Annotated in this window: 54 protein-coding genes, 2 tRNA genes and 2 pseudogenes; 21 read left to right on the forward strand and 37 right to left on the reverse strand. The window is 64.4% G+C overall.

What is annotated here, in order from left to right; all coding sequences use genetic code 11:
- Positions 1-310, reverse strand: a 310-nt coding sequence (grxD, locus tag V7D81_RS05850; protein WP_349257611.1) for a Grx4 family monothiol glutaredoxin, incomplete at its 3' end; no start/stop codon positions are given.
- Positions 311-339: 29 nt separating this feature from the next.
- The gene (locus V7D81_RS05855) at positions 340-537 is read right to left on the reverse strand and encodes a DUF1289 domain-containing protein (protein WP_324315201.1); all 198 of its coding nucleotides are present in this window, start codon (positions 535-537) and stop codon (positions 340-342) included.
- 144 nt (positions 538-681) lie between these two features.
- Between V7D81_RS05855 and nadC the strand changes: the two genes are divergently transcribed.
- Positions 682-1533 carry a carboxylating nicotinate-nucleotide diphosphorylase gene (gene nadC, locus V7D81_RS05860; RefSeq protein ID WP_324315202.1) on the forward strand — a complete coding sequence of 284 codons (852 nt, stop codon included), beginning with the start codon at positions 682-684 and terminating at the stop codon, positions 1531-1533.
- Positions 1534-1627: 94 nt separating this feature from the next.
- On the opposite strand, the gene V7D81_RS05865 is transcribed toward nadC, so the two are convergent.
- Positions 1628-2230, reverse strand: coding sequence for a superoxide dismutase (locus tag V7D81_RS05865; RefSeq protein ID WP_324315203.1), 603 nt, complete (start codon positions 2228-2230; stop codon positions 1628-1630).
- 348 nt (positions 2231-2578) lie between these two features.
- Between V7D81_RS05865 and V7D81_RS05870 the strand changes: the two genes are divergently transcribed.
- The gene (locus tag V7D81_RS05870; RefSeq protein WP_324315204.1) at positions 2579-3667 is read left to right on the forward strand and encodes a glycosyltransferase family 9 protein; all 1089 of its coding nucleotides are present in this window, start codon (positions 2579-2581) and stop codon (positions 3665-3667) included.
- A 241-nt stretch (positions 3668-3908) separates the two neighbouring features.
- On the opposite strand, the gene V7D81_RS05875 is transcribed toward V7D81_RS05870, so the two are convergent.
- The 3 genes from V7D81_RS05875 to V7D81_RS05885 all read right to left on the reverse strand — a co-directional run bounded on the left by V7D81_RS05875 (position 3909) and on the right by V7D81_RS05885 (position 9329).
- Complete coding sequence (locus V7D81_RS05875) at positions 3909-6593, reverse strand: EAL domain-containing protein (RefSeq protein ID WP_324315205.1); 2685 nt, start codon at positions 6591-6593, stop codon at positions 3909-3911.
- Positions 6594-6835: 242 nt separating this feature from the next.
- Complete coding sequence (locus V7D81_RS05880; RefSeq protein ID WP_324315206.1) at positions 6836-8581, reverse strand: ArnT family glycosyltransferase; 1746 nt, start codon at positions 8579-8581, stop codon at positions 6836-6838.
- 13 nt (positions 8582-8594) lie between these two features.
- A complete protein-coding gene (locus V7D81_RS05885; RefSeq protein ID WP_324315207.1) occupies positions 8595-9329 on the reverse strand; it encodes a glycosyltransferase family 2 protein in 735 nt (244 codons plus the stop codon).
- Positions 9330-9543: 214 nt separating this feature from the next.
- Between V7D81_RS05885 and V7D81_RS05890 the strand changes: the two genes are divergently transcribed.
- Positions 9544-9666, forward strand: coding sequence for a hypothetical protein (locus V7D81_RS05890; protein WP_324315208.1), 123 nt, complete (start codon positions 9544-9546; stop codon positions 9664-9666).
- Between the two features lie 11 nt (positions 9667-9677).
- Complete coding sequence (locus V7D81_RS05895; RefSeq protein ID WP_324315209.1) at positions 9678-10514, forward strand: cation diffusion facilitator family transporter; 837 nt, start codon at positions 9678-9680, stop codon at positions 10512-10514.
- Positions 10515-10554: 40 nt separating this feature from the next.
- Here the strand turns inward: V7D81_RS05895 and V7D81_RS05900 are convergent, their stop codons facing one another.
- The 3 genes from V7D81_RS05900 to V7D81_RS05910 form a co-directional block, all read right to left on the reverse strand.
- A complete protein-coding gene (locus V7D81_RS05900; protein ID WP_324315210.1) occupies positions 10555-11211 on the reverse strand; it encodes a lysophospholipid acyltransferase family protein in 657 nt (218 codons plus the stop codon).
- Between the two features lie 119 nt (positions 11212-11330).
- A tRNA-Thr gene (locus tag V7D81_RS05905) sits at positions 11331-11406 on the reverse strand.
- Positions 11407-11475: 69 nt separating this feature from the next.
- Positions 11476-11925, reverse strand: a complete 450-nt coding sequence (locus V7D81_RS05910; RefSeq protein ID WP_324315211.1) for a Fur family transcriptional regulator — start codon at positions 11923-11925, stop codon at positions 11476-11478.
- Between the two features lie 168 nt (positions 11926-12093).
- On the opposite strand from V7D81_RS05910, the gene V7D81_RS05915 reads away from it, so the two are divergent.
- Positions 12094-12636, forward strand: a complete 543-nt coding sequence (locus tag V7D81_RS05915) for a GspH/FimT family pseudopilin (RefSeq protein ID WP_324315212.1) — start codon at positions 12094-12096, stop codon at positions 12634-12636.
- A gap of 76 nt (positions 12637-12712) precedes the next feature.
- Positions 12713-13177 (forward strand): type IV pilus modification protein PilV, encoded by a 465-nt coding sequence (gene pilV, locus V7D81_RS05920; RefSeq protein ID WP_324315213.1) that lies wholly within the window; start codon positions 12713-12715, stop codon positions 13175-13177.
- 4 nt (positions 13178-13181) lie between these two features.
- Here pilV and ispH read toward each other — a convergent pair whose 3' ends face one another.
- The 5 genes from ispH to murJ form a co-directional block, all read right to left on the reverse strand.
- On the reverse strand, positions 13182-14132 hold the full coding sequence (gene ispH / locus V7D81_RS05925; protein WP_324315214.1) for a 4-hydroxy-3-methylbut-2-enyl diphosphate reductase: 951 nt from the start codon (positions 14130-14132) through the stop codon (positions 13182-13184).
- On the reverse strand, positions 14132-14701 hold the full coding sequence (lspA, locus tag V7D81_RS05930; RefSeq protein ID WP_324315215.1) for a signal peptidase II: 570 nt from the start codon (positions 14699-14701) through the stop codon (positions 14132-14134). Before lspA ends, ispH begins: the two co-directional genes overlap by 1 nt.
- Before the next feature lie 151 nt (positions 14702-14852).
- Complete coding sequence (gene ileS / locus V7D81_RS05935) at positions 14853-17678, reverse strand: isoleucine--tRNA ligase (RefSeq protein WP_324315216.1); 2826 nt, start codon at positions 17676-17678, stop codon at positions 14853-14855.
- Between the two features lie 29 nt (positions 17679-17707).
- Positions 17708-18643 (reverse strand): bifunctional riboflavin kinase/FAD synthetase, encoded by a 936-nt coding sequence (locus V7D81_RS05940; RefSeq protein ID WP_324315217.1) that lies wholly within the window; start codon positions 18641-18643, stop codon positions 17708-17710.
- A 151-nt stretch (positions 18644-18794) separates the two neighbouring features.
- A complete protein-coding gene (gene murJ, locus V7D81_RS05945; RefSeq protein WP_324315218.1) occupies positions 18795-20369 on the reverse strand; it encodes a murein biosynthesis integral membrane protein MurJ in 1575 nt (524 codons plus the stop codon).
- Positions 20370-20620: 251 nt separating this feature from the next.
- Here murJ and rpsT point away from each other — a divergent pair, with 251 nt between their 5' ends.
- Positions 20621-20890, forward strand: coding sequence for a 30S ribosomal protein S20 (gene rpsT / locus V7D81_RS05950; protein WP_324315272.1), 270 nt, complete (start codon positions 20621-20623; stop codon positions 20888-20890).
- 80 nt (positions 20891-20970) lie between these two features.
- Here rpsT and cgtA read toward each other — a convergent pair whose 3' ends face one another.
- From cgtA to V7D81_RS05980, 6 genes are all read right to left on the reverse strand, one after another.
- Positions 20971-22002: an Obg family GTPase CgtA gene (gene cgtA / locus V7D81_RS05955; RefSeq protein WP_324315219.1), complete on the reverse strand. Its 1032-nt coding sequence runs from the start codon at positions 22000-22002 to the stop codon at positions 20971-20973.
- A gap of 208 nt (positions 22003-22210) precedes the next feature.
- On the reverse strand, positions 22211-22468 hold the full coding sequence (rpmA, locus tag V7D81_RS05960; RefSeq protein ID WP_324315220.1) for a 50S ribosomal protein L27: 258 nt from the start codon (positions 22466-22468) through the stop codon (positions 22211-22213).
- 33 nt (positions 22469-22501) lie between these two features.
- Positions 22502-22813: a 50S ribosomal protein L21 gene (gene rplU, locus V7D81_RS05965; protein ID WP_324315221.1), complete on the reverse strand. Its 312-nt coding sequence runs from the start codon at positions 22811-22813 to the stop codon at positions 22502-22504.
- 247 nt (positions 22814-23060) lie between these two features.
- Positions 23061-23137, reverse strand: a tRNA-Pro gene (locus V7D81_RS05970).
- Positions 23138-23174: 37 nt separating this feature from the next.
- On the reverse strand, positions 23175-24143 hold the full coding sequence (ispB, locus tag V7D81_RS05975) for an octaprenyl diphosphate synthase (RefSeq protein WP_324315222.1): 969 nt from the start codon (positions 24141-24143) through the stop codon (positions 23175-23177).
- Between the two features lie 102 nt (positions 24144-24245).
- Positions 24246-25064, reverse strand: coding sequence for an AraC family transcriptional regulator (locus tag V7D81_RS05980; RefSeq protein WP_324315223.1), 819 nt, complete (start codon positions 25062-25064; stop codon positions 24246-24248).
- 78 nt (positions 25065-25142) lie between these two features.
- Between V7D81_RS05980 and V7D81_RS05985 the strand changes: the two genes are divergently transcribed.
- The gene (locus V7D81_RS05985; RefSeq protein WP_324315224.1) at positions 25143-25934 is read left to right on the forward strand and encodes an MBL fold metallo-hydrolase; all 792 of its coding nucleotides are present in this window, start codon (positions 25143-25145) and stop codon (positions 25932-25934) included.
- 71 nt (positions 25935-26005) lie between these two features.
- On the opposite strand, the pseudogene V7D81_RS05990 reads toward V7D81_RS05985, so the two are convergent.
- The 4 genes and pseudogenes from V7D81_RS05990 to V7D81_RS06005 form a co-directional block, all read right to left on the reverse strand.
- Positions 26006-26236 (reverse strand): annotated as a pseudogene (locus V7D81_RS05990) (hypothetical protein); the annotation flags it as partial.
- Positions 26237-26274: 38 nt separating this feature from the next.
- Positions 26275-26751, reverse strand: a pseudogene (locus tag V7D81_RS05995) (Fic family protein); the annotation flags it as partial.
- A gap of 294 nt (positions 26752-27045) precedes the next feature.
- Positions 27046-27522: an Sbal_3080 family lipoprotein gene (locus V7D81_RS06000; RefSeq protein ID WP_324315227.1), complete on the reverse strand. Its 477-nt coding sequence runs from the start codon at positions 27520-27522 to the stop codon at positions 27046-27048.
- Between the two features lie 114 nt (positions 27523-27636).
- Positions 27637-28548: an AraC family transcriptional regulator gene (locus tag V7D81_RS06005; RefSeq protein WP_324315228.1), complete on the reverse strand. Its 912-nt coding sequence runs from the start codon at positions 28546-28548 to the stop codon at positions 27637-27639.
- A gap of 163 nt (positions 28549-28711) precedes the next feature.
- On the opposite strand from V7D81_RS06005, the gene V7D81_RS06010 reads away from it, so the two are divergent.
- The 3 genes from V7D81_RS06010 to V7D81_RS06020 are packed head-to-tail and all read left to right on the forward strand — an operon-like array spanning position 28712 to position 30898.
- On the forward strand, positions 28712-29488 hold the full coding sequence (locus tag V7D81_RS06010) for an SDR family oxidoreductase (RefSeq protein WP_324315229.1): 777 nt from the start codon (positions 28712-28714) through the stop codon (positions 29486-29488).
- A 48-nt stretch (positions 29489-29536) separates the two neighbouring features.
- Positions 29537-30295 (forward strand): SDR family NAD(P)-dependent oxidoreductase, encoded by a 759-nt coding sequence (locus V7D81_RS06015; protein WP_349257613.1) that lies wholly within the window; start codon positions 29537-29539, stop codon positions 30293-30295.
- 51 nt (positions 30296-30346) lie between these two features.
- The gene (locus V7D81_RS06020) at positions 30347-30898 is read left to right on the forward strand and encodes an EF-hand domain-containing protein (RefSeq protein WP_324315231.1); all 552 of its coding nucleotides are present in this window, start codon (positions 30347-30349) and stop codon (positions 30896-30898) included.
- A 44-nt stretch (positions 30899-30942) separates the two neighbouring features.
- On the opposite strand, the gene V7D81_RS06025 is transcribed toward V7D81_RS06020, so the two are convergent.
- The 3 genes from V7D81_RS06025 to V7D81_RS06035 all read right to left on the reverse strand — a co-directional run bounded on the left by V7D81_RS06025 (position 30943) and on the right by V7D81_RS06035 (position 32508).
- On the reverse strand, positions 30943-31611 hold the full coding sequence (locus tag V7D81_RS06025) for a hypothetical protein (protein ID WP_324315232.1): 669 nt from the start codon (positions 31609-31611) through the stop codon (positions 30943-30945).
- A 328-nt stretch (positions 31612-31939) separates the two neighbouring features.
- Entirely contained in the window at positions 31940-32257 is a 318-nt protein-coding gene (locus tag V7D81_RS06030; protein ID WP_324315233.1) for a CcdB family protein, read from the reverse strand.
- Complete coding sequence (locus V7D81_RS06035; protein ID WP_324315234.1) at positions 32257-32508, reverse strand: type II toxin-antitoxin system CcdA family antitoxin; 252 nt, start codon at positions 32506-32508, stop codon at positions 32257-32259. Before V7D81_RS06035 ends, V7D81_RS06030 begins: the two co-directional genes overlap by 1 nt.
- Before the next feature lie 257 nt (positions 32509-32765).
- On the opposite strand from V7D81_RS06035, the gene V7D81_RS06040 reads away from it, so the two are divergent.
- From V7D81_RS06040 to V7D81_RS06060, 5 genes are all read left to right on the forward strand, one after another.
- The gene (locus V7D81_RS06040; RefSeq protein ID WP_324315235.1) at positions 32766-33140 is read left to right on the forward strand and encodes an AAA family ATPase; all 375 of its coding nucleotides are present in this window, start codon (positions 32766-32768) and stop codon (positions 33138-33140) included.
- 404 nt (positions 33141-33544) lie between these two features.
- Complete coding sequence (locus V7D81_RS06045; protein ID WP_324315236.1) at positions 33545-34156, forward strand: c-type cytochrome; 612 nt, start codon at positions 33545-33547, stop codon at positions 34154-34156.
- Positions 34153-35310 (forward strand): cytochrome-c peroxidase, encoded by a 1158-nt coding sequence (locus tag V7D81_RS06050; protein ID WP_324315237.1) that lies wholly within the window; start codon positions 34153-34155, stop codon positions 35308-35310. The genes V7D81_RS06045 and V7D81_RS06050 overlap by 4 nt, the downstream gene beginning before the upstream one ends.
- A 2-nt stretch (positions 35311-35312) precedes the next feature.
- Positions 35313-36836 (forward strand): parallel beta-helix domain-containing protein, encoded by a 1524-nt coding sequence (locus V7D81_RS06055; RefSeq protein WP_324315238.1) that lies wholly within the window; start codon positions 35313-35315, stop codon positions 36834-36836.
- Positions 36837-37283: 447 nt separating this feature from the next.
- Positions 37284-37583: an addiction module antidote protein gene (locus V7D81_RS06060; protein ID WP_324315239.1), complete on the forward strand. Its 300-nt coding sequence runs from the start codon at positions 37284-37286 to the stop codon at positions 37581-37583.
- Positions 37584-37992: 409 nt separating this feature from the next.
- Here V7D81_RS06060 and V7D81_RS06065 read toward each other — a convergent pair whose 3' ends face one another.
- On the reverse strand, positions 37993-39030 hold the full coding sequence (locus V7D81_RS06065; protein ID WP_324315240.1) for a sugar phosphate nucleotidyltransferase: 1038 nt from the start codon (positions 39028-39030) through the stop codon (positions 37993-37995).
- A gap of 333 nt (positions 39031-39363) precedes the next feature.
- Here V7D81_RS06065 and V7D81_RS06070 point away from each other — a divergent pair, with 333 nt between their 5' ends.
- Positions 39364-39873, forward strand: coding sequence for a hemerythrin domain-containing protein (locus tag V7D81_RS06070; RefSeq protein ID WP_324315241.1), 510 nt, complete (start codon positions 39364-39366; stop codon positions 39871-39873).
- Positions 39874-39876: 3 nt separating this feature from the next.
- Here the strand turns inward: V7D81_RS06070 and V7D81_RS06075 are convergent, their stop codons facing one another.
- Positions 39877-41385: a class I adenylate-forming enzyme family protein gene (locus V7D81_RS06075; RefSeq protein WP_324315242.1), complete on the reverse strand. Its 1509-nt coding sequence runs from the start codon at positions 41383-41385 to the stop codon at positions 39877-39879.
- Between the two features lie 64 nt (positions 41386-41449).
- The gene (locus V7D81_RS06080; RefSeq protein ID WP_324315243.1) at positions 41450-42268 is read right to left on the reverse strand and encodes a hypothetical protein; all 819 of its coding nucleotides are present in this window, start codon (positions 42266-42268) and stop codon (positions 41450-41452) included.
- 233 nt (positions 42269-42501) lie between these two features.
- Between V7D81_RS06080 and V7D81_RS06085 the strand changes: the two genes are divergently transcribed.
- The gene (locus V7D81_RS06085; RefSeq protein ID WP_324315244.1) at positions 42502-43977 is read left to right on the forward strand and encodes a hypothetical protein; all 1476 of its coding nucleotides are present in this window, start codon (positions 42502-42504) and stop codon (positions 43975-43977) included.
- A 3-nt stretch (positions 43978-43980) separates the two neighbouring features.
- On the opposite strand, the gene V7D81_RS06090 is transcribed toward V7D81_RS06085, so the two are convergent.
- Both V7D81_RS06090 and V7D81_RS06095 read right to left on the reverse strand, forming a co-directional pair.
- Positions 43981-45612 (reverse strand): discoidin domain-containing protein, encoded by a 1632-nt coding sequence (locus V7D81_RS06090; RefSeq protein WP_324315245.1) that lies wholly within the window; start codon positions 45610-45612, stop codon positions 43981-43983.
- 269 nt (positions 45613-45881) lie between these two features.
- A complete protein-coding gene (locus V7D81_RS06095) occupies positions 45882-47696 on the reverse strand; it encodes an LTA synthase family protein (RefSeq protein ID WP_324315246.1) in 1815 nt (604 codons plus the stop codon).
- Between the two features lie 268 nt (positions 47697-47964).
- Here V7D81_RS06095 and V7D81_RS06100 point away from each other — a divergent pair, with 268 nt between their 5' ends.
- On the forward strand, positions 47965-49977 hold the full coding sequence (locus tag V7D81_RS06100) for a hypothetical protein (protein WP_324315247.1): 2013 nt from the start codon (positions 47965-47967) through the stop codon (positions 49975-49977).
- Between the two features lie 69 nt (positions 49978-50046).
- Here the strand turns inward: V7D81_RS06100 and V7D81_RS06105 are convergent, their stop codons facing one another.
- The 5 genes from V7D81_RS06105 to V7D81_RS06125 all read right to left on the reverse strand — a co-directional run bounded on the left by V7D81_RS06105 (position 50047) and on the right by V7D81_RS06125 (position 56284).
- Entirely contained in the window at positions 50047-50976 is a 930-nt protein-coding gene (locus tag V7D81_RS06105; RefSeq protein WP_324315248.1) for a hypothetical protein, read from the reverse strand.
- 28 nt (positions 50977-51004) lie between these two features.
- Positions 51005-51334: a hypothetical protein gene (locus V7D81_RS06110; RefSeq protein WP_324315249.1), complete on the reverse strand. Its 330-nt coding sequence runs from the start codon at positions 51332-51334 to the stop codon at positions 51005-51007.
- A gap of 52 nt (positions 51335-51386) precedes the next feature.
- The gene (locus V7D81_RS06115; protein ID WP_324315250.1) at positions 51387-53057 is read right to left on the reverse strand and encodes an MFS transporter; all 1671 of its coding nucleotides are present in this window, start codon (positions 53055-53057) and stop codon (positions 51387-51389) included.
- A 52-nt stretch (positions 53058-53109) separates the two neighbouring features.
- Positions 53110-54060 carry an aspartyl protease family protein gene (locus V7D81_RS06120; protein ID WP_324315251.1) on the reverse strand — a complete coding sequence of 317 codons (951 nt, stop codon included), beginning with the start codon at positions 54058-54060 and terminating at the stop codon, positions 53110-53112.
- Positions 54061-54310: 250 nt separating this feature from the next.
- On the reverse strand, positions 54311-56284 hold the full coding sequence (locus V7D81_RS06125; protein WP_324315252.1) for a hybrid sensor histidine kinase/response regulator: 1974 nt from the start codon (positions 56282-56284) through the stop codon (positions 54311-54313).
- A 100-nt stretch (positions 56285-56384) separates the two neighbouring features.
- Between V7D81_RS06125 and V7D81_RS06130 the strand changes: the two genes are divergently transcribed.
- Together V7D81_RS06130 and yghU are read left to right on the forward strand one after the other, a co-directional pair.
- The gene (locus V7D81_RS06130; protein ID WP_324315253.1) at positions 56385-56567 is read left to right on the forward strand and encodes a hypothetical protein; all 183 of its coding nucleotides are present in this window, start codon (positions 56385-56387) and stop codon (positions 56565-56567) included.
- A gap of 157 nt (positions 56568-56724) precedes the next feature.
- A complete protein-coding gene (gene yghU / locus V7D81_RS06135; RefSeq protein ID WP_324315254.1) occupies positions 56725-57597 on the forward strand; it encodes a glutathione-dependent disulfide-bond oxidoreductase in 873 nt (290 codons plus the stop codon).
- Positions 57598-57671: the final 74 nt, after the last annotated feature.

Here is a 57671-nt window from a genome sequence, read left to right on the forward strand (position 1 = left end):
ACTTCGCCTCCGACAGCACCTTCTGCAGTTCGCCGCTGTTGTACATCTCCATGATGATGTCCGAGCCGCCGATCAGTTCGCCGTTCACGTAGAGCTGGGGATAGGTCGGCCAGTTCGAGTACTGCTTCAGCGCTTCGCGCAGTTCCGGGTCCTCGAAAATATTCACATGTCCGAAGCTTGCGCCGGCTGCGCTCAGTGCGCGCACGGCAGCGGCGGAAAAGCCGCACTGGGGAAAGTCCGGCGTGCCCTTCATGTAGAGCAGCACGGGATTGGCAGAGAGCTGTGACTTGATGCGTTCAATGACGTCCACGGATGACACCTCGACAGGATTTCTCGACTTTACGGCACTCGTAACCGGTCGCGACGTTCGCTGGCGCGGCGGCAGACTTCGATCTGCTCCGCGGCGGACAGGCGCGACCAGTGGGCAATCTCGCTCAGCTCGCGACCGCAGCCGATGCAGACACCCTGGCCGTTCAGGGTACACACCTTGGTGCACGGCGAGGCGACCGGGATCGACGGAAGTGGCTGCGAATTCATGAACGAGGGGCCGTGCGGGGCGGAAATTATGGGGACCGCGCCCTGTTTGTTCAATGCCGTCCGGGAAATCAGGGAGTTATGCCGCACGAGGCGGGGGTTCGCGCCAATCGTCGGCGTGGATCGGCTGTGATCTAATCCCGCCGCATGAACGTTCCTGCCCTGCCGCACGATATCGACACCCAGATCGCCCGCGCACTCGCCGAAGACGTCGGCGACGGCGATCTGACGGCTTCGCTCATTCCCGCCGACAAACGCGCCCGGGCGACGGTGATCTCCCGCGAGGACGCCGTACTGTGCGGACGCGCATGGTTCGACGCCGTATTCCGTCAGCTCGATCCGGCGATCGAGATCCGCTGGTTCGCGACCGACGGCGATCGCATCGCGGCCAATCAGAAGCTCTGCGAACTGAGCGGTTCGGCGCGGCATCTGCTGACGGGCGAACGTACCGCACTCAACTTTCTGCAAACTCTTTCCGCAACTGCCACGGCGACGCGCGCCCACGTCGATGCAATCGCGGGCACGAATACGCGCGTGCTCGACACGCGCAAGACGATTCCCGGCCTGCGCCTGGCGCAGAAATACGCCGTGGTCTGCGGCGGCGGCGTCAACCATCGCATCGGCCTGTTCGATGCCATTCTGGTGAAAGAGAACCACATCGCTGCAGCGGGCTCGATCGCTGCAGCCGTAGCCCAGGCGCGCAGGATCGCGGGCCAGCGCGTCGTCGAAGTCGAAGTGGAGAATCTCGATGAACTGCGTCAGGCGCTCGCGACCGATATCGATCGCATCCTGATCGACAACTTCACGCTGGAAATGATGCGCGAGGCCGTGGCCATCAATCGTCGGCACGACAATGGCCGGGTGAAGCTGGAGGCTTCAGGCAACGTATCGATGGCAACGATTCGCGGGATTGCCGAGACCGGCGTGGATTTCATCAGCATCGGCGGCCTGACCAAGCATGTGCAGGCCGTCGATCTGTCGATGCGGTTCGTGCTGTAGAACCGGATTCTTCTTGTAGGTCAGGCTTCAGCCTGACTCCGACAAAGAGGTCGGCTAAAGCCGGCCCCACAGCAGACAAGCAGAAGATCAGCAGCTACTTCAGATTCGCCGCGGCAAACTCGTAGTTGGCGAGCCGATTGAGGAAATTGTCCGTGAAGTCCGGACGGCGGTTGCGGAAATCGACGTAGTACGCGTGCTCCCACACGTCGAGCACCAAGAGCGGCTTGCTCTCGCCCGTCGCGATCGGCGTGCCGGCGTTCGGCGTCTTGGTGATGGCGAGCTTGCCGTCCTTGCCCAGCACCAGCCACGCCCAGCCCGAACCGAACTGACCCAGCGCCGCCGCCTTGAACTGCGCCTTGAACTGATCGACGCCGCCGAAATCGGCCGTCAGTTTCTGCTCCAGCGCGCCGGGAATGCCGCCGCCGTTCGGCGACAGCGAATTCCAGAAGAAGCTGTGATTCCAGTGCTGGCCGGCATTGTTGAAGACCGGCGTCAGGTCTTCCTTGCCGTGCGACAGCTTCACCAGCTCTTCGAGCGACTTGCCCTTGAGCGCGTCGTTCTTTTCGACCAGGCCGTTCAATGCCGTCACGTAGGTCTGATGGTGCTTGCCGTGATGCAGCTCGAGGGTTTCCTGGCACATGCCGCGCTCGGCCAGCGCACCGTAGGCATAGGGTAGTGTCGGCAGACTGAAACTCATGGCGATCTCCGATAGGTTTGAAGCCGCGGCACCTGCGAACCGCTGGCAGATCCTTCTCCCGCGAACGACCTCGTCGCAACGAATGCGTGATACGAAAACCGTCGAGCGTGAGTGGGAGGCCGGGCGCGCACGGGCAGGTACGCCGGTCGATCTCCGCCCGGCAAAATAACAGCGGGCCCCGCGGCTCGCAAGCAAGGCACCGGTCGGCCGTGGCGCTCGAGCCTCGCTCAAATCCGCGCATCTACGCTCGATTTGGCGTAGATTCGGCCCCGCGATCGTGCCGCCCATCTCGAGGCGGTGTACAGCGAAATGACGGCGATGCAGCGCCGCGAGAACCAGCGGTCATCAATGCAACTTGTCGCGAGCCGAACACCCACCTTCCAGCGCGTGTTGATCGTGCGTTTCGGTGCGCTCGGCGACATGGTGCTGCTGACGCCGATGATCCAGCGACTGCAGCAGCGATTCGGCGTGCCGGTGGACCTCGTCAGCTCCGGCAGCTGGACGCGGCCGTTGCTCGAAGGACAACCCGGCGTCGGCGAGATCATGCTCGTCGGCAGCCGGCGGCGGCCGTATTTTCTCAGTCCGGATCAGCAACGCCTCGTGCGCTGGTTGCGCGAGCGCGGCCCGACACCCACCTGGTTCGCTCATCCGCATGATGTCGGTCGCGATCTGCTGCGCCGGGGCAGGATCCCCGACGAATTCGTCTGCGATTTCACGCATGTCATTCCCGGCGAACATGACGCCGATCGCTGGGTGCGATTCGCCGACGACACGCCCGCGGTGCTCGGCCAAGCCTACCCGCCTCCGGCATTGCCGCGACCTTCGCATGCGTTCCTGCAGGTGACGTCGGCAATGCGCAGCGACCTGCAGCCCTGGCTACACCGCCATGGATTGGCAGACCAGTCCCTGATTGCGATCCAGGCTGGCAACAAGCGCACGATGCGCTCGTGGAATCGTCGCCGCGTGACGAACAAGAAGTACTGGCCCGAAGAACGCTGGGCCGAAGTGATCCGCGCCGTACGTCAGGACTGCCCACGCAGCGCGATCGTGCTGCTGGGCGTGCCGCAGGAATCCGATCTCAACGAGGACATCATCCGTGCCGCGCGCGTGACGAACATCCACAACGTCGCCAACGATCTGCCCGTGCCCATCCTGATCGCACTGCTCGAACGTACCGACAGCATGATTTCCGTCGACACCGGTCCAGCGCACGTCGCCGCCGCAGTGGGCTGCCCCGTCGTCACGCTGTTCGCCGATGCCGACCCCGCCCGCTACCGTCCCGGCGGACGCGACAGTTCGTCAGTCGTGCTTCAGGGACACATCGACGGCCAGCCCAACATTCTTGGAATCGACGCTGCACGCGTCATTGCCGCGTGGCGCGAGATACCGCAGCGTGTACCGGATCGCGCGCCGGCCGAAGCGCTGGCGGGGCAGTAAGAAGAGGGAGTTTCACACGGAGATCACGGAGGCCACGGAGGCCACGGAGAGGAGAAGATCAAGAATTTCACACAGAGAGCACGGAGAGCACAGAGGTCAAGAAGATTTCAGATCGGATTTTCTTTCTCTGTGTTCTCTGTGTGAAATCCTTTTCTGCTCCGTGCTCTCCGTGCTCTCCGTGCTCTCCGTGCTCTCCGTGCTCTCCGTGCTCTCCGTGAACTCCGTGTGAAACCTCTTTCTCTTATCCCACCACCGCCCGCATCACCCGCTGCGGCGTAGCGATGCCGAAGCCCTGCGCATAGTCCACGCCCAGGCTGCGCAGCATCTCGATGATCTCGGCGTTCTCGGCGAATTCGGCGATGGTCTGCTTGCCGGTGAGGTGGCCGATCTCGTTGATCGAGCGCACCATCTCGCGGTCGATCGGGTCGTGGAGGATCTCCTTGACGAAGCTGCCGTCGATCTTGAGGAAGTCGACGGGAAAGTGCTTGAGGTAGCCGAACGACGACAGGCCCGTGCCGAAGTCGTCCAATGCAAAGCGGCAGCCGAGTTCCTTGAGTGCGTGAATGAACCGGTTGGCCTGCGAGAAACTCGCGATGGCCGCCGTCTCGGTGATCTCGAAACAGATCTTCGAGGCATCGATGCCGCTGCGATGGAAGTGATCGATCACGAACGGCAGGAACTTGTCGTCGCCGAGGCTCTGGCCCGACAGGTTGATGGAACACATCGCGAGCTTCTCGCGCTCGTCGGCTTCCGAGACCAGCCAGCGCAGCGCGTGCTCGATCATCCAGCGATCGATGTTCGGCGTCAGGCCGTAGCGTTCGGCGGCGGCGATGAACTGATCGGGCGCGACGATCTTGCCGGCCTCGTCGCGCATGCGCAGCAGCAGTTCGTAGTGCAGCCCCAGGTCCGGCGTCTGCAGCGGCTGGATCACCTGGCGATAGATCTCGAAGCGGTTGTCTTCGAGCGCGTTGTTGATGCGCGCCGCCCATTGCATTTCGCGGCGACGACGCATCAGGTCGATGTCGTTTTCCTGGAAGCTGTAGATGCGGTTGCGGCCGCTTTCCTTGGCGGCGGCGCAGGCGCTGTCGGCGGCCGACAGCAATGAAGCCACGTCTTCGTTCTCGGTCGACAGCGGCACGACGCCGATGCTGGCGCCGAGCCGGAACGTGCGCTCTTCCCACACGAACTTGTAGTTGCGGATCGCTTCGCGCAGCGCTTCGGCACTGCGGATCGCCTCTTCGAGCGAACAGCTTTCGAGCAGCACGCCGAATTCGTCGCCGCCGAGCCGCGCCACGGTATCGCGCCAGCGGATCTTCGACTTGAGCAGCGCGCCGACCTGACCGAGCAGTGCATCGCCCGCGCTGTGGCCGCAGTTGTCGTTGATGATCTTGAACTGGTCGAGATCGATGTGGCACAGCGCAAACGACGCCTCGCGCGCCCTCGAACTCTTCATGGCGCGTTCGAGCCGCGACTCGAATTCGCGGCGGTTCACCAGGCCCGTCAGGATGTCGTGGCTTGCGTGATAGGAGAGCTTGCGGTTCAGCTCGCGGCTTTCGCTCACGTCATGGAACACCAGCACGCCGCCGCAGACGGAGCCTGCGCCGTCGCGGATCGGCGAGGCGCAGCTTTCGATGTACAGCTCGTTGCCGTCGCGACGGATCAACAGCGTCGGACGCACCGACTTGATGGCGCGCGTGCGGCGGATCGACACCGCGAGCGGGTTTTCCAGCGGCTCGCAGGTTTCCTCGTGGAAGCTGCGGAAGATTTCATCGATCACGCGGCCCTGCGCATGTTCGAGCCGCCAGCCGGTGAGCTGCTCGGCGACCGGATTCAGGTATTCGATACGGCAGTTCGAGTCCGTCGTGATCACGCCGTCGCCGATGGACTGCAGCGTGATCTGCGCGCTCTCTTTCTCGCGGAACAGCGCTTCTTCGTACAACTTGCGCTCGGTCACGTCGAGATCGACGCCGACGATGCGGCGCGTGCGGCCGTGTTCGTCGACGCGCGCCTTGGCGCGGCTCACGACCCACAGCCAGAAACCGTCGCGATGTTTCAGGCGATGCACGCTTTCGAACATCGGCTCCTTGCCGGCGAGATGATCGCGCAGCGCCGTCTGGACGCGCGGCAGATCCTCGGGATGCACCAGCGGCTGCCAGTCGATCAGCGGCTCGACCTCGTCGTCGGAGTAGCCGAGCATCGACTTCCAGCGCGGCGAGAAATACGACGTGGTCTTCTCCAGATCGAAATCCCACAGCCCGTCATTGGCGCCGTGCAGCGCGAGTTCGCTGCGTTCTTCGAGATCGTCGAACTGCGTGCGGTACTGCTTGCGTTCGAGACCGCTGGCATAGCTCGACGCCAGCAGTTTCATCGCCAGGTGCAGGTTGGCATCCCAGCTCTCGCGCGGTCGCGTCGAACACATCGCAAAGAAGCCGCGCACCTTGCCGGCCACGGCGAAGCCCACGAGAAGCAGCGCGCCGACCTGCAGCGCCGCGAAGCGCGCCGCTTCGGCGACGAGTTCGCGACGCGGCTGCTGCGTGTCGCGGATCTCGGCGATGCGGATGTGTTCGAGACGCTCGCGCAGATACGGAAGATTTTCTATCGACTGGCCCGCAAGCGTTTCGGGATTGAAGGTGGCGAACAGGCTCGCCGAGCCGACGACCTTGCGGATGGTCGGTTCGTGTTCGTCGATCAATGCGATGAAGAAAGCATCGAGTGCGGCCGCTTCGCGGACCGCATCGAGATTCTGACGTACCAGCGAATCGACATCGGCCGCCGGAGGATTCTGGAAATCGACGGCCGCCTTGGTCAGGACGACATCGAGTCCGGCCTTCGAGCGCTGCGTACCCGTGGGCGGTCGCGTAATGAAGAGACTGCCGCCCGCTGCGCGCGGAATCGGATCGATGGCCTTGGTCGGATCGCTCGCCACTGGGTGGAGCCCGAAGGGTCGTCGTCAGCGGAAACGCGAACTCACGCGGACGACAGCCGCATGGCTGCGCATTGCTGCCCGGAAATTGTTGTGTCGACCCGGCATGCCGGACCGGTCGGTGGCAGTCATTGGACGATCCTCCCGCCCTCGCTGCCCGACAGTGTTGAGATTATGGGCCGGCGACGGCTGCGGCCGATTGTGGCACGGCCTTGCAGAGGATCATAGCCGTCAACGACATACGATTACTTGTGCGAGTACTTCAGGGCCTGCGAGGGATCGTAGCGAATCGTCGCCGAAGCGCGACCACGCGCGATGCAGTCCGGACTCGCCGCTCCTTCGACGAGATACCAGTGCTCGCGGTTGGCGAGTCCCAGTTCGTGAGGCGAAACGTCGGGGAAGCAGGCATGCAGGACATACTCATCGACGAGCAATACCCGGTCGCGATCCTGCGACAGCCATAACGCCGCATCGGCTGCTTCCTGGTCTGCGTCGCGCCAGCGTGCGTGTCCGAAGTTCGTTACCGGCCGACGCAGTTCCAGCAGGTACTGCTCTCTGTACCCGACCAGTCCAAGTGGTCTGTCGGGTGGTGTCAGCGCTTCGACCCTGCGCATGAGTGCCGCCCCCGAGCGCACGGCATTGATCGCGGGATTCACGACGAAACTTACCCACACCAGCGTTGCCACCACCACCAGCCCCCACGCCAGGAATCCGCGATGCGGGCGGCAAAGCGCACACGCCAGGCCAGTCGCCAGTCCGAGACTCAGCAACGGCACGACACCATCGATGCCATGGAGATCGAGCAGTTTCTGGCGCTGCGCGGGTTCGAAGAACAGCCAGGCGCCACCCGCGAGGCCGACGATGGCGATCAGGCAGGCCAGTGCGAAGATCAGCCGCTGCGCACCGCGCCGCTGCGCGATGTGCGCCAGCACCGGCCCCGTCGCCAGCGCGAGCGCAGGCAATGCCGGCAGCACATAGACCCCCCGCTTGCCGGTGCTGAAGCTGAAGAACAGCACCACGATCGCGACCCAGGCCAGCGGCAGCAGCACGCGCAGATCCTTCTCGCGCAGCCGATCGCGCCAGCGCGGCACGAGCCAGGGCAGCAGCGCCGTGAACGGCAGCCACAGGCCGGGAATGACTTCGAGGATGAAATACCAGAACGGCTCGCGGTGATGCCACGCCGAGGCGTAGCGCTCGACTGTCTGTCCGAACAGGATCTCGTCGCGATAGGCGCGCAGTTCCGGAGTCGATTCCGCGGCCAGCAGCATCGGCGCGAGCCACACCGATACGGCCATCGACAATGCCAGCGGTCCCAGCCACCAGCGCCAGCCACCGCGAAACTGCGGTCGAGGCTGCCAGCCGCCCTTGCGGCTCAGCACATACGGCAGCAACACCAGCAGCGGCAGGAAGCCGACGCCCTTGGTGATGATGCCGAAGCCGGCGGCGGCCCAGCCGATCGTGTACCAGCCCCAGCGCGGACCCTGCAGGCAATGTCGCAGCAGTCCATACAGGCTGAGCGTCGTGAAGAAACAGAGCGTCGCATCGATCTGCGCCTGTCGTGCCTGCCACACGAACTGCACGCTGAACAGTAGTGCGAGCGCCGTCGCGAGTCCGGTCTCCCGATTCCAGAGCCGACGACCCAGGTCATAGACGAGAACGACGCAACCGAGGCTTGCGAACAGCGAAGGCAACAGGAATGCCCATCGCACCGAACCGGTCGCCGCGATACCGGCGGCGACCAGCCAGAAGAACAGCGGCGGCTTGTCGGCGTAGACATCGCCGCCGACCTGGGGAATGAGCCACTGTCCGGTCGCCAGCATGTCGCGGGCGATCAGGGCGAAGCGCGGCTCGTCCGCAGGCCACGGGTCGCGCAGCCCGATGCCCGTCGCCACCAGCAACAGCACCAGCCCTGTCAGCCAGAGCAGATCGATGCGCACATCGGCTGGACGATGCTGACCTGACCGGAACCACTGCTGGATGAAGGAGTCCACGCGATACCGGCGCCTAACGTTCGATGCCCTGCTCCACGACCTTCGGCCGCGGCGGATTGCGCTTGAGAATCCAGCGCACGCCGAACAGATCGACGATGCCGACCCACAGCCGATTCCACAGCCCGTACTTCGACGTGCCGTGCATGCGCGCACGATGCCGCACGGGCACCGAGATCACTTCGGCGCCGGCGTTGAGGAACAGCGGCGGCAGGAAGCGATGCATGTGATCGAAACGCGGCAGGTCGAGGAACGTCGCGCGATGCATGATCTTGATGCCGCAGCCCGAGTCGGGCGTCGCATCGTCGAGAAACCAGCTGCGCACGCCATTGGCTACGCGGGACGAGACCTTGCGCAGCCACGTGTCCTGGCGCGACGCCTTGCGATTGCCCATGACCAGTTTCGCGCCGTCGCCGCGCGCCTCGCGCGCAGCGATCAGCACGGGAATGTCGGCCGGATCGTTCTGGCCGTCGCCATCGAGTGTCGCAATCCATTCGGCGCGCGCCGCGCGCACGCCGCTATGGACCGCGGCGCTCTGACCGCTGCGTCGCGAATGCCGCAGCAATCGCAGCTCGGGAATTTCCTGGACTTGCGCCGCCAGCAGCGCCGCGGCCGTGCCGTCGGTGCTGCCGTCATCGACGAAGATGATTTCGAAGGGACGAAATCCCTCCAATGCCTGGCAGATTTCCCGCGCCAGCGGGCCGACGTTCTCTTCTTCGTTGCAGACCGGGATGACAACCGAAATTCGCATGATTCCTGCACTGTGCTTCCGGACGGTTCCTTGTTCGACAGGGAGAATAGCGGGCGCCACGCCGCCGCCGCATTACGTCCCCGCCATACGACGGCGCCCGCAGATCGCAGTTAGACGTACGCCCCTGCGGGAATCAATCGTCATAGATCGCAGACCGCCCTTGTAATGATCGGGCGCCGACCTATGCTCCATGGCATGCACGCGCATCATCCGCATGACCACCACGACCCTGCGCACGGACCGCAGGATCGGCGAGCCGCCTCTCACGACGGTCATGCCCATCATCACGACCCTGCCCATGGTTCCGGAAAGCTGCTGGCGCTCGCCCTGGCGCTGACCGCCGGCTTCATGGTCATCGAGTTCGCGGGCGGACTGATCGCCGGTTCGCTGGCGCTGCTGGCCGATGCCGGCCACATGCTCACGGACGCCGCGGCGCTGGGCGTTGCGTGGGCTGCCGTACTCATCGCGAGACGCCCGGCCGATCTGCGGCGTACGTTCGGCTATCAGCGACTGCGCGTGCTGGCGACCTTCGTGAACGGCTGCGCCCTGATGTTCATCACGGCGTGGATCTGTATCGAGGCAGTGCAGCGCTTCCTGCAGCCGGCACCGGTCGACGGTTCGATGATTCTGTGGATCGGCAGCGCCGGACTGGTGATCAACCTGGTGGTGTTCGCCCTGCTGCGGCGGGGCGACTCGCACGACATGAACATCGCCGCCGCGACGTTGCACGTCCTCGGCGATCTGCTCGGATCCGTCGCCGCCATCGTCGCGGCACTCGTCATCATGTTCACGGGCTGGACGCCCATCGACCCGCTGCTGTCGGTCTTCGTGTGCCTGCTGATCGTGCGCAGCGCATGGTCGCTGATCCGGCGTTCGACGCACATCCTGATGGAAGGCTCGCCGGAGGGAATCGACATCGCGGAACTGCGTCGCACGCTGGAAGAACGGGTGCCGGACATTCGCGACGTCCACCACATCCACACCTGGCTGGTCGGACCGCAGGAAATCCTGCTGACCATGCACGCCTCCGTCGGCACGGGCGCAGATCACGCGAGGGTATTGCGAGAGGCGCAGGCCGTGCTGTCGGAACGCTACGGCATTACGCACGCGACGATACAGATCGAAGCGGAGGACTGCGCCGACGAGCACCCCTCTTCCTGTGGGGCCGGCTTCAGCCGGCCTTGAGGCTAAGGAGTCAGGCTGAAGCCTGACCTACAGGAAGAGATCAACGCTTCAACGCATCCGCCGCGAGGCGATAAGTCTCGAGCATGCGCCGTTCCATCTCGACCTGCGCCTGCTCCATCTCTTCATCCGTCATGTCGCGCGGCGGATAGAACGGCTCGCCGGCGGCGATGCAGATGCGGCCGAAGGGCACGGGAATCACGAACTTGTCCCAGGTCTTCAGCACCCAGGCCGGACGCGCAGCGAAGGCGAGCGGAATGACGGGCTTGCCCGCGACGCGGGCCGTGAAGATCGCACCGGCCTTGAACCTGAAGCGCGGCCCCTTGGGCCCGTCCGGCGTGACCGCCGCCGAAATGCCTTCCTTCTCGATGGCCTGCTTGATGCCGCGCACCGCGCGCATCCCCGAATAGGTGCTGGAGCCGCGCACCACATGGACTCCATAAGCCTGCGCCAGCATCGTCGGCGCCTCGCCATCGACGGACGGCGAAATCATGAAACCGGGCTTGAGCGGCGGCGAAATGTGTCTGCTGACCAGGAAGCGCGCGCAGATCAGCAGATGCTGGTGCCAGCACACCGGCACGACGGCGCCGTGCTCCTCGACCCGCTTGCGGAAGCGGTCGATTCCCACGTAACGAAAGCGGCAGGTGAGGAACAGGATTTCCAGGACCAGCATCGCCACGCCGACGGCGATTCGATACACGAAAACGCGACCCCATGTGAGGCTGCGACTCGATCTGGAACGTGCGGGTGTGGTCACTGCGTCCGGCCCCGAAAACGCAAACGCCGCGCTTGGGGCGCGGCGTCTGTGTCACGAAAAAGTGGTGCCGGAGAGAGGACTTGAACCCCCGACCCGCGCATTACGAATGCGCTGCTCTACCAACTGAGCTACTCCGGCCCGCGAGGGGGGCGAAGTATAGAGAAAGAAGCCGGAGAGAGGTAGCAGACGCCCGCAATCTGTGAACTGTCAGCGGGGAGCGTGCTTTTTGCGAATCCGGATCACCACCTCGATGGCCTCGGCCTCCATGCCCGCCGGCAGCGCGGGAAACCGGCTGAAGGCGATCTCGTCGGGGTGGATGTCGCGCAGCTCACCGGTCTCCAGGTCGTGGAAATGATGATGCGGCGCTCGGGTGGAGTCGTACACGGACCGTTCCGGGTCCAGGTGGATCTGGCGGATCAGCCCGGTCTGGGCCAGCACCTTGAGCGTGTTGTAGACGGTGGCCTTGGAAACGCGCTCGCCGCCCTGCCGGACCGCCGCCAGGATCTGTTCGGCAGTCATGTGGGTGGGCGCATGCATCAGGATTTCGGCGACCCGCACGCGCTGGCCGGTCGGTTTGAGACCATGGAGCTGCAATTCATCGACGATCGATTCCCGGCTCATCGGGGATTGCGGGTAGGCCTGAAACAGACTGCTCACGGCGGCGGGTACGGTGGCTCGAAGAAACTGCCGGGGAGCATACCCCCGGCCCGGCGGCCGCGGCCAGCCGGCTCCGAAAAACTGGCTGAAAGTCGAGAAACTCCGCACCGCGCAGCCGTTCTCTCCCGATAGGCTGCTCTCCTGTACAGCCAATTCTGGAGCGCATGGATGCGTGCCCGTCGACCACGGTCTGCAGGGATCACCCTGCTGGAAATGATGATGACGCTGACCATCGTCGCCATTCTGGGCGGCCTCGCCGTGCCGGGCTTCACCGGCATGATCCGCGACAACGAACGCACGACCGCCGTGAACAGCTTCGTGCACGCGCTGTATCTCGCCCGCTCGGAAGCGATCAAGCGCGGGCGGATCGTCAGTCTCTGCAAGTCATCGAACGGTTCGACCTGCAACAACGGCGCCGCCGCCTGGAGCGAGGGCTGGATGGTCTTCGTCAACGACGACGCCGATGACCTGCCGCAACGCGACGACGGCGAAGACATCCTGATGGTCTACCAGGGATGGTCGAACGGCTCGATCACGTCCAACCGCCTCGCCTATTCGTTTCGCGCGTACAACCAGGGTGTCGTCAACGGCACCCTGCTCTTCTGCGACGCTCGCGGCGGTGCGCATGCACGGGCGATCATCATCAGTCAGACGGGGCGACCGCGGGTGTCGCAGCGCGACTCGAGCAACAAGCCGCTGCGCTGTCCGTGAAGCGGGGCGACGGCCTGGGAGATGCGGGCGAGGCCGGCAGGCTATAGGCTGCGCAAAACAGCTCGCTGCCCCGCCCATGCAACTCCGGCTCACCGCTCACCGCCCACCGCTCCGCTTTTCGGGTTTCACCCTGGTCGAAGTCATCGCCGCCCTGCTGGTGGTCGGCATCGGTCTCATCGGTATTGCGGCCCTGTATGGCGAGGCCATGCAGACGGAGATCGACACGCATCCGCAGGCCCAGGCTGCGCGGCTCGCCCAGCTCATGGCAGAGAAGGTGAACGCGAATGCGGCCGGACGAACCGGCTATGCCAATGTGATCGGCGTGCTGTGCACGGAAACGCGCGATCCGCGCCCGGTCAATGCCGCCGCCCAGGAAGCGGCCTGCTGGCACGACGAGATCCGCAAGGCGCTGCCGAACGGCAGCGGCGCAATCACGCGCGATCTGACGACGAATCCGCCGACCTTCGTCGTTTCGGTGAGCTGGTCCGCAGCCGGTGCGGGTGCGGCGTCGTACGTGGTGCGCGTGCAGCCTTCGAAATGAAATTTCAGTTCGCGACGCGCGCGATGCGCAGTTCGCGCGGCAGGCTGAACACGACGCTTTCCTGCTGGCCCACCAGGTTCACCGGCGCTTCGCCGCCCCATTCGCGGATTTTCGCTACGACCCGCTCGACCAGGATCTCCGGCGCCGAGGCGCCTGCGGTAACACCGACGCACTTCCTGCCTTCGAACCATTCGCGCTTCAGATCCTCGGGGCCGTCGATGAGGTAGCCCGGGATGCCGGCCTTCTCCGCGATCTCGCGCAGGCGGTTGGAGTTGGAGCTGGTGGGCGAGCCGACGACCAGGATCAGATCGCAGCGCTGCACGAGCTGCTTCACCGCGTCCTGGCGGTTCTGGGTCGCGTAGCAGATGTCTTCCTTGCGAGGATTCGCCAGTTCAGGGAAACGGCGGCGCAGTGCATCGACGACCAGTTGCGTGTCGTCGACCGACAGCGTCGTCTGCGTGACGAAGGCCAGCTGCTCGGGATTGCGCACGTCCAGGTGCTCGACGTCAGCCGGCGTCTCGACCAGCAGGATGCGGCCGCCGAACGAGGTATCGAACTGCCCCATCGTGCCCTCGACCTCCGGATGCCCTTCGTGACCGATCAGGATCACGTCGCGCCCTTCGCGCGCATAGCGCGTCACTTCCATGTGCACCTTGGTGACGAGCGGACAGGTCGCGTCGAAGACTTTCAGGTCGCGGCCGCGCGCTTCGTCCTGCACTGCCCGCGACACGCCATGCGCACTGAAGATCACCGTGGCGCCGGCAGGCACCTCGTTCAGTTCCTCGACGAACACCGCACCCATGTTGCGCAGGCGATCGACGACGTAGCGGTTGTGCACGACTTCGTGTCGCACGTAGATCGGCGCACCGAAGAGTTCGATGGCCCGTTCGACGATATCGATCGCGCGATCGACGCCGGCGCAGAAACCGCGGGGATTGGCGAGCAGGATCTGCACTACTGTTTCTCCGCCGGAGCTGCCGCCTTTTCTTTCTCGCGCCCGCTCTCACCCATTTTTTCGCGTCCGCTCTCGCGGAACGCATCGATCAGGAGACAGACCGCGCCGATCGAAATGGCCGTGTCCGCGATATTGAACGCCGGGAAATCCCAGGTGCGCCAGTGAAAATAGATGAAGTCGACGACATAGCCGTGCCAGACGCGATCGATGACATTGCCCAGCGCGCCGCCCAACACCAGCGACAGGCCGATGGCCAGGATCGTCTGTTCGGGCGTACGCAGCTTGCGCAGCCACAGCATCAGCACCACGCTCACGACCAGCACGAGCGCAATGAAGAACCAGCGCTGCCAGCCGCCGGCATCGTGCAGCATGCTGAAGGCGGCGCCGCGATTCTCCAGGTACACGATTTCGAGAATCGGCAACAGCGCGAAGCTCGCCTTGCCCTTCACCGAACCGACGACCAGCGCCTTCGTCACCTGATCCATCAGCACCACGAAGAACGACAGCCACAGCCAGTTGCTGGCGCCGCGCGTGGGATGAAACCAGACCTTGGAAAGAGGTGCGTTCATGCGCAGACAGCCCCCACCCTGCCCTCCCCCGCAAGCGGAGGAGGGGAAGAATTGGAGCGAGGTTCGCGCCTACTTCCCTCCTCCGCGAAGCGGGGGAGGGTCAGGGTGGGGGCGATCGGGTGCGTGGAATTCATTTCGTGCAGCACTTGGTTCAGGTGAAGCGGCGCGATTCGCCGGGGCCATCGATGTTCGTCACGCAACGCCCGCACAGCTCCGGATGTTTCGCATTCGCGCCCACCTCCGGACGTTTGTGCCAGCAGCGCACGCACTTGGTCGCCGTCGTCGGCTTGACGACGATCCAGGCCGTATTGCGATCGTCGTTCTGCGCCGGCGCCGCGTCGGCCGGACGCGCATCGGCCGGATGCACGCGGGCGGCCGAGGTGATGAACACGAAGCGCAGTTCCTCGCCGAACTCGCCCAGCGTCTGCAGCAATGCCGGCGCGCAGTACACATCGACTTCCGCATCGAGCGGCGCACCGATCGCGCCTTCGTTGCGGACCTTCTCCAGTTCGCGCGCCACGGCGCTGCGCACGTCGAGCACGGCATCCCAATCGACCGACGGCCGCACCGCCGCGCCCTGCGGCAACTGCGCCCACGTTTCAAAGAACACCGACTGGCCGCGCTCGCCGTTGCCCGTGGACTTCGGCAGATGCCGCCAGATCTCCTCGCCCGTGAAAGAGAGAATCGGCGCGAGCCAGCGCACCATCGCTTCGGCGATCCAGAACATGGCCGTCTGCGCGGAACGTCGCGCCGCGCTCTTCGCCGGCGTCGTGTACAGACGATCCTTCAGCACATCGAGATAGAAGCCGCCGAGATCGACGCTGCAGAAGTTGTGCACCTTCTGGTAGATCAGGTGGAACTGGTAGTCGCGATACGCGGCGATCACCTCGTCCTGCACCTGCTGCGTGCGCCACAGCGCCCAGCGGTCGATGGCAACGAGCTGATCGACCGGCACCTGGTCAGTCGCAGGATCGAAGCCGGCGAGATTGCCCAGCAGGAAGCGCGCCGTGTTGCGCATGCGCCGATACGACTCGCCGACCCGCTTCAGGATCTCATCCGACAGACTCATTTCATTGGCGTAGTCGGTGGCCGCGATCCACAGGCGCAGCACGTCGGCGCCGAGCGAGCCGATGACCTTCTGCGGCACGATCACGTTGCCGAGCGACTTGGACATCTTGCGGCCCTTCTCGTCGATCGTGAATCCGTGCGTGAGCACGGCGCGATACGGCGCGCGATCGTGCAGGGCGACGGACGTCAGCAATGAACTATGGAACCAGCCGCGATGCTGGTCCGAGCCTTCCAGATACAGATCAGCCGGCGCCGTGATCTGCGGGAACATCGTCGTGACGCAGTGATGCATGACGCCGGAATCGAACCAGACATCCATGATGTCGGTGACTTTCTCGTAGTCCTTTGCCTCGGCACCGAGCAACTGTGCTGGGTCGAGATCGGCCCAGACATCGATGCCGTCCTTCTCCACCAGCTTCGCCACTTCATCCACGAGATCGGCAGAACGCGGATGCAGTTCGCCTGTCGCCTTGTGCGTGAACAGCGGAATCGGCACGCCCCAGACGCGCTGGCGCGAGATGCACCAGTCGGGACGATCCGCGATCATGTTGCCGATGCGGCTCTCGCCCCAGCCCGGCATCCACTTCACCTTGCCGATCTCGCGCAGCGCGCCGGCGCGCAGGCCCGCCTGTTCCATGCTGACGAACCACTGCGCCGTGGCGCGGAAAATCACCGGCGTCTTGTGACGCCAGCAGTGCGGATAGCTGTGACGCAGCGACTCGTCGTGCAGCAGTGCGTTGTGTTCCTTCAGCACTTCGATGACGTGCTTGTTCGCATCGAAGACCTTCTCGCCTTCGAAGAACTGCGTGCCGGCGACGAAACGTCCGTCGCTGCCGACCGGATTGTCGATCTTCAGCTTGTACTTCATGCCGACCGCATAGTCTTCCTGACCATGCCCGGGCGCGGTGTGCACGGCGCCGGTACCGGCATCGAGCGTGACGTGATCGCCGAGGATCACGGGGACGGTGCGATCGTAGAACGGATGCGCGAGCTGCAGCCCTTCGAGCGCGGCGCCGGTCGCTTCGGCGAGCTTCTTCGACTCAGCGACTTCCGCACGCTTCAGTACGCTGTCCGCCAGTTCGCTGGCGAGGATCAGCAGTTCCGATCCCGTGTCGATCAGCGAGTACTTGATCTCGGGCCCGAGCGCGACGGCCTGGTTCGCCGGCAGCGTCCATGGCGTAGTGGTCCAGATCACGACACTGGCGCGCGTCGACGGCGCCGTCGTCAATCCGAAGCGACGCGCCAGATCGGCCGCATCCTTCGCTGCGAACCGCACGTCGATCGCAGGCGAGGTCTTGTCCTCGTATTCGACTTCCGCCTCGGCCAGCGCGGAACGGCAATCGAGACACCAGTGCACCGGCTTCAGGCCCTTGTAGACGTGGCCATTGCGGATGATCTGCGCGAACGCTCGCAACTGCTCCGCCTCGTAGCGCGGCTGCATGGTCATGTACGGACGATCCCAGTCGCCCATTACGCCGAGGCGCTTGAAATCCTCGCGCTGGATGTTCACCTGCTCCATCGCGTATTCGCGGCAGGCCTGGCGGAAGGCGCGCGGTTCGAGCGACTTCACTTCCTTGCCGCGGGTCTTCTCGATCTGGTGTTCGATCGGCAGGCCGTGACAGTCCCAGCCCGGCACGTACGGCGCGTCGTAGCCGTCGATGGTGCGCGACTTGACGACGATGTCCTTCAGCACCTTGTTGATGGAGTGACCGAGATGGATCGCGCCGTTCGCATACGGCGGGCCGTCCGCGAGAATGAACGTCGGACGACCGCGTGCGATCTCGCGCAGCCTGGCGTAAATCGAATGCTCTTCCCACCACTTGAGCATGTCGGGCTCGCGGCGGGCCAGGTCGGCTTTCATGGGAAAGTCGGTCTGGGGAAGATTGATCGTGTCTTTGTACTCGGCCATGTCGTTTCGTCACCGCATCGGCGCGGCAGTCATCCTCGTAGGTCAGCCAGAACGCGCCGCGCTTCGGCCGCGTCCTTGTTCATCTGCGCCACCAGCGCATCCAGGTCCGGAAACCACAGTTCATCGCGCAATCGTGCAATGAAATCCACGTGCACGTAGCGGCGATACAGGTCGCCGCTGTAATCGAATATGTGGGCTTCCAGCAGCAATTCCTTCCCGTTCACGACGGGCCGGGTGCCGAGGCTCGCCACCCCGGGCGCATCCTGCAGCCCGCACCCTGACACACGCACGGCGAAAATGCCCGCCAGCGGCGTCGCGCGCCGATGCAATCGCAAGTTGACGGTCGGAAAGCCCAGCTTGCGGCCGAGCTTCTGTCCCTCGATCACCTTGCCGGTGATGCGATACGGGCGCCCGAGAAAACGCTCGGCGCGCGCCATGTCGCCCACGTCGAGCGCCTGCCGGATCAGCGAACTGCTCACGCGCTCGCCATCGATCTCGAACGGCGGCACTTCCGTCACGTCGAAGCCGTAGCGCGGCCCGGCTTCGCGCAGCGTCGCGACACTGCCTTCGTGCTGGCGCGCGAAACGGAAGTCGTGACCGACCACCAGGTGCTTCACGCCCAGGCCTTCCACCAGCACCCGCTCGATGAATTCGCCGCGCTCCATGGCGCGAATGCGCTCGTTGAAGTTCAGGCAGACGAACCGGTCGAGACCGTAGCGCTCGAACGCTTCGAAGCGCTCGCGAAACCGGGTCAGCCGCGCCGGCGGCATGTCCTTCGCAAAGTATTCGCGGGGCGTCGGCTCGAACGACAGGGCCGCGGCCGGCACGCCGTAATCCGCGGCCCGTTCGCGCACGACGCGGATCATCTCCTGGTGACCGCGGTGAACCCCGTCGAAGGCGCCGATCGTCAGCACGCAGCCCCGATGCCGGGGACGCAGATTGTGCAGGCCCCGGATCAATTCCATCGCGGCCTCATGAACTCCAGATCTTCATGGAAGGGCCGGGATTATAGGGGGCGGCGGCGCGGCCTGTGGGGCCGGCTTTAGCCGGCGTCTTTGGAGTCAGGCTAAAGCCTGACCTACAGGAAGAGGCAGCGGATCGCGCGGCTCCACAAGTTCAATCCACGGTCTGCAGCCGGAACTGCCCGGGCCGCACGCCCAGCGCGGCCAGCGCAGCGAAATAGACCGCCGCGCCGCCCGCGACGATGGCGGCAAGCCAGGTAATCCGGCGCGTCGTCGACGCCGCCAGCCACTGCGCCACATCGCCACCGAACCACCACAGGAACAGCGCCATCGCCGCCGTCGCCAGTACGACCTGCAGCAGAAATTTGCGCCGCCCCGGCTGCGGCACCAGAGCGCCGCTGCGGATCAGCCCGAAATACAGCTGGCCCGCATTGAAGATCGCGCCGACGCCATTGCTGAGCGCCAGCAGCGCATGCATGCCCGGATCGCCCAGGCGCCCCGTGCCCCACAGGATCACGACCACCAGCAGGTTCAGCACGATCGTCAGGGCCAGCGCGCGCATGGCCACTTTCACGGGCCCCTTGGTGTCCTGGCGCGCGTAGTAGCCGGGCGCCAGCACCTTGATCAGGCTCCAGCCCAGCAGCGCGAACGAAAACGCCATGAGCGCCAGCTGCGTCATCTCGACATCGAACGCCGTGAACTCGCGACGATGATAGATCGCCACGGTGAGCGGCCCGGCCAGCACGAACAGCGCCACCGAGGCCGGAATGACGATCAGGCAGACCAGACGAATGGCCCAGTCGAGCGTGATCGCGAAATCCCGCGTCGACTGTTTTGCATGCTGCGCCGACAGGCTCGGCAGGATCACGGTGGCGAGCGCAATGCTGAAGACGCCGAGCGGAAACTCGACCAGCCGGTCGGCGAAATACAGCCACGTCATGCTGCCGTCGGCGAGCAGCGAGGCGATGCCGCTGCTGATCATCACGCTCAGCTGGCCCATCGACGAGCCGAGAATCGCCGGGCCCATCAGCTTCGCGATGCGCTTCACCGCTTCGTGCTGCAGGTTCCAGCGCGGCAGGCGCAGCAGTTTCATGCGGATCAGCGGCGGAAACAGCAGCGCGCACTGCACCACGCCGCCGACGAACACACCCACGGCGAGTGCGATCACCGGCTGTTCGAAATACGGCGACAGCCACGCCGCGAACACGATCATCACGACGTTCAGCAGCACCGAGCTGAAGGCGGGCAACGCGAATTTCTGATAGCTGTTCAGCACCCCGCCGGCGAGCGCCGTGAGCGAGACGAAGAGCAGGTACGGGAACGTCCAGCGCAGCATCTCCACTGCGAGCCCGAACTGCCCCGCATCCTTGGCGCGAAAGCCCGGCGCACAGATCAGCACGATCAACGGCGCGATCACCACGCCGACGATCGACAGCACCAGCAGGAACAGCCCCATCGTGCCGGCGACGGAATCCACCAGCCCGCGCACTTCGTCGGTCGAACGTTTCGCCCGGTATTCGGCCACCACGGGCACGAACGCCTGCGAAAACGCGCCTTCCGCAAACAGCCGGCGCAGCAGGTTCGGGATCTGGTTGGCCAGCACGAACGCTTCGAGCGCGACGGCCGGAATCATCGATGCGTAGACGACGTCCCGCACCAGCCCGGTAATGCGGGACAGCAGCGTGGTCATCCCTACGATCGCAGTGCTGCGAAAAAAGGCGCGACTCATGCGTGAGGGCGCCTTGCGGATTCGTGGTCGAAATTCATGGGGCGGCAATGGTACAGGGGGCGAACCGTCCGGAACGGCCCGAGTTCAACCGCCCGATGCGACAAACCACCGGCGGAAAGACGCGGGGCTCGGGCGAATCCGGTTCATCCCTGCCCCGATTCGCCTTGCGGGGCGAATCGGCGACTTTTCCCTTGCCTTGGCCGGGTCACATCGGCAGAATTCGCGCCTCTTTTTTCCCGAGTCGACCGTCCGTGGCCAATATCAAGTCAGCTGAAAAGCGCGCCGAACAGACCATCAAGCGCCGTGCCCGCAACATGGCCGCCCGCTCGAAGCTGCGTACCGCCATCAAGGGCGTCGTCAACGCCGTGGAATCGGGCGACAAGGCCACTGCCGCTGCCAAGCTGAAGGCGGCCGCGCCGATCATCGATTCGATGGTCAACAAGGGCATCATCCATCGCAACAAGGCATCGCGGCACAAGAGCGCGCTGAATGCCCGCGTGAAGGAAATGGCGGCCGAGTAAGCCGCGCTCTTCGGTCAAATGAAAAAGCCGGGCTCGACCCGGCTTTTTTATTGTCCGCTCGGCGCGTCAACCCGTTGATTTCATTCGGCAGCAGCGTCCGCCGCCAGCGCTTCGATACGCACCATCAACGCCTGACACAGCGCATCGGTACCCTGCTTCGACAGCCCCGAGATCCGGAACACCGGCCCCTTCCAGCGCAGGCGCCGCACGATGTCCTTGCAGCGCTTGTCGGCCTCATCGGCCGGCATCAGGTCGACTTTGTTCAGAACCAGCCAGCGCTCTTTCTTGGCCAGATCGGCGCTGAACTTCTTGAGTTCTGCCGCGATCGCGCGGGCATCTTTGACCGGATCCACGTCCGGATCGGGCGGGAGGATGTCCACCAGGTGCAGCAGCACCCGGGTGCGCTGCAGATGCTTGAGGAACTGGATGCCCAGACCCGCACCGTCGGCGGCTCCCTCGATCAGGCCGGGAATGTCCGCCATCACGAAGCTTCGGTGCTCGCCAACGCGTACCACGCCGAGATTGGGATGCAGCGTCGTGAACGGATAGTCGGCAACTTTCGGCTTCGCAGCGGAAACGGCGCGGATCAGCGTCGATTTTCCGGCATTCGGCAGCCCAAGCAACCCGACGTCCGCCATCACCTTGAGTTCCAGGCGCAACTCGCGCTTTTCGCCTTCGAGTCCCGGCATCGCCTTGCGCGGAGTGCGGTTCGTGCTCGTCTTGAACCGGGCATTGCCCCAGCCGCCCTTGCCGCCCTTGGCGACCAGCAGCCGCTGCCCGACCGCGGTGATGTCACCGAGCTGCTCCTCGGTCTCGATATCGACGATCACGGTACCGACCGGAACGGGCACGACCAGATCCTCTCCGCCGGCTCCCGTGCAGTCGTTGCCGCTGCCGGCCGTGCCATGCGCGCCGCGGAATGCCCGGTTGAAGCGGAAATCGGCGAGCGTGTTGATGCCCTCGACGCCTTCCATGTAGACGTCCGCGCCCTTGCCGCCGTCGCCCCCATCCGGACCGCCGAACGGAATGAACTTCTCGCGACGAAAGCTCACGGCGCCGCGGCCGCCATGGCCGGCGCTGACTTTGATCGTGGCTTCGTCGACGAAACGCATGGGTGAAGGCTAACTGGTGAACTGACTACTGGCTAACTGGCGAGAACCGGACGCGCTCTTCCCGTGGGGCCGGCTTTAGCCGGCTTCTGCAGAGTCAGGCTGAAGCCTGACCTACAGAAAGAAGCAGATCGCACGACTCTTTCGCCGCCCCACCAACAAAAAGCCCCGGACGAGCCGGGGCTTTCTGCAAACTCTGATCGCGCGCGACTTACTCGGTCACCACGCTCACGTAGGTGTGCTGCTGCACGCCCTTCTTGCGGAAGTGCACGCGGCCTTCGGCCGTGGCAAACAGCGTGTAGTCCGTGCCGGTGCCGACATTGTCGCCAGCACGATAAACCGTGCCGCGCTGACGGACGATGATGTTGCCCGCGATCACGTGCTGACCGCCGAACTTCTTGAGACCGAGGCGCTTCGACTCGGAATCGCGACCGTTCTTGGTACTGCCGCCTGCCTTTTTATGTGCCATGACTGAACTCTCTCGATGGGGTCAGACCGTCGCTCAGGCGACGATGCTGGTGATCTTCACTTCGGTGTAGGACTGACGATGCGTGCCCTGGCGCAGGTAGTGCTTGCGCCGGCGGAATTTCACGATCGTCTTCTTGTCGTCGCGGCCGTGGCTCTGCACCGTGGCGACGACCTTGCCGCCGCTCAGGAACGGTGTGCCGACCTTGACGTTCTCGCCTTCGCCCACCAGCAGCACCTGGTCGAACTCGACGTTCGCACCGGCTTCGGCTTCCAGCTTCTCCACGCGCACCACCGAACCTTCGGCAACGCGATACTGCTTACCACCCGTGGCAATTACGGCGTACATGATCTCGAAAACTCCGGACTTGCCCAGGAAGCCCGGGCGAGAAAAGGCCGCGAAGTGTACGGAGGGAAGCGGTCTCTGGCAACTGCTGCCGATCACACGGACCGGAAGAAATCCGGCATTTCAGCCAATCACTTAGGTGGGAGCCAGCCGGCGCAGGACCCCGCACGGCCCGAACATCCCTTGTCTCGCCACCGCCTTCGACACGCACCGCCTGTCGAATGGCAACTCGCTGTAATTACTTGCTTTTTGGTCGGGGTGACAGGATTTGAACCTGCGACCTATACGTCCCGAACGTAGCGCTCTACCAGGCTGAGCTACACCCCGAAGCGGAGAGAATGGCGGACCGGTCGGCGTGTCGGGATCAGTAAGTACGCTCGACGGAGAAATCTGCCAGTTCGCGCAGGGCTTGCTTGTATTGCGAATCGGGCAATACCGCGAGCGCCTCGATGGCGAGGGAGGCCTCCTGCCGCGCGAGGCGCGCAGTGTACGCAAGCCCCCCCGTCGATTCAATTGCAGCGGTGATCTGCGGCAGGTTCTCGGCGAGGCCGTTTTCGATGCTGTTGCGGATCATGGCGCGCTCGGCGTCGGTACCGTGTTTCATCGCATATATAAGAGGAAGCGTGGGCTTGCCTTCCGCAAGGTCGTCGCCGAGATTCTTGCCCAGGGCATCCCGGTCGGCGCGGTAATCGAGCGCGTCGTCGACGAGCTGGAACGCCGTACCGAGGTGTCTGCCGTAGCGCTTCATGGCGTCCTCGATGGCCGGGGAACTGCCGGCCAGGATGGCGGCGACCTGCGAACCGGCTTCGAACAATTGCGCCGTCTTGCGATGGATGACTTCGAAGTAGCGCTCCTCCGTCGTGTCCGGATCGTGGGCGTTCATCAGCTGCAGGACTTCACCTTCGGCGATGCGATTGGTCGCACGGGCCATGACATCCATGATCCGCATGCTGCCGAGGTCGACCATCATTTCGAAGGAACGGGAATAGACATAGTCGCCGACCAGGACGCTGGCTTCATTGCCCCAGAGCGAGTTCGCGGTGTCCTGACCGCGGCGCTGGGCCGAATGGTCGACCACGTCGTCATGCAGCAGCGTGGCCGTGTGGATGAACTCGATGATGGCCGCCGCCTGCGTATGCTTTTGATCCGTAAGGCCACAGGCGCGAGCGGCGACCACCACGACCAGCGGCCGCAGACGCTTGCCGCCGCTGCCGACGATGTATTCCGCCACCTGATTCACCAGGACGACATCGCTGGCAAGGCGATCCCGAATGACGCGATCGACCTCTTTCAGATCGCCCGCAACCAGTTGCTTTACAGACTCGAAGCTCATGTAACCACGAGGAAATAATGACGGCGGCGAATGGTAGCCGAAGGGAGGGGGCGACTGGCGAGTTGGCCGCTCGCGACAGCGCCGCTCGACGGCGGACTCCGCCTACGGACCTTCGCCTTCGCTGGCCGGCTCCGCATTCCGAAAGTACTTCCCGGGCGAGGCACCGAGCGTGCGCCGGAACATCGCGATGAAGGCACTGGGACTTTCGTAACCGAGATCCAGCGCGACGCGCGTGACCGTCTGCCCTTTACCGAGCCGGTCGATCGCTTCGAGCAGACGCATCTGCCGGCGCCACTCGGCGAAGGTCAATCCGGTTTCGCTCACGAACAATCGGGCCAGCGTGCGTGCGCTCGCTCCGACCTGCGGCGCCCACGCCTCCAGGCCACGCTCGTCCGCGGGGTTCCTGATCAACGACTCGCACAACTGCCGGACGCGCTTGTCGCTCGCGAGCGGCAGATTCAACGGCGCCGCCTCCAGACCATGCAACTCATCCACGATGACCTGCATCAGACGCGCCGCCGAACCGGCAGCCGCGTATGCGTTTCCGACATCCACCGCCTCGAAGATCAGCTCGCGCAGCAGCGGCGATACGTGAACGACCCGGCAGTCGTCCGGCAGTCCCTGCGTTGCGGAAGCATCGACGAACAGGGACAGCAGCACGACCGGCTGCGTCGCATACGCACAGTGTTCGGCTTCGGAGGGAATCCACACCGCCTGGCTGGGCGGCACCAGCCACGTGGCCTCTTCGCGGACGAGCCGAAACACTCCCTCGGCGCAATAGAAAAGATGTGCACGCGAATGCCGGTGCGTTGGCGTCCGGCCCGGACCCAGCCGATAGGACATCGTCAGAATCGGCCGCTGCGGATCATCGACACGGCCGTGATCGACCGGTTTGGCGATTGGCAGCTTGGCGATATCCATTGACCGATTATAGCCATCGCGCAGATCGCCCCCGGGCTACGTTGCGCGCCACGAGTACCCTCATCCAAGGAGACGCCCGTGGAAAAACCACTGCACATTTCCGGCGCCGTATCGGTGCTGCCGTCCTACGTTCAGATTCCCGGACTGGGGCTTCTGCCCGCCAACGCCTATGTTGTGAAGTCCACGGCACCCGTGCTCATCGACACCGGCCTGCCTGCGGACACCGACGAGTTCATGAATGCGCTGCGGTCGGTCATCGATCCACGCGACCTGCGCTGGATCTGGCTGACGCACATCGACCAGGATCACGTCGGCAGCCTGCGCCGACTGCTCGATGAGGCGCCACGCGCCAAGGTGGTGACCAATTTCCTCGGACTGGGGAAACTCGGTCTGGTGGGCCCTCCTCCGCTGGAACGGGTTCATCTGCTGAATCCCGGCCAGAGCATCGACGCAGGCGATCGAACGCTGTTTGCCGTTGCACCGCCGACCTACGACGCGCCGGAAACGATGGGCGTCTACGACGGCAAGTCGCACATGTTCTTCAGCTCGGACTGCTTCGGCGCCATCCTGAATCAACCAGCGGAGGATGCCGCCGCCATCGCACCGGACGCATTGCGCGAAGGCCAGACATTGTGGACGACCATCGATTCGCCATGGTTGCGACACACCAGCGACACCTGGCTTGCGGGCGCACTCGATGATCTGCGCCGAATGCAGCCCAGAGCCGTCCTGAGCAGTCACCTGCCACCGGCTTTCGGCATGACGGAGACATTCGCAGATGCACTGGTCGCAGCGCGCAACGCGGCGCCGTTCATCGGACCCGATCAACCCGCATTCGAAGAGGCACTGGCGTCGCTCGCCGCGGCTTGAAGCCATGCATGCTCCGTACGATTTTTCTGATCGACTTGTCTGCCGGCTTGATCAGCCACGAGCACGACCTCCTAGGAGATCGGCGCGGCGCACGACACCACCTGCGCCAGCTCAAGGTACCGACAGAACGCATTGGCCATCTCCATCTGCCACGGTGTCCGGCATTCCGGCTCAAACAACTGCGGCGAGCCTGCCAGCACGCAGATGCATCCCGCACGCGATGTCGCAACGTTCAGCCGGTTGAGGCTGTACAGGAACTCCATCCCGCGCGGCGCATCGGCGTGCGAAGAAGTCGAGCCGCTTGAGCTTTGCGTTGTCGATCTGAGCCGTGGCTTTCGATTCAAACGTTGATGAGGGTCGGCGTGACGCTGTACGGCGGCACGGGATGATCGTCGCTGGTCAGCAGGCGTACGAAGTTCGGATGGATGAACAGCTTCTCGCGGCCGACCTTGATCTCTTTCAGGACGCCGATGGATTCGAGCGTCTTGAGATAGACGGAGGCGGTCTGGCGTTTGGCGATGCCGGACTCGACCAGGTTCTGGATGCGGCAGTACGGCTGCGTGAAGATGATTTCTACGAGTTCGCGACTATAGATCTTGGGCGCGTTATTGCGCACGTATTCGGTGGCACGCAGCTGCCGTTGCTGGATCGCCTTGACCTTGGCAGTGGTCCAGGTCGCCGTCTGGGCGACGGCCTGCAGCATATAGAGAATCCATTCTTCCCAGCGTTGATGAGTGGTCACACCAAGGAGGAGCCGATAGTAATCAGCCTTCGATCGAATGATGGCGCGTGATAGATACAGGACTGGCAGATCCAGTGGTGACGATATTTTCGATAGGCTTGCATATGTCGATATTTTCAAGTTTTATCGACATGTTTTATCGATGTGTCGATGGCGTGGACATGAGCCATGCCCGCCCAAACCAGCCGCCACCGAGCCCCGGAACAGTCGCACGATTCAGCCCTGCGGAAAGAACGCAGGCAAAGTCGCCGATGAAGATCACGCGATCTGATACCGGGAGCTTTTCAGACCGGGCGTCGTCGGGTAGCGGGAGAATTGCTGCGCGCCGCGGATCTATTCCTTCGGGTTCGCTGCGAAATTCTGAGTTCGCTACTTCGCCGCAACCCTCGCACTCGACGGTGCTCCGCTCAGCAGCTCATCGATGACGGGATCCATCTTCGCCTTGGTGCCCTGCCACTTCATCAAGGAGAGCCCACCCTTGCCACGCAGGTGGTAGTCCGCGGACGCAACGATGCGACCATCCTTCTCGATCCGCAGCGCGGCCTGCGACAGATAGGTCGCCATATCCCATGAACGGCGTGCGGTGTAGGTGAGGATGTATTCACAGCGATCCGGACGCGTGCCGCTGAATACTTCCGTCGAGATGGCGTGACGATCGAAGCCTTCCCGCAACACCGGAACGAAGTCGTCGATCGTGACCTTCGGATTCTCCTGAATGCAGACATGAAGCATCTGCGCCGCAGGATCGACCGGCTTCACCTGCACGGCAGTGCAACCGGCGAGTGCCGCGCAGCCGAGGATCGAAACTGTCTGTGCGATGTGCTTGGCGAATGAGCGGGTTGTCACTGCAAGTCCTTTCGTATTCTGAATTGACGGGCAGTGTAGTTCCCGAACGCAGCGCTGCCGTGACGACATAGACAAAAGCGCGCCGGTGAATCGTGATGGGGATCGCAGAACGCATTACAGCGCGCCCCGAATCCCCGCGATATCGCGCATCGGCGGCGCGCCGAACATGCGCGCGTATTCGCGGCTGAACTGCGATGCGCTCTCGTACCCCACTCGATAGGCGGCGCTGGCCGCATCCACGTCCCCGGACAACAGTATCTGTCGGGCTTCGGTCAGGCGCAGTCGCTTCTGGTACTGCAGCGGACTCATGGCGGTGACGGCCTTGAAATGCTGATGAAAGGATGACGGGCTCATGTTCGCCAGCGCGGCCAGTTCGTCGACACGCATCGGCTGCATCAGATTGGCTTTGATCCTGCGGATGATCTGGCCGATCTTCTGCGTGCTGCTGCCGGCAATCGCGATCTGCGCGATGGACGGTCCGTACTCGCCGCTCAACAGGCGGTAGTGGATCTCGCGCAGCATCATCGGCGCGAGCATCGGAATGTCTTTCGGCGTTTGCAGCAGCCGCGTCAACCTCAGCACGGCTTCCAGCGTCGCACTATCCACCGCACCGACGAACAGACCGCGCGTCGTCTCGCCCTGCGACCAGTTCGCATCGCCGGACTGTGCAATCAGCTCGCCGATCCGGCGCGGATCGATCTCGATCTGCAGGCACAGGTACGGCCGCTGCGTGCTGGCCTCGATCACCTGGCCCAGCAGGGGCAGGTCCACCGAGACGGCGAGGAACTGCGGCGGCGCGTAACGATAGATCTCATCCTCCAGCAACACCTGCTTGCTTCCCTGCACGATCACGCACAGCGACGGGGAATACACCGCGGGCAGCTGCATGTTGGGCACCGAAAGCCTGATGCAGCGCAGCCCGTCGATCGCAGTGGCGTGAATGCCGTCGCCGCTAGAGAATTTCTCGATCAGGGCCGCGAGTTCGAGCCGCTGGCGATCCTCTACCGTATTGATTTCAGCGTTCATTTCGGACCGACCATACCTCCGTCTCCAAGCAGCGTTCAATGGCTGCTCCGGGAATCTGGAGGAATAGGCAAGAACGCCGGAGCTCTCGGCATCCGGGCTCGCGGCCCGCGGCAGCAGACTCTCTCCCATCGCGACTACACCTCGAACGCTACGGGAGAACACCATGTCGAACGTTCATTCAATCAATGATTCCGTCAACGGCTCGGTGGCAAACCGCGTCGTCCTCATCACCGGCGCCAGCGGCGGCATCGGCGAAGCCACGGCCCGCTTGCTGGCCGCCAATGGCGCGAAAGTCGTCATGGGCGCGCGTCGCACCGACCGCCTGCAGAAGATCGTTGCCGACATCCGCGAGCACGGCGGCATCGCCGAGCACCGGCGCCTCGATGTCGCCAATCGCGACGACGTGAAGGCATTCGTCGCCTTCGCACAGGAGAAGTTCGGTCGGGTCGACGTCATCTTCAACAACGCCGGTGTCATGCCGGTGTCGCCCATGAGCGCCCTGAAGACGGACGAGTGGGACAGGATCATCGACATCAATATCAAGGGCGTGCTGAACGGCATCGCCGCCACCCTGCCCATCATGGAAGCGCAAGGCAGCGGCCACATCATCAACACGGCCTCCACCGGCGCGCATGCCGTAGGAGCGAACTTGGGCGTGTACTGCGCCAGCAAGTACGCAGTGCGCGCGATCACCGAGGGACTGCGTCAGGAAATGAACACCCTCCGCGTGACCCTGATCTCTCCCGGCGTGACCGAATCCGAACTGGGCCACGACATCACCGACAACGGCACCGCCGCCTCCGTCGGGCAACTGCGCAGCGTTGCGCTGTCTGCGGATGCGATCGCGCGCGCCGTGCTCTATGCCATCTCGCAGCCGGCCGATGTCGACGTCAGCGAAATGATCATCCGCTCGGTGCGCAGCGCCGGGCACGCGTTCTGAACCTGAGAACCACTCGTCATCGCTTGCACGACATCCATCGCGAGGAGAATCCACATGAGCATCGCACTCATCACCGGCGGCAGCCGCGGCCTGGGCAGAAGCATGGCGCTGCACCTGGCGGACAAGGGCATCGACATCATCCTGACGTTCCGCAGCGGCCAGTCAGAAGCGGACGAAGTCGTCAGGGACATTGCACGCAAGGGGCGCAAGGCTGTTGCGCTGCAGCTCGACGTAGCGGATAGCGCGACGTTCGATGCATTCGCGGCTTCGGTGAAGACGGCGCTTGCAGACACCTGGAAGCGCACGAACTTCGACTTCCTGGTCAACAACGCCGGCATCGGCATCCATGCGCCCTTCATGCAGACCGATGCCGCGCAGTTCGATCAGCTCGTGAACATCCATCTCAAGGGGCCGTTCTTCCTGAGCCAGAAACTGCTGCCGCTGCTGCGCGACGGCGGTCGCGTGCTCAACATCTCATCGGGCCTGACCCGCTTCGCCCTGCCCGGCCACGCCGCGTATGCCGCGATGAAAGGCGGCATGGAGGTGTTGACCCGCTACATGGCGAAGGAACTGGGCGAGCGCCGCATTGCCGTCAACATCCTCGCACCGGGCGCCATCGAAACCGACTTCGGCGGCGGCACCGTACGCGACAACGAGCAGGTCAACGCCTTCCTCGCCGGCAACACCGCACTCGGCCGCGTCGGACTGCCGGATGACATCGGCGGCGCTGTCGCCTTGTTGCTCTCGGACGAAGGCGGCTGGATCAACGGCCAGCGCATCGAAGCGTCGGGCGGGATGTTCCTTTGAGCCTCCACCGGGATCCGCGCCGTAGCCACGGTTGCTTTTCGGTTGTCGCCAATGGCACAGCGACCGCAAGTGTGGGACTGTGCGCCTGACCCCGCCATCCGGTCTGCTGCTCTCACATTCGAGGAGGGATTCGTGATGAACACTCGTTCTGAACGCGGTCTTTACACAGCGGCACTTTGCGCCATCGCAGCATTCGGCATCTCGTCCCCTGCCCTGGCAGGCGGCGGACCCGGATGCCAGGACAAAGTGGCGCACATCGATGCGGAAGGCGGCGCCCATGGCCAGATCAGCGCCTCCGATCACGCAGCCAACGCGCAGAAGCGTTTCGAGGCGATGGACGCCGATGGCGACGGCAGGATCACTGCCGCAGAAATCAACGCAAGTCATGGCGCAGAACGCATCGCCTGGGCCAAAAAGCCGATGTCGGCTGCCGACAAGATCAAGAGCTTCGATCGCAACAAGGACGGCGTACTGAGTGCGAAGGAATACGCCGACGGCTCACAGGCGATGTTCAACGCGCTGGACACCAACAGCGACGGCTATCTGAAGGCCGACGAGATGGAGGTGGACATGGACAGGATGAGCGCTCGCGACGCGGATTGAGCTCGCGGCTTGCTGCCTCGACATTCGTGTCGAAAGCACGCGCCTCAGACTTCGAAGTAGAGCGGCGCGCGTCGAAAGCGCCGCAGATTCGATGCGAGTGCTGAATCGGTCATGCCACGCTGTACGTGCACCGTCACGTCAGCGGTGAAGTCCCGAAGGCCCGGCAGAAACAACTGCCGGGCCGCCTTCTGTGTACCCGTACGCTGATCGCGCAAGAGAGCCACCTTCCTTCCATGCTCCGATCCGAGAAGGGCATGATCGCCCTCTCCGTAGAATGCCTTGAAAGCACCGGCCAGTTCGACGACACAGAAGTGACGCATCGAATTGCGCCACTCCTGCGCAAGCACTGCAAGCGACGCGTGCAGCATTCCCTTGCCGTCCCTTCTGCCTGCCCGGACATCGTGATGCCCGAAATGATCGATGATCTGCGAGAGTTCGAACGGAGTGACCCACCAACGACCGTCCCATTGAGCCTTATCTCCGTAGAGACGGAACAGTATCGTCCCCGCGGGCAGGTCGACTTCGGCGGGCTTCACGATGCCGCCGACGCGATATCCCATGGCATCAAAACCACGCGCATCGAGATAGGTCTGCTGCCGAACGCGTTTCGGCTGGTTCGCAGCGGGTGCGCCATGCACGGGTGAATCGTCGAAGTACTGTCGATTGACGAAATGCGCAGTCATTGCTCGATCCTCCGCCAGGAAGACGTTCATTCAGACAGCGAGCGTCGCCTTCTCATCTTCGATCGGCGGAATCAGCCTGAACGCTTTTGAGCGGTTCCTGCGTCCATTCTGTTGCGAGACCCGTCATTATCTCCGCACATCGATCCTTTCCTTGCTGGCTAGCGTTCTCGCCCACGCCAGCCAAGCTGCCTGCAACTGCAACACACCCTCCATCAACTGACAACTGAGTCAGAAGCAGCGTGCACGGCTGCGACAGGTTCGGCACTCTCGGCACTGAACTGCTCTTCCTGCTGAGACTCCCGCTAGCAGCACTTCGCTTTTCACAATCTCTCTATCGGCAGCCTCACGCGCCCAGATCTCAAATTCCAGTAATCAAGAAATCCAGCGCAGCAACTACTTCTGTCCGTCTCTCTGCGATCGTCCCTACCGCCGGTCCCAACTCACTGGTGGCAATCCCCGCCAACTGCGGCACCAACAACAGAAATGGCTGTCCATCGACTTCGACGACAGGCATCAGATTCCTGACCGGCTTCTTCAGCAGCGCCGCATGCTTGATCAATGGCACCACGACCCGTGTACTGAGCCCGCTGAGAAGATCCGATTGAATATCGACCAGATACGGGTACGCGGATCGCGTCTTTGGATTCTTGTTCTTGTGAACAGAAAACTGAGCCATCAGAAACTCCGACGATCGTCCGAAAACACCCCTTGCTCACCGACAAGATCGTTGTAGCGTTCGATGGCCTCGGCATTCTCCCGGATCCACTTCTCCCGCCTGGCGGCCGCAACCTTTTCTTCCAGTGCTTCTTCAAGCACCGCCGAGAGATTGACCCCGGACTCCCTGGCGGCATTCAAGAGATCCCGATTGATGCTCAGATTGGTGGCCTGTCTGGGCGCTTTACGGTTACGACTGGTGGAAGATCGCATGTACAAACTCCGCGTGATGCGCACAGCATATGCGCATCATTCATGCGCATCAACCGTGTGGAAGAGACCGCGCAGCCTTGCCCTGAATCACCCGACCCCTCCACTCTCCTTGACCCCTCCCGCATGTCCAAAAGCCGCAAAACCCGCGCTCCCCACAGATCCCCCGGCAGTCCCTTCCTCACGCGGGTCACGCTGCAGGAAGACAGGATCGAACTTCAACTTTGCCACCTATCTTGAAGAAGTCGGCAGTACCTTCCTTGCATACGGCGGCAAGCCGCTGCACGCGCAATCGCCATGGCGAAGCATTCCTTGCGCTGTTCGAGAACCGCATCGAAGACGGCGTGTATCTGCTCGACGAACCGGAGGCGGCGCTTTCGCCGGGCCGGCAACTGACTTTCCTCAGCATCCTCCATCATCTGGCGCAGATGAAGGTGGCTCAGTTCGTCATTGCAACGCATTCGCCGATCCTGCTCACCCTGCCCGGCGCAACGGTACTGAGCATCGAGGAAGGCGAACTGCGGAAGGTGGATTATCGCAATACGGAGCATTTCAGGCTCACGCGCGATTTCCTGAATGCGCCCGAGCGGTATCACCGGCATCTGTTTCGCAGTGAAAGCGAAAACGAAGAGTAGCGGACAGCGAGTGCCCTGACGCAAGCCCGGGATCGTCGGCATGTCGGTCAGGTCTTATTGAATATGCGGACGGCTTCTGGCTACTTGCAGACGAATGTCTTCAGGTTGACCCGACAACCGGGCGTCACGGACCGACTGCCCGACAGTCTCACGACACTAACCATGCCGATACGACCGTCGGTTGAGAATTTCTCGATCTGAAAGCAACATCATCCCTCCCCCTGATTGCAGTCCGGCGATGCGTCGGGTATCAACGCAGCGCGGCAGCAATCGACAACAAACAACAGCGCCTCTTTCTTCCGATGCTTGCAAGCCCAGTCCGATTTTCAGACGCAGTCTCTGCGGAGACGACGGCAGTGCGGCCATCGAACAGGCACGTCACCCTCTCACGAAAAATCGCGCTTGTGTCATTGATCGGCGTCCCGTGGGCGATGTGCAGCCCGGCCTCGCTCGCCGCCGATAATGCAACCCTGTTCGCGCCGTGCGTCGCGTGCCACGGCAGCAAGGGCGAGGGCAACGCGGCGCTCCATGCGCCCGCCATCGCCGGTCAGGAGGCGGCCTATCTCGAGCGCCAGTTGCACAACTTCCGCAATCGCCGGCGCGGTGTGCACGGATCTGATGTATTCGGCGCGCAGATGCAGGCGGCCGTGACGACGCTCGCCGACGATGCCGCCGTCACAGCGGTCGCCAGCTTCGCGGCGAAGCTGCCGAAGACAGTCACCGCGACACCCGCGCGCGGCAATCTTCACAACGGCAGGAACCTTTACAACGGCACCTGCGGCGCCTGCCACGGCGGCGCGGCCGAAGGCAATCCGGCACTGAAATCGCCGCGCCTCGCGGGTCTCGATGCCGACTACATCAAGCGGCAATTCGTGCACTTCCGCGACGGCGCGCGCGGCACGGACCCGCAGGACACGCCGGGCCGACAGATGGCAATGATGGCGAAGACGCTGCAGACCGAACGCGATCTCGACGACATCATCGCGTTCATTCATCAACAGGGCCGGCCGAAATGATTCGCGCGCTCGTGTTGCTCGTCGCGGCCATGGGGACCGCTGGCGCAACCGGGCCGGCACCGACCGACTTCACGCTCAATACCCATTGCCCGCCGGGATTCGAGAAAACCCGCGCTGGCGTGTGCGAACTGCGCACGCTGTACCAGTTCTACGATTCGCTCGAGAATCGCGGCCTCGGCGGCACGCGCACGGCCCTGCCGCCGCATCGCGACGGCTTCACGCCGCAACAGATCGATCTCGGTCGCTATCTATTCTTCGATCCGCTGCTGTCGGGCGATGGCACTCTCGCGTGCGCGAGCTGCCATGATCCTGCGCGTGGATTGTCCGACGGACGTCCGCGCTCGATCGGCATTCACGGCGAAGATGCGGGCCGCGCTGCGCCGACCTTGTGGAACGTGGCCTTCCTGAAGCGCTTCTTCTGGGACGCACGCGCCGACTCGCTCGAAGCGCAGGCTCCCGGTCCGCTCTACTCACCGAGGGAAATGGGCAACACGCCGGTGCAACTGCTTACGAGCCTGAACGGCAACGCGACCTATCGCCGTCTGTTCACCCAGGCCTTCCCGAATCGTCGCGGCGCGATCGTCGAACAACAGGTCTACTCGGCACTCGCCGCTTTCCAGACTTCACTCATATCGCTCAACAGCCGCTACGACCGCTACGTGCACGGCTACGACGCCGCGCTCTCCGATCGCGAGATCGAAGGCCTGAACGTATTCCGCTCGTTCGTCGCGCGCTGTTCCGAGTGCCATACGCCGCCCCTGTTCACCAACGAACAGATCGCCGTGATCGGCATGCCTGAACCTGCCGGTCAGCCATTCGACGTGGGCGCGGAGACCATCTTGAACAGCCCGAAGCTCAAGGGCGGATTCAAAGTCCCCACGCTGCGCAACATCGCGCGCACTGCGCCCTACTCGCACTCCGGTGCATTCCCCGATCTGCGCAGCGCCGTCGCCTTCTACAACAAGGGGCGCGGCCACGCCGTGCCCGGGGACATGCATCTTTATCTGCACTGGCACATCTCCGATCCGCAGCTCACGGAGACCGAGGTCGACCGGATCGCTGATTTTCTCGGCGCCCTGACGGATGAAGCCTTCCTGCCGCAAACGCCGGCGCGGGTTCCTTCCGGCTTGACGCTCACCAAGCGAGGAGAATGAAGATGAAGAAGGGCCTCATCCTGGGATTGCTCGTCGCGGTGCTGGCCTTCGGCGCCGGCCTGTTCTTCGGTCGCAACGGCAAGCAGGACCTGAAGATCAGCTCGTCCGCCGGCGGCGCGAGTTACCGCGGCGGCTTCAAGGCGGAAGGCGATGCCGTCTCCGGACCCGCAGGCGTCATCCATTCGGTCGCAGGCCCGGCGCCGACGAACGTCGTGGTCGTGAAGGACGGCGAGTCGATCCAGGCGGCGATCAAGGCGGCGGCGCCGGGAACGATCGTCCACGTCATGCCGGGCACGTATCACGAGACCGTGTACGTCGACAAAGACGACATCCGCATCATCGGCGTCATCGAAGAGGGTCGCCGCGCAGTGCTCGACGGCGAGAAGAAGCTCAACGACGCCATCCTCTACTCGGGCAACAACTTCGTCGCCGAGAACCTCGAGATCCGCAATTACAAGGGCAACGGGATCATGGGACAGGCCGGCAACAACTTCGAGATCCGCAACAACGTGATCGCGGAGTCCGGCGTCTACGGCGTCTTTCCGCAACTCGGACAGAACGGCATCGTCGAGCACAACGTCGTTTCGGGCATCGCCGATGCGGCGATCTACATCGGCATGAGCGACAACATCCTGGTCGCGCACAACGAGGTATTCGACAGCGTCGCCGGCATCGAGATCGAGAACAGCCGCCACGCCATCGTCGAGAACAACTACGTGCACAACAACTCGGGCGGCCTGCTCGCGTTCGTCACGCCGGGGCTGCCGATCAAGGACACGGTCGACGTGATCTTCCGCAACAACTTCGTGGTCGGCAACAACCATCCGAACTTCGGCGCGCCGGGTTCGACCGTTTCCGGTATTCCCGCCGGCACCGGCATCCTGGTGATGGCGGCCGACGATGTCGTCATCGAAGGCAACATCATCTCCGACAACAAAGTGTCCGGCATCATCATCACGGATCACGCCCATGCCTCGAACATCACGGCCGATCCCGAATCGGATCCGAACTCGGATCGGGTGAAGATCCTCGACAACGTGATGCTGAGGAACGGCTACGACACGATCACCGAGGCCAAGGCGCTGCTGCTCGCCGACGGCAAGGTCGGCGCCAGGAACCTCGATATCGTGCGGGTCGGCCCGAGCCCGGGAAGCTGCATCATCAATCGCCATCAGTACGTGACCGCAGGCGTGAGCGACTTCGCCGAGTGCGACTTCACCAACACCGCGGCCACCGTGAATTACCTGCTGCCGCCGGTGCCGCCGCGCGAGATCAAACCGGGCGAACGCGGCAAGGTCGTCTACCTCGGCATCTGCACCGGCTGTCATACCTACAACGGCCGCATGATCGGCCCGCCTGTGCAGGTAATCCAGGCGCTGTACATGGACAACCCGCAGGGTCTCGCCGACTACATCGCCACGCCCACCAGGAAGCGCGATGACTATCCAGAAATGCCGCCGCAGGATTATCTCGATCCCGAGACGCGCATCGCCGTGGCGACGTACATGTTGCAAGTGACCAACTGAGTCGAGACGACGCTCAGCAGCGCTTTGCAATGGTCCGCAGTGCGCGGCAAAGCGGTTCGCCCGAAAGTTCCGACGTCCTGCGACTGGATCGTGAAGCTGATCGATGTCTATCCCGACGCCCGGCCGGCGCCGCTCAAACCGGGCCGCGTGGAGCACTATCGCGGGACGCTACCCAACGTCGACCACGTATTCCTGCCCGGTTCACCGCATCATGGTGCAGATCCAGTCGAGCCTCTGCTGGATGGCAGGACTTGGGATCAGCTTCCCGTCTGCCGATCGATTCAATGTAGTAGTTCTTCCCGATTTTCTCGCTGAATCGCCCAGAAAATCGCCACAACTGAAGGACTCCAGCCGCCAGCCTGTTCGTAAACCGTGGTTTACAGCGAACGCAGGATGCGGATATCAAGCGGGCGATCGAGATCGCAGCAGACTGGAGCGATTGAAGCAATGGCGCGGAAGAAACAGAAGTTCTCGCGTTACGACGTTGCCGACTACCTCGATAGCGATGAGGACATGGCAGCGTACCTGGATGCCTGCATCGAGGAGGCAGATGACGATGCCGCATACATCGCGGCTGCGTTGCGGGACATTGCACGTGCGCGCGGTATGGCACAACTCGCCAGGGACACAGGCATTTCGCGCGAGGGGTTGTACAAGGCGCTGTCCGCAGAGGGCAACCCGAGCCTGGCTACCGTGCTCAAGGTCGTGAAGGCGTTGGGACTGAAGCTGGCCACCAAGGTGGCTTGAGCAATATGTCTGGCGGTTTCGATGGCACTCAATGATGTTGCAGGGAGTTGGGCTGTGGTGCGTTTCGTCCGAGTCAGTTTGCGTCGATGCACCGCGTTACAGAGGCGGAAATAAATTGGTCCCGTCTGTTTTCCTGGCGGCGCAGTAAGGAGCAGGCACTGAACGCTTGAGGTGAGATCGAATAGTGCGTCCCTTCCTCCGCGCAGCGGGGAGGAGGCGCGCGAAGCGAGCCGGAGATCCCCCAGCGAGGGGAGAAGGACAGGTAACGGGGGTGTCAAACCGGGCAGCGCAGTTTGCGTTGAGGCCCCCACCCTAACCCTCCCCCGCTACGCGGAGGAGGGGATCAGACGAGAGGCTATGGCTTGGAGTTACGAGCCTCTTCGACCACGCGCCCTGACGAACCTGCGTCCTACATCAACTGCGCCCGCGCTGCGGCGTGTCCTTCGAACTTCGCGTGCTGCAATGCCAGGTTGATCACGGCATCGCTTTGCCGCGTTTCCGCAACCGGCGGCAACCGCTGCAGCGTCGCAGCCACCCGCGCCGGCGTTCCCAGATCGCTCCAGCCGCACTCCGGCACGCGCATCACGCGCAAGGCCTGCGGCTGCTGCTGCAGGATGTCCCGAGAAAAATCGATCTGCGGCAGCCGCTCGTACATCTCGACGATCGCAGCCCATGCCGAATGTGCCGGCTGGGCGTGCAGCGCAGCGCTCACGATCGCCTGCATTTCCAGGGCCGTAACGGCAAAGCGCTGCATGAAGAGCCTGACCAGCGAGCGGACCGATGCGGCCAGGATGAACAGGTTCCAGAGCGCACCGCGATTCATGATGTCCTGTGCAATCAGGGCGTCGGGCTTTTCGACGAAGCGGCCGACGCGCTGCATTCCGGTCTCGTCCGCAGCGGTGCCCGGCACGACGTAGCCGAGTTCGCTGTCGGGGCTGGAAGGCTCGAGGCCCAGCAGGATCGGTTCGTCGGGGCCCGCAGCCAGCCGGCCCAGTGCGCCCAGCATCGAATCGCGCAGCACATCTTCCGATGCGACGTAGTGATCGGCCGGCAGCACCACCAGCAATGCATCGGGATCGCGCGCGGCGATGTGCAGCGCAGAAAAGAGAATGCCGATGCCCGTACCGCGGCCGCGCGGCTGAACGATGACGTTCTGCGGCACTTCGGCGCCGAGGACCGGCTGCCACCAGCGACGATGCGTCTCGGAGACGACGCTGCAGGTACGACTTGCGCCGGCGATCTGGCGCGCACGCGAAAGCGCTGCATCGAGCAATGTATTGCCGCCGGTCAGCGAACAATACTGCTTCGGCACCGCGGTACCGGAGGCGTCGGTAGTGAGCTGACGCAGTCTCGTGCCCTCGCCGCCGGCCAGCACCAGGGCCCACGGCCTGGGACGCCGGAAAGAAGCATTGCGTGCCGATGCGATCGAGGAGGTATCGGGTTTCATCGTTGGCCCCGCCTTGGGTCACTCGCAGCACAGGAACACCACCGCCGAGCCGGCTCCAATGCACGGCGACACGAGCGAGTTCCGGATCGGCGACAGGAGTAAGCCAAGCGCGGGCGCACTGCAATCCGCTTTCGCCGCACCCTCACCGCAACGTCGATCGACGCGCATTGCAGCAACTGCATATGACCGCCGTGTGACCTCGCGCGTGCAGATCGCGCAGGACCCGTCGAGCGACGTCCGCGCATCGCTCTGCGATGCCCCGCAAGGAACCCGTCGCGGAGACAGTGGCTTTAGTAGCGGTCGTGTTCTGTTTCATTCATCGCAGGAGTTCACATGGCTATCCGTACCGCGAAAAAATCCAGAAGCAGCAGCCGCCGCGGCGCAGCGACGCCGAAAGATGCGATTGCGCTGCTCAAGGCCGACCATCGTCAGGTCGAGGAATGGTTCGGGCAATTCGAGAAGGCGCGCAGCGCCGATCGCAAGCAGATGCTGGTGAACAACATCTGCCAGGCATTGCGCGTGCATACCCGGATCGAGGAGGAAATCTTCTATCCCGCGTTCTACGAGGCAACCGAAGACAAGGATCTGCACCACGAAGCCATCGTCGAGCACGACGGCGCCAGGAAGCTCATCGCCGAGATCGAGCAGTCGAGTCCGTCAGATGACTACTTCGACGCCAAGATCAGCGTTCTTTCCGAAATGATCAAACATCACGTGAAGGAAGAGGAACAGCGCGGCGGCATGTTCGCCGAAGCCCGCGGTTCGAGCCTCGACCTGGTGGAACTGGGCGAACAGATGGCGGCGCGCAAGAATGAACTGATGGGAGCGTCGCAGGCGGCCTGATGTTCACGTCTCGAACAGCGCGCGCAGCGCCGGGCGATCGATCTTGAACGAAGGCGTCCTGGGCAGCGCGTCGACGAAGCGCCAGTGCACAGGAATGTGCGTCGCCAGCACCTGATCGCGCAGGTGGGCTTCGAGTTCGGCAATGGCGGGCGGAACGACGCCGGGCCTGCACTCGATCACGGTCGCCGGCACCTGTCCGAGCCGTCGATCGTCGATGCCGACGACGGCGGCTGCGGCAATGGCGTCGTGCAGCAGCAGGGCGCGCTCGATGGTTTCGGGCAGCAGCTTGAAACCGCCGCGCATGATGGCGCCGTCGGCGCGGCCGCGATGGAACATGAATCCGTCCTCGTCGATCAGCGCGATGTCGGCGGTGCGGATCCAGTGCGGCCCGATGCGCGGCGAGATCACTTCGAGAATCCCTTCCCTGCCCAGCGGCAGCACTTCATCGGTGTCGGGGTCTTTCACGCGCAACTGCGCGCCGGGCAAGGGACGCCCGACGCTGCCGAGTTTCTGCGCGCCCCACTGCGCATGCAGATCCGCCGTCATCGCCGTGACCGGGCCGCCGAACTCGGTCGCGCCGTACGACAGCAGGATGGGAATGCCGTAACGCTCCTCGAACGCGCGATGCACGGTCGGATCGAGCGGCGCGGCACCGGTGCCGATGACCCGGATGCTCGACAGGTCTTCGCGCGGAATGTCCGCATCCAGCACCATCTGCACGCCCGCAGGCGGCAGGCCGCTCACCGCCGGGCGGAAGCGCAACACGTGATCGTGCCAGGCCGGCACATTGAACCGTTCGATCAGCACGGCGCGTTGCCCCTTCAGCAACGTCGGCAGCGTGGAATAGATGCCCGAGATGTTGCCGAGCGGCATGAAGAACAGCGTGGGCGGCGTCTGCGACAGATCGGCATCGGCGCCGGACTGCATCACGGTGCGGCCGACCAGGTGCTGCGCGACCAGGTCGTAGCTGACGGCGAACTGCTTCGGCGGGCCGGTCGTGCCGCTGGTGAGGATTTCGATCTGGGACTGCAGCGGCGCCTGCGGATCGTCCGGCCGCGCCGTGCGCTCGAAACCTGCGACCGCCGTCGCCGCCATTTCCTGCAAGGCGATGGCCGCGCTGCCTTGCGCGCGCAACGCGACCCGCAGTTCGTCGGAGAAATCCTCGACTGCGCCGATCAGCACGGCCGGCCGGATGCGCGCCACATCGCGAGCCAGTGCGGTTGCCGACTGGAATGCATAGAGCATGCGGATGGAACGGCCGGCGGCGACGAGACCAAGCAGGGCGGCAATCGCCGAGGGACGATTGCGCGGTACGAAGGCGATGGGCGTGCGGCCGGCGACGCCGCTCGCGTCCAGCAGGCGATTCACCTGTTCGGCGACGCGACGCAGCTCGCCCCAGGGAAACCAGCGACGGTCGTACTCGATTGCCGGCAGCGATGCATTGCGGGCGAGCGCACGTACGGTCAGCTGCCGGAGGTCGCTCGTGACTGCTTCGTCGGACTTCGCCGCCATCTTCACCTCTGATTCTTCCTGTGGGTCAGGCTTCAGCCTGACTGTTTTCAGGCAGGGGGGAGCGTCAGGGCGATGACGGCGTCTCCGCTGCCGCCGGATCGGCATCCCCTGCATCTTCCATCGACGGCAATTGCGTGGCCCCGATCGCCAGCGGCACCAGCGTCTCGACCGTCATCTGCGGCGGAAGGTGCGAACGGCCGTCGCGGTCGCACATTACGCTGCGGCTGATGACGCGCACGCCCAGTTTTCGGAACAGGCCCGTCGACATCTGCTCGAGCAGTTCGCACTCGATGGCTTCGATGCCGATGGTCTTGCGCGACAGCGTGAACTGCTGCCGCGCCGCCGGAAACACGACGGGATCGTTGAGCCTCGCGGCCGGATTGCCGGTCACGCGCGAGATGAGATCGCGCCGTGACGCATCCTTCTTCATCTCGGCGAGGATCTGCGGCGTGACTTCCGTCGGCCACATCACGTTGACACGCACGCCGACCATCTGCCCGCGGTTCTCCGTCTGACCCGTCAGCGTGCTGGAACGCCGGTTGCGCCACGGATCGGTCGGGTCGGGCGGAAAGGGATTCGCCACCGGCTCCGCAGACATCATGGACGCAAAGCAGTTGTCGACCCGCACCTCGACGTCATCGCGCGCGCCCATGGCGCGCAGGATGCCCGCCACACGGCCCTTCAGCGCATCGCAGGCGTAGACCGCGACATCGCTGCGATAGTGAAAGCCCACCTGATGCAGTTTGTAGACCGCTTCTACCGGGGCGGACTCGCCGCCGGTCACCGCCGGTTTCCCGGCCGGCGGCTCTTCGGCGCCCAGTACGCCGCCACTCATGAGGAAACAAGTCAACAGGACGGCCGTGCGTCGCAGACGATCCATCATGGCGGTCTCCGGACTATGCAGACGAATGTCCCCATTCTCCCCCGCCGGCCGGCGGGCACAAGTGGGTCGCGGCGCCGCCGCCGTGCATCGGCTGTTCGTGCTCGACCGGCGGCACAAACCAGTACCGTTCCGGCCTCGCCGGGATTACGCTTGGCCGGCGAGTGTGGGGATCTCCGATGACGCAATCCATGCGATTCGGGCCGCAAAATTCTCGACGGATCCTGGCGGGAGCAGTGACCGCCCTCCTCCATCTCGGTCTTTTTCTGGTGCTGCTGTCGACCAGCGGCCGCTTCGACGGGCTCCACGAAGGCGAGACATCCCTCACTCAGCTGCTGCTGCTCGAATCTCCACAGGCGAAACGGCAGGACGGCAGCGACACGCCGCCTCGAATGCCCGACACGCCCGAGCTCCAGCCGGTCGAGCCGCTGCCGGCAACCGGGAGTCAGCCGCCCGCGGCGGTCGAAGTCCCTGCCGAAACGCTCGATTCCTCCGCACTCAGCGCCGCAGCGCCGGTCGAGTCGGACACATCGACGGAGGACGAATCCACGGCGATCGCCATCGCAACGCCTGCGACCTTCCTCTCCGCGGAGGCGGAGAAAGCCGCGCTCATCAAGAACCTGGCACGCCTGGCCGAACAACTGACCCACGCACCGGCGGCGCAGATCAGCTGGGAACAGGAAGGCAGGCTGTATCACGCCGCGCTGGCGCTGCAACCCGCGAGCAGCGGCATCGACTTCGATCACGTCATCGCCGACGTCAGCGCCGAGAGCGGCGGCCGGCAATTCAAGACGCAGATCCGGCTCAAGCGCCTCGCCTTCTCGCACTACACCCAGATGATCGATCGCTGGGACCCGATGGTGCAGCTGCACGACGATGAAATCATCGGCCGCTTCCACGTGAACTCGCGGTTCAATCTGCAATACGACCGCCGTACCGTGCCCGTCTTCCTCGGCAAGGTGACGACGGCGGCGAGCAGCTTCAGCACCGAGGCCAGCGGCCGCCGCCGCGAGTCGGACATTTTTCGCGGCGGCATCGAAACGCGCGCCGGCCGTATCGAACTGCCGGAACAACTGCAGCCCTTCGACTGGGCACCGCCCGACGAAAAGCCGCGGATCCACGAACTCGGCAACGACACGCGCATCCGCTTCTTTGCCGACGGCAGTTATTCCTGGCGCGATCGCAACACCGACGCGCCGGGCTACGTGAACCAACCGACGCTGCAGCCGGTGTACTTCATCGCCGTGCACGGCGCGCGACTGTACGTGCAGGGCGTGGTGTCGGGCCGCGTGCTGGTGTATTCGCCGCAGGGAATCGTCATCGAAAGCAACCTGACGTACGCACACGATCCGCGCCGGACGCCGGACTCGACCGACTATCTCGGCCTCGTCAGCGACCGCTACATCGAAGTCGCCGCGCCGCACGTCACCGGCCCGGGCGACATCGAAATCCACGGCGCGCTGTTCGCCGGACGACGCTTCGTGGTGCGCGACATCGACCTCGGCCGGCCGGCGACGCTGCGAATCCTCGGCAGTCTCACGGCCGGCAGCGTGTCGGCGAGCGAGCCGCGCTACGCCATGCGCATCGAATACGACAGCCGCTTCGAGCGCCAGCGGCCGCCGGGCTTTCCGTCGACGAACCGGTTTGCGGCGGAGGACTGGGACGGGCAGTGGCGCGAAGCGGCGGATGCCACGGTGGCGGACCAGCTCTGAACCCTACGGATAGATTTCCATCTCACGCAACGAATACGTCCAGCTGCCCTGACGCGCGGTACACAGGATACGCACATGACGCGCCAATCCGGTCAGTCCGACCAGATCATCCGTGCCGCCGTTGCCGGTCGTGGTGGCGTAGATATCCGACCAGGTACTGCCGTTGTCGGAGATCTGGATCCTGTAGCTCGACGCGTAGCCGGCATCCCAGGTCAGCCGTATCCGCGACAACGTGTAGCGCTGCCCGAGATCCACGCGCACCCACTGCGTCGGCGTGCTGTCCTTGCTGCTCCAGCGCGTCGCGGTCTTGCCGTCGTTGATGTTCGTGACGGCCAGTGTCGAGTTATAGGTCGAACTGGCCGTAATGGTTTTTTTCAACGCAATGTTCTTCTTCGCTGCCGCCGCGGCCATGATCGGGCCAAACTCCTTCCAGGCCTGCGCCTCCTTCGGTCGCGCGCCGCCGAGAAAATTCCTGCCGTCGCTGCCGGTGGCCACCGCCCAGACATCGACGAACTCCACCTTCAATCCCTGTGACGCGGCGCCGGCAAGACGCTCCGCGAGATACAGCGGATAGTCGCCCTCATCCGCGGGGCCGCCGCCCTGCGTGACCATGCCTGCATTGCCGGTGCCGGTCTCGGAAAGACCGAAGGGCTTGTTCCTCGACATCGCGAATGCGATGGCCGAGGACATGCCCCAGCCACGCGTCGGATTCCAGTAATCGGACGCGGGATAATCCCAGCTGTGTTTGCGATTGGCCGCATTGGCATACCACTGTTCCAGCGTGACGTTCTGTTTCGTGGTCCAGTCGTACCAGGCCGTGCGATCGGCATTGCGCGTGGCATTCCAGATGCTGCTGTAGGCCGTGGGCGCGATGATGTCGACATAGGCATCGCCGGGATACGTGCTTTCTTCGCTCAGTCCGAAGTTCGCGAACGATGCAGACGGACTCCACACGGTCTGGATCGTCATGCCGTTGGCGGCCGCGTAGTTGTGTGCGAGGTTCGCAACGTGTTTCCACGCCGCGACGTACGCATCGCGACTCGCCGTGCTGCGCGCCCGCCAGCCATACCAGTCGCCGTTCTGTTCCCAGCCGATGCGCAGATAGACCTTGTGGAAGCCGTTGTCGCGATACGCATCGAGGATCGCGGGCCATACGCGATACGTGCCGCCGTCGTACTTGCCGTTCGCAATGTCCTTCATCATGCGCACGGCCGCGGCCTCGCTGTACTTGCCGCGCTGCGGATCGTCCGCCGGCAGATCGAGCTGGAACGCGGTCGGCTCGTCCGTGAGACCCACACTGAGGATGGGCGTGATGGCCGGGCGGCCCTGTGCATCGCGTCGATCCATATGGGCCGCGGTCGTGAGCAGCGCCAGATTCTTGGCCGACCAGCGTGCGCTGGTGCTCCATTGATGCGCGGTCGCCGTCGCGAGCCAGATCGGCTGGCGGAAGTCGACGAACAGGGTCGTCGAGTTGGGCAGCTGCTTCACTTTCGCAACGAACGAGTCGTACACCGGCACCGCCTCCGGCGTCGGATTGCCGAAGTAGAAACCCATGCCGTCAAACTGATCCTGCGCACCCGCTCCGCCGGCGCCGGTCAGGACGACCAGGCCGAGCAACCATGCCGACACTCTCATGCAGAAGCTCCGTTACGACGCGGCTGGAAATGCGGGCCGCGACGACGAAGCTAGCAACGATCGCCGGCTGCGATGATCGGATCGACCTTCGATGTGACGTGGGGGTAGAACTTCATCTCGCCGGGTCGCAAGCATTCACCGCGACGCAGGCATCGCCCTGATTCTTTGCGAAGCGCGCGCTGATTTCGTTGCGCGTGTGAGGGCATCGGGCCGCGTCGCGGCGTCTCAGCGGTTTTGCGTCATCAACCCGCCGACAGGGACGACCCGACTCAATCGACCGGCACCGCATCGCCCGCTTCATCCAGTGCTTCGTCGAGCCGGCCCCAGTAACGCAACAGCGCAAGGGCACGCACGCGATCGCTGACCGCATGGGTTGCCTCGTCGGTACCCGCCAACTGTTCCAGGGCCTGGAAGTAACGATCGTGCGGAATGCCGGCGCGCGACAGCAGCAGGCCGGGCAGCGACCAGGCGGTGATGTTGCGCGACGACGATTCGTGCGCGCGATTGTCGAACAGCACCCACGGCACGGGCTGTTCGCGCGCTGCGCGTCCGTCCTGGAAAGCGAGCGAGTCGTACACGGCATTGAGCGGCGGCAGATGATCGCTGTAGAACAGCAGCAGCGTGCGTCGCTGCCGCGACTCGACGAAAGCAACCAGCCGGCCGACCTGCTCGTCCGTTGCGCGCAGCAGCGAGACGTAGGTGCCGTACATCTGCTGCGCCTCGGCGCTCAGCGATGCTTCCGCGGTCGCTTCGGCATCCGCCTGCAATTCGCCATGCGGTGCATAGGGGCCGTGATTCTGGATGCTGATCGCCATGATGAGCTGCGGCGCACCGTCATCCGACAGTTCGGCCATGATCCGGTCGGTGAGCGCCGCATCGCTGACGTACCAGCCATAGCGCGGCGCGTCCGGAAATTCACTGCTGTCGAGGAAACGATCGAAGCCCAGCGAACGGAAGGCCTGGTTGCGATTCCAGAAGGCGCCGCCATTCGGATGGATCGCGAGCGTGCGATAGCCATGCTGGCCGAGCACGCGGACGATGCCGGGAAACTCGCGGCGCGTGAGCTGCAGGTACGGATAGCGCACCTGCGGAAAGGCGGCGAGCGGCAGGCCCGTCAGCACTTCGAACTCGGTGCGTATCGTGCCGCCGCCGAACGTCGGCACGTACAGATCGCCGGACCAGCCGCGCGTCGTGACGTCGTGCAGATGCGTGAGCACCGGGCCGGACGCGGTCTGCAAACGCGCGGGATCGAGCAGGGACTCGCTCTGCACGATGATGATGTCGGGCAGTTCGTCGCTCGCGAGCGGCGGCGACGACGCCTCCGGCGGCGTGAGACCCGCGTCGCGTACCAGGCGCACGGCTTCGGAGAGATCCGGTTCTGCCGGCATCTGACCGCGCAGCTCCCAGTAGAACAGCAGCATGTTGGTGATGATCCCGGTGCGCGCGGCACTGTCGGTCGGCGCCCACGGCTCGAACTGCAACTTTCCCGGATCGTAGATCCGGGTCCACGGCATGCGCCCCTGGATCAGGGTCACCGCGAGCACGACGGCAACCACGCCCGCCAGCGCGCGCCGCGAACCGCGCAGCGATGCAATGACCGGTTCGCGCGAGAGCAGCAGCGTCACTGCGCAAACCAGTGCTGCCACGGCCAGCTGCATGCGCGCACCGGCCAGATAGTTGGCAAAGAACGAATAGCTCACGCCCAGTGCGCGCAGGAAATGAAAATCGTCCGGCAGCAGCGGCGTCGCCAGCTCGCGCACTTTCAGATGATTGACCGTGTAGAGCAGCGCGAGCCCGAGCAGCGTGAGCCAGGTCGACAGCACGACCCGGCGGGTGATCACGACGAGAATTGCCGTGAGCATCAGCACGGGAATGACGTTCAGCAGCGCCAGCCGCCAGGGTTCCGCGCTGTCGAACGTCGCCGGCCAGGGCAGCGCGGGATCGAGCCAGCTGATGAGCAGGGTATAGGCGACGCCGACGACCAGGACGATCATGCCGAGCCGCATCGGCGACGCGGCCGTATTCGCAGGACAGTCTTCGTAAGGTATCGCGCCGCGTTTCTTCAACCTGTCGAACGGGATCACTGTGCGCCCAACATCTGATGCCAAACCCCGGCCAAGGCTAGCATGGACCCATTCCGCTGCCGCCCATGCAACGCGTACGCCGGGGCCGCGGTTCAGTGTCTGCGCGAATTCGCCGCGTCCATGAGGTGGCATGTGGGCCGCGAGCGCCGACGGGATAGCAACCGCTGCAAGGAGGCCGGCTGAAGCCGGCCCCACAGCAGGAAGACGGCGCTTGCCGCTCCCCTCTTCTCGCAGTAGAACTTGCGGCGTCGTTTTCCCGGAGCCGGCCATGTCGCGTCATGTTTGTACGAGTCTTGTATACGCATCCCTGTGCTCGGCCGCGCTCGTCGGCTGCAATCGCCACGACACGGGCGTGTCCGGTACACAACCGGCGGCGACCCGGTACGCGGCGATCGAGCGCATCGCTTTCAATCGTCGCGCGGCCGAACTTTTCCTGCCGCTGTTCTGGCGCGAGGACGCGAATGCCAATGGCGCGCTCGATCCGAATGAACTCGCGGTGCTGACCGGCTTTCCGCGCGACGAATGGTCGACCTGGGTCGACGACTCCGGGCGGTTCACCGAAGAATTCAGCGCGGCCTACGAACGGATGCAGCAGGCCGATCCGGTGCCTGCCGATGCCAGCGAACAGCACCGGCTCAAACTGATCGGCGAGGAATTGGCACAGGGCCAGCCGACATTGGTCGCGAATGATTTCTCGCAGGCGTCGGACGGCGAGAAGAATTTCCTGAATCACATGCTGACGGTGGGCACGCTGGTGGAGCGCCTCTATGCACGCCAGAACGGTGTGTTCGGCATGGCGGGGCAGATTCCCGAAAACGATCCGGCCAGTCGCGCCGTGTTCCATCGCAACCAGTCGCCGTTCTGCGAAGCGCCGAAGACCGAAAGCGATCCGGCCTGCAGCGCCATCGCACCGAAGCCGCCACGCGTCGTCGGGCTGTATCCGGCGGAACTCCAGAGCGATTCCGGCTTTTGCGCCGCGCTCGAAAAGCAGCCGAATGCGAAGCAGCTCATGGATCACTTCAGCATCGTGGTCGCAGGCGACAAGCCCGGCAGCTATCGCGCGGTGCCGTACAACGAAGCCTATCGCCAGGAGATGGAAGCCATCGCGACCGAACTGGAAGCGGCGATCACTGGACTCGGCGACGACGAAGCGGCGCTGAAAACCTACCTGACCGCGGCGGCCGCCTCCTTCCGCAGCAACGACTGGGAACCGGCGAACGCCGCGTGGGTGGCGATGGGCGCACAGAACAGCAAGTGGTTCGTGCGCATCGCGCCCGATGAGGTCTACTACGATCCATGCGCGTGGAAGGCCGGCTTCGCGTTGCAGCTCGCGCGCATCAACCCGGAATCCGTCGAATGGCAGCGCAAACTCGATCCGATGAAGGGCGAGATGGAAGGCGCGCTCGCAGCCATGGCCGGCAAGCCATACAAGGCGCGCGACGTGCAGTTCAAGATTCCGGATTTCATCGATGTCGTGATCAATGCGGGCGATCAGCGCGCACCCTCGGGCGCGACCGTCGGCCAGTCGCTGCCGAACTGGGGCCCGACGGCCGAGAAAGGCGGCCGCACGGTGGCGATGACCAATCTCTATACCGATGCCGACAGCCAGGCGACGCAGGCGAAGCTGATGGCATCCGTGTTCTGCAGGAACACCAATGCCGTCGCCAGCACTTCCTCGCGCGAGCAGATCATCGGCTCGCTGCTGCACGAGGCCGCGCACAACCTCGGGCCGTCGCACGAGTACAAGGTGAACGGCAAGGAGGACGATGCGCTGTTCGGCGGCACGATGGCCTCGACGCTCGAAGAGCTCAAGGCGCAGACCTCCTCGCTGTATCTGACCGACTGGCTCGCCGCCAAGGGCGTCTTCACGCCGGAAGAAGTGCGCAGCATCCAGGTGCGCAACATCGCCTGGGCGTTCGGCCATATCTCGCGCGGCATGTACACGGCCGACGGCACGCCGCGCAATTACAGCCAGCTCGCGGCGATGCAGGTGGGCGCGTTCATGAAGACCGGCGCACTCACGTGGAAGCCGACGGAACCGGCGGCGAACGGCACCGACCAGGGCTGCATGGAAATCAGTTTCGATGCGCTGCCGGCAGCGATCGAATCATTCGAAACCACCGTGCTGAAGATCAAGGCCAGCGGCGACAAGGCCAGCGCGGAAAAACTGAAAGCGGACTTCGTCGATGCGAAGGACGAGTTCGCCGGCCTCAAGGGCGTGATCGCCGAACGCTGGCTGCGTTCGCCGAAGGCGAGCTTCGTGTACAGCGTGCGCCGCTGACGCCCGGGATGAGCGCGACGACACACGCCGTCTGCGAAGCCATTCGCTGCCGGGTCTGAATCATCGCGATCAGAGAAGGGTAAGCACTTCCTTGAAGAACAGCTCGATACCCAGCAGCGTGTAGCCGAGATTGACTTTCTTCTGCACCAGCACGCGCAACACATGCTGTGCCGATTGCGCGCTGGTGACGAACAGCGTCCCCAGCAGCAATGCCAGCGCGGCGCCGAGCAGCATCAGCACCGCGGCGAACAGCGGCAACAGCACGCCGGCGAGCATGACCTGATCGACCCAGCTCACCGACGTTTCGGTCAGCAGGCCATAGACCAGCAGGCCCACACCCGGCAGACCGGCCATCAGCAGGACACGACCGCTCCATCGCTGCAGTTCGGCCCAGAACCGCGTGTCGACGGGTTTGGGCGCCAGATCGAACAGCGATCTGGCGAAGAACGCGAATGGCCAGGCGGCGACGCTCAGCAGCAGCACGATCGCAATCAGCCAGCGCGCGAAGCCCAGCGGTTCGAAAGACAGAACCCCCGCGATGGCGGCGACGGCCAGCACCAGTCCCATGCCGAGGCCGCCCTGGATGAGAAAGCCCAGCACATTGGTGAAGAGCGTCCCGGCGGGATTCGGCACCATCGCGACGATCCAGCGCGCGGCTGCAATACCGAACGCCAGGCAGACCGCCGCACAGACGAAGCATTCGCCGGCGGCATCGGACCAGCCCATCACGGTCTTCGGACGCAGGATTTCCACGCCGCTGTACGTGGCGACCGCCAGCAGGATGGCGACGACCAGCGATGTACCGACCCGGGAACCGATCTGTCCGCCGACCGCTGCGGCAATGCGCGCTGCAATCTCGTCGCCGCGGGCGCCCGCCACGATGTCGAGCAGCGATTGCTGCAACTTCGCCATGGCGCGGGCCACGCTGGCCGAGAACCATTCGACGGTACCGATCAGCGCGAGACCCAGATGCAGCGCGAGCCAGGCCCTATCCGACATGCGACGCTCCGCGGCGGATCGTCACGATCTACTGCTGGATCGCGAAGCCGAGTTCTTTCAGAACGGCCAGCGTCGCGGGCAACCGATCCGCCGACACTTTCAGGCCGGCCAGGCGCTCGCCCGTGCGCTGCGTGCGTTCATCGACCGTGGCCACATTGAAGAGGACGGGACCGTCCTTGAACAACGCGGCGAACACCGCGCCGGCCGGATCGTGACCGACGGCGGGATTGACGCGTTCATGGATCCCGAGCAGGAGGGCTTCGATCGCCGCATCGGTCTGGCCATCGCGCTCCACCAGGCGGAGGGTGTACCGGGAGTCGCCGCCCGCGGGCGCTTCGACCTTCATCGTGATCGGCATGGGAACCTCCTTATTTTTCTCCTAGCCTACTCCCGCGACCGGCGAAGCACTATCACGGCGGCAGGATGCCGATCGAGTCCTTGCCGGGATCCGGCGTCTCCGCGCGCCAGCGCACCGAACCGAGCGGCCGTTCGAGGCGTCGGCGCACGCGCGATCCCGCACCGCCGAGATGGAATGCGTCCGCGGCCGTCTGCAGTTCGATGTCCCCCTGCGTGAAGCGGGTGCGCAGCCGCAGGTAGTCGCCCCAGGTCGGGCAGTGATAACGCTCCGTCCAGAGCGCCGGGTCGGCGATGTCGCGCGACAGGGACCAGTCGAAGGCGCCGTTGCGCAGTCGCGTGGTCTGGACCTTCATCATGATCTCGTAGAACTGGCGCGCGACCTCGGGATCGACCCGGTAGTCGACTTCGATGACGATCGGACCGCTGCGCACGGTCAGCGCGAGCGCGACTTCGGGTTCGCCGGCGAGATCGATCGTTTCGACATCGTCGACATTGACGCGCGGCATCGGCAGCCACAGGCCGGCGAGCGGCGTCAGCAGCAGTGCGATGCCGGACGCGATCAGCGCAATGCTGAGTCCCCAATCGGCGGTCGCCTGTCCCCAGCCCCACGCGCCCAGCGCGATGCCGCCCGTGAGCGCCGACTGAAACCATGCGACGGCGCGCGCCGTCACCCAGCGCGGCGCCGACAGCTGCACGGCCACGTTCAGCAGGGCGATGTTGAGCATGAACGCTGCACCGGCAATCACCATCAGCAACGCAGTGATCAGGACGTGATGACTCAGGCCGATCAGCAGTACGACGATGCCGCCCACGACGGCGCACAGGCGCGCGGCGTGTTCGGCCTTCATCCGCTCGCGGGCCTGACCGACCAGCAGCGCGCCGGCCACCGCGCCGACGCCATTGGCGCCCAGCAGCAGGCCGTAGGTGCTCGCATTGCCCGCCAGCAGATGCTTGGCGACCAGCGGCGTGAGCGCCGACAGCGAAGCGCTCGCCAGACCGAAAAGCAGCGCGCGGATGATGACGATGCGGATGGGCGGCGAATGAAAGACGAACCGCGCGCCCGAAATGATGCCGCGATCGATCCGCTCCGGCGGCAGGCGCGCCGGCACGTGTTCGCGCCGCCAGAAATAGAACGCCGCGATCAGCGGCAGATAGAACAGCGCATTGACGCCGAATGCCGCCGTCGCACCGAACGCCAGCACGATGATGCCGCCGATCGCCGGACCGAAGCTGCGGGCGATGTTGTAGCTGACCGATCCCAGCGCCACGGCAGCCGGCAGCTGCGCCGGCTTCACCTGTTCGCGGATCGATGCTTGCCACGCAGGGCCGTAGAGCGCCACGCCCGCGCCGATCAGCGACGTGGAACACAGCAACACCCAGGGCGTGGTGAGCCCCAGCCAGGCGAGGGTGGTGAGCGCGGAGGCGCACAGCGTGGCGAGGACGAGTCCGGCCAGCGCGATCCGGCGCTTGTCGAACATGTCGGCGAAGGCGCCGGCCGGCACCGACACGAGCATCAACGGCAGCATCAGCGCCGTCTGCACCAGCGCCACCATGCCGGGCGAGGTCGTGAGACGCGTCATCTCCCAGGCCGCGCCGACGCCCTGGATGAGTTGACCGAAGTTGGACAGCAGACTGGCCGACCAGATGGCGCGGAATGTGCGTTCGCGCAGCGGCTCGAAGGCGCCCCCGCTGCGGGGCGACGGCGCGCTGTCTGCTTCTGCCATTCCTGGTTTCCTCGATCGTGCGATTGCGTCGCGGAAGAGTAAGTCGGAAATGTCAGCGACGGGGGCGCAGATACAGTTCGCGACGCGGATAGTCGATCGCGAAGGTTTCGAGCGTGCCGATGACGTCCATGCCGATCAGCATCGCCGGGTCGCGGGTGAGTTTCCAGTGCGCAAAGATCGGCATCTCGCCGAACGTGATGTACAGGTTGCGCACCTGCACGTCGCCGATCACGACCGGCGGCACGCGGATGCGCTGTCCATACGACACATCGAGCGTGACGCCGATGACGCTCGCGTCCTGCGACTCGCGCTTGCGCAGCAGCAGCGCATCGCGCAGACGGTCATTGCCGATGGTCTGCTGCGCGCCCGTATCGATGATCGCCCGGGTGCGCACGCCGCCCACCATCAGGTCGAGTTCCGCGAGACGCCCGCGCCCGAGTTCGAACTTCGACACCGATACGCCGACCGGCCGCGGCTTGCCGCGCGCATAGACGATCTCGACCACGTCGCGCCGGAAGTCGATGAAGATGCGCTTGTCCGTCAGGCCCTGCGTGCCGAGCACGCCCTGGGCGCCGCCGAACACGTCCGGCACGATGACGAGCTTGGCGCGATTGATGAGCAGGTCGCCCACTTCCATGCTGTCGGCCATGACGTGCGGAACGATCGCGTTGCCGGTGACGCCCTGCAGCCAGCTGCGTTCATTCGAGTTGATGGGCAGCCCGAGCGCTTCGACGACGGGATTCAGGATGGCCGAATTCGTGGCGCCGGTGTCGAGCACCAGACGGAACGGGCCCTTGCCGTTGATCTTCACCGGCACCCAGACGCGGCCGATGCGATCGCGCAGGGTTGGCGCCGCATACAGCGGCTCCGGCGCTTCGACGAGCACCTCTTCGATGCCCGACGTGACCACTTCCTCCGGCGTGGGTGCAATACCGTCCGTCGCTGCCGCAGGCAGGGCGAATCCGGGCAACCACACCATCGCGCCAAGGCATGCACGCCGCATTGCGGGCTCCTTACCCAATGGCGGCAGCGTGCGCCGCGGAAGGGGCTCATTGCAACTTCCGCGAGCCGCGCCGGTTCATCCCGGACGCGGGCCGATGCGCGGTGATGCCGTCGCGCGGGTTGCGCTCTTCGAGTCTGGGGGTCTTCTGTAGGTCAGGCTTCAGCCTGACTTCTAAAAAAAGGCCGGCTGAAGCCGGCCCCACAAGTGAGAAGCCCCACGCCAAGCGGCCCCCGCTGCGCGGCGAAGGGGATCAGACCAGCGCCCGCAACTCCGCACAGCGCCGATCCAGCTCGCGCGCGAGTTCTTCGACCGTGTCGGGCTTGAGAATGATGCGTCCGATGCCGAGCTGCGCGGCGCGCTGCTGATCCTCGTCGCGCGTGTAACCCGAAGTCATGAGCACGGGCACATCCGAATGGATGCTGCGCAGGGCGACGACCAGATCGAAGCCGTTCATGCCCGGCATCGCGAGATCGGTCACCACGACATCGACGTCGTGGCCGCGGCCGTCGCGAAACATCTGCACCGCTGCGCGCGGATCGATCATGCAGGTGACGCGATAGCCCACACGCTCCAGCGTGCGTCGCATCAGGTAGCTGATCGATTCGTCGTCGTCGACGTACAGGATGTGTTCGCCGCGCGGCGCGATCGGCGCCGCGGGATCGACGTCCGCGGCAGCGGCCATCTGCGTCGCACGCGGCAACCACACGCGGAACGTCGAGCCGCGACCGGGCGCGCTGTCGACGACCAGCGCACCGCCGCCGGCGGTGACGATGCCATGAACGACCGCGAGCCCGAGCCCGGTGCCCTTGCCGGTCGGCTTGGTCGTGAAGAAGGGTTCGAAGATGCGCGAGCGCGTTTCTGCGCTCATGCCGGCGCCGGTATCGCGGATCGACACGCACACATAGGCGCCGGCGGGATTCAGTTCGGCGGGCAGATCGCTCGATGGCGGATCCACCGAGATGCGCACGGTGCCCGGCTTGTCGCCGAGGGCATGGACTGCATTCGTGATGAGGTTGGTGAGCACCTGGCCGAGTTCCGCCTGACCGAGCGAGCAGGCGACCGTCTCGTCGTCGAAATGCATTTCGATGCTCGCTGTCGGCGGAATGCCCGGCGACAGCAGCTTCACTGCATCGAGAATCGCCGGCTGCAGCGGCGTGACCGCGGGCGCGAGCGGCTCGCGCGTGGCAAACGCCAGAATGCGCCGGACCAGGTCGCTCGCGCGTGCCGCGGCCTTCGCGATCTCCTGCAGCGAGGCATAGGCCGGATGCGGCGGATCGACGTCGCCCAGCGCCAGCTGCGCATTGCCGCCGATCGCCAGCTCCAGGTTGTTGAAATCGTGGGCAATACCGCCCGCCAGCGTGCCGCGCCCCTGCAGCTTCTTGGTCTGGCGCAGCCCCTCTTCGGTGGTCTTGAGCTTGGTCACGTCGACGAAGGCGCCGATGACGCGCACGACGTGGCCATTCGCATCCTTCTCGACGCGACCGCGGGTCTGCAGCCATTGCACCACGCCATCGGCGCGCGCCACACGAAACAGGGCGCTGTGGAAAGTACCGGTCGCCGCCGTCATTTCGGCAGCGCGGAGGGTCGCCTCGCGATCGTCGGGATGAATGTACTGGCGCAGCGTTGCCAGATCGGACGACCCCGCGTTGGCGGGATCGAGTCCCCACAACGGGCCGCCGGTCGCATCCCAGTAGAAGCGCTGGTCGCTGGCCTGCCAGATCCACGTGGCCATCTCGCCGGCATCGAGCGCCGCCAGCAGGCGGTCCTGCACTTCGCGATGCGCCGCCTCGGCGCGCCGGATGCTGGTGACATCGGCGCAGGTGCCGTACCACGCGATGATTGCGCCGCTCGCATCGCGCACCGCCTCGCCATGCGAGGCCATCGAGCGCCATTCGCCGCTGCGATGCCGGACGCGGAATTCGGTACGCAGATCTTCGCCGGTGCGGATCGACCGCTCCCTGGCAGCGAGCAGTTGCGCCACGTCGTCCGGATGCACCGCCGCCAGCCAGCCTACGCCCGCCAGCTGCGCAGTCGACAGGCCGGTGAAGGCGGACCAGGTCAGATCGGCGATATCCGAGGGCGGCTCCGGATCGCTCTCGGAGGCCCGGCCCTCGGCATCGGTGACCCAGATGATCTGCACGGCCGTTCGCAGAAGCGCCAGCAGCCGTGACTCGCGATCCGCGATCGAGGTCCACAGGCTGACGACTTCTCCCTGATTTTTCATTGCACTCGGCAGCGGCTTCGCGCTGAAATGTGGCCATAGAATGCGACCGCGAGTGCGCGCTGGCAATCGTTGTAGGCACTCGCCGCAGGAGACTCACGGAATGTTCAAACTGCTCGGCGCACTGCTGGCGCTCTACACGCTGTTCGCCGGCCTGCGCGGCGAGGTCTTCGCGAAATCGGGCGTCTGGGGACGAACCATCGCGAGAGAGACGAATCCGCGCTATTTCTGGGTCGTGATCGGCATCTACGCGGCGCTGAGCGTCGCGCTGCTGACGGTCTTCTGAGGTCAGGCTGTAGGTCAGGCTTCAGCCTGACTCCAAAAAGGCCGGCTGAAGCCGGCCCCACAGGAAGAGAAAACCTGAAATCCCTCGCGACCGGTGGACCTTCGGCTGCAGTCATGAGTTCATTCGTTGCTCCGACCTCGCAACAGGAATGACCGCCATGACCGATACGCCGAGCTACACGCCCCCGACAGTCTGGAAATGGGAAAAGGAAAACGGCGGTCAGTTCGCGAAGATCAATCGCCCCATCGCCGGACCGACGCACGACAAGGCACTGCCGGTCGGCCGGCATCCGCTGCAGCTCTACTCGCTCGCGACGCCGAACGGCGTCAAGGTCACCGTGATGCTGGAAGAACTGCTGGCGCTCGGCCACAGCGGCGCGGAGTACGACGCCTGGCCGATCCGCATCAATGAGGGAGAACAGTTCGGCAGCGGCTTCGTCGCGGTGAATCCCAATTCCAAGATTCCGGCACTGATGGATCGCAGCGGCCCGCAGCCGATCCGCGTGTTCGAGTCCGGCGCGATCCTGATGTACCTCGCAGAGAAGTTCGGCGAGTTCCTGCCGACGCAGGCCGCCGAGCGTGCCGAATGTTTTGCATGGCTGTTCTGGCAGATCGGCAGCGCGCCGTTTCTCGGCGGCGGCTTCGGCCACTTTTATATGTATGCGCCGTTCAAGATCGAATACGCCATCGATCGCTACACCATGGAAGTGAAGCGCCAGCTCGACGTGCTCGATCGTCGGCTCGCCGAATCGGAATACCTGGCGGGTGACCGCTACACGATCGCGGACATCGTCGGCTGGCCATGGTACGGGCCGCTCGTCAAAGGCGAGATCTACGGCGACTCCGGCACGTTTCTCAGCGTCCAGGAATACAGGAACGTGCGGCGCTGGGCCGACACCATCGGCGCACGACCCGCCGTGAAACGCGGCCGCATGGTCAACCGGCTCTCCGGCGATCCGGCCGGCCAGCTCCACGAACGTCACGACGCCAGCGACTTCGACACGCGCACGCAGGACAAGCTGACCCGTTGATCGCATGGATGCCTGCGGGCGCGGCAGGACATGTCCGGAACTGCACCGGGAATCCCCGTATCGGGCATTCCCGA

It is taken from the genome of Povalibacter sp., assembly GCF_036735925.1.
In the GTDB taxonomy this organism is placed as follows: domain Bacteria; phylum Pseudomonadota; class Gammaproteobacteria; order Steroidobacterales; family Steroidobacteraceae; genus Steroidobacter.

Bases quoted from the DNA above. Each gene is read 5' to 3' on its own strand.
- V7D81_RS05855 (WP_324315201.1), bottom strand. From the start codon at position 537: ATGAATTCGCAGCCACTTCCGTCGATCCCGGTCGCCTCGCCGTGCACC.
- nadC (WP_324315202.1), top strand. From the start codon at position 682: ATGAACGTTCCTGCCCTGCCGCACGATATCGACACCCAGATCGCCCGC.
- V7D81_RS05865 (WP_324315203.1), bottom strand. From the start codon at position 2,230: ATGAGTTTCAGTCTGCCGACACTACCCTATGCCTACGGTGCGCTGGCC.
- V7D81_RS05870 (WP_324315204.1), top strand. From the start codon at position 2,579: ATGCAACTTGTCGCGAGCCGAACACCCACCTTCCAGCGCGTGTTGATC.
- V7D81_RS05885 (WP_324315207.1), bottom strand. From the start codon at position 9,329: ATGCGAATTTCGGTTGTCATCCCGGTCTGCAACGAAGAAGAGAACGTC.
- V7D81_RS05890 (WP_324315208.1), top strand. From the start codon at position 9,544: ATGACCACCACGACCCTGCGCACGGACCGCAGGATCGGCGAGCCGCCT.
- V7D81_RS05895 (WP_324315209.1), top strand. From the start codon at position 9,678: ATGGTCATCGAGTTCGCGGGCGGACTGATCGCCGGTTCGCTGGCGCTG.
- V7D81_RS05915 (WP_324315212.1), top strand. From the start codon at position 12,094: ATGCGTGCCCGTCGACCACGGTCTGCAGGGATCACCCTGCTGGAAATG.
- pilV (WP_324315213.1), top strand. From the start codon at position 12,713: ATGCAACTCCGGCTCACCGCTCACCGCCCACCGCTCCGCTTTTCGGGT.
- lspA (WP_324315215.1), bottom strand. From the start codon at position 14,701: ATGAACGCACCTCTTTCCAAGGTCTGGTTTCATCCCACGCGCGGCGCC.
- ileS (WP_324315216.1), bottom strand. From the start codon at position 17,678: ATGGCCGAGTACAAAGACACGATCAATCTTCCCCAGACCGACTTTCCC.
- V7D81_RS05940 (WP_324315217.1), bottom strand. From the start codon at position 18,643: ATGGAATTGATCCGGGGCCTGCACAATCTGCGTCCCCGGCATCGGGGC.
- murJ (WP_324315218.1), bottom strand. From the start codon at position 20,369: ATGAGTCGCGCCTTTTTTCGCAGCACTGCGATCGTAGGGATGACCACG.
- cgtA (WP_324315219.1), bottom strand. From the start codon at position 22,002: ATGCGTTTCGTCGACGAAGCCACGATCAAAGTCAGCGCCGGCCATGGC.
- rpmA (WP_324315220.1), bottom strand. From the start codon at position 22,468: ATGGCACATAAAAAGGCAGGCGGCAGTACCAAGAACGGTCGCGATTCC.
- rplU (WP_324315221.1), bottom strand. From the start codon at position 22,813: ATGTACGCCGTAATTGCCACGGGTGGTAAGCAGTATCGCGTTGCCGAA.
- ispB (WP_324315222.1), bottom strand. From the start codon at position 24,143: ATGAGCTTCGAGTCTGTAAAGCAACTGGTTGCGGGCGATCTGAAAGAG.
- V7D81_RS05980 (WP_324315223.1), bottom strand. From the start codon at position 25,064: ATGGATATCGCCAAGCTGCCAATCGCCAAACCGGTCGATCACGGCCGT.
- V7D81_RS06005 (WP_324315228.1), bottom strand. From the start codon at position 28,548: ATGAACGCTGAAATCAATACGGTAGAGGATCGCCAGCGGCTCGAACTC.
- V7D81_RS06010 (WP_324315229.1), top strand. From the start codon at position 28,712: ATGTCGAACGTTCATTCAATCAATGATTCCGTCAACGGCTCGGTGGCA.
- V7D81_RS06020 (WP_324315231.1), top strand. From the start codon at position 30,347: ATGGCACAGCGACCGCAAGTGTGGGACTGTGCGCCTGACCCCGCCATC.
- V7D81_RS06025 (WP_324315232.1), bottom strand. From the start codon at position 31,611: ATGAACGTCTTCCTGGCGGAGGATCGAGCAATGACTGCGCATTTCGTC.
- V7D81_RS06030 (WP_324315233.1), bottom strand. From the start codon at position 32,257: ATGGCTCAGTTTTCTGTTCACAAGAACAAGAATCCAAAGACGCGATCC.
- V7D81_RS06035 (WP_324315234.1), bottom strand. From the start codon at position 32,508: ATGCGATCTTCCACCAGTCGTAACCGTAAAGCGCCCAGACAGGCCACC.
- V7D81_RS06050 (WP_324315237.1), top strand. From the start codon at position 34,153: ATGATTCGCGCGCTCGTGTTGCTCGTCGCGGCCATGGGGACCGCTGGC.
- V7D81_RS06055 (WP_324315238.1), top strand. From the start codon at position 35,313: ATGAAGAAGGGCCTCATCCTGGGATTGCTCGTCGCGGTGCTGGCCTTC.
- V7D81_RS06060 (WP_324315239.1), top strand. From the start codon at position 37,284: ATGGCGCGGAAGAAACAGAAGTTCTCGCGTTACGACGTTGCCGACTAC.
- V7D81_RS06065 (WP_324315240.1), bottom strand. From the start codon at position 39,030: ATGAAACCCGATACCTCCTCGATCGCATCGGCACGCAATGCTTCTTTC.
- V7D81_RS06070 (WP_324315241.1), top strand. From the start codon at position 39,364: ATGGCTATCCGTACCGCGAAAAAATCCAGAAGCAGCAGCCGCCGCGGC.
- V7D81_RS06075 (WP_324315242.1), bottom strand. From the start codon at position 41,385: ATGGCGGCGAAGTCCGACGAAGCAGTCACGAGCGACCTCCGGCAGCTG.
- V7D81_RS06080 (WP_324315243.1), bottom strand. From the start codon at position 42,268: ATGATGGATCGTCTGCGACGCACGGCCGTCCTGTTGACTTGTTTCCTC.
- V7D81_RS06090 (WP_324315245.1), bottom strand. From the start codon at position 45,612: ATGAGAGTGTCGGCATGGTTGCTCGGCCTGGTCGTCCTGACCGGCGCC.
- V7D81_RS06100 (WP_324315247.1), top strand. From the start codon at position 47,965: ATGTCGCGTCATGTTTGTACGAGTCTTGTATACGCATCCCTGTGCTCG.
- V7D81_RS06105 (WP_324315248.1), bottom strand. From the start codon at position 50,976: ATGTCGGATAGGGCCTGGCTCGCGCTGCATCTGGGTCTCGCGCTGATC.
- V7D81_RS06110 (WP_324315249.1), bottom strand. From the start codon at position 51,334: ATGCCGATCACGATGAAGGTCGAAGCGCCCGCGGGCGGCGACTCCCGG.
- V7D81_RS06115 (WP_324315250.1), bottom strand. From the start codon at position 53,057: ATGGCAGAAGCAGACAGCGCGCCGTCGCCCCGCAGCGGGGGCGCCTTC.
- V7D81_RS06120 (WP_324315251.1), bottom strand. From the start codon at position 54,060: ATGCGGCGTGCATGCCTTGGCGCGATGGTGTGGTTGCCCGGATTCGCC.
- V7D81_RS06125 (WP_324315252.1), bottom strand. From the start codon at position 56,284: ATGAAAAATCAGGGAGAAGTCGTCAGCCTGTGGACCTCGATCGCGGAT.
- V7D81_RS06130 (WP_324315253.1), top strand. From the start codon at position 56,385: ATGTTCAAACTGCTCGGCGCACTGCTGGCGCTCTACACGCTGTTCGCC.
- yghU (WP_324315254.1), top strand. From the start codon at position 56,725: ATGACCGATACGCCGAGCTACACGCCCCCGACAGTCTGGAAATGGGAA.